The sequence below is a fragment of the Microcoleus sp. CAWBG640 genome, from assembly GCF_020883015.1.
Lineage (GTDB): Bacteria > Cyanobacteriota > Cyanobacteriia > Cyanobacteriales > Microcoleaceae > Microcoleus > Microcoleus anatoxicus.
In genome coordinates, this window is the sequence record NZ_JAHRFC010000001.1 from 134,077 (window position 1) to 185,401 (window position 51,325).

The 51,325-nt window shown below is 44.5% G+C and carries 54 protein-coding genes, 1 pseudogene and 1 CRISPR repeat array (1 of these 56 cut by a window edge); of the genes and pseudogenes, 23 read left to right on the top strand and 32 right to left on the bottom strand.

The window, feature by feature from the left end; genetic code table 11:
* The 4 genes from AAFP11_RS00550 to AAFP11_RS00565 all read left to right on the top strand — a co-directional run.
* On the top strand, window positions 1-1,196 hold the end of the coding sequence (locus AAFP11_RS00550; RefSeq protein WP_341735246.1) for a zinc-dependent metalloprotease. Its footprint begins 1,609 nt before the window's first position; only the last 1,196 of its 2,805 coding nucleotides appear in the window; its start codon lies off the left edge, out of view; it ends in the stop codon at window positions 1,194-1,196.
* A gap of 99 nt (window positions 1,197-1,295) precedes the next feature.
* Complete coding sequence (locus AAFP11_RS00555; protein WP_341735392.1) at window positions 1,296-1,370, top strand: element excision factor XisI family protein; 75 nt, start codon at window positions 1,296-1,298, stop codon at window positions 1,368-1,370.
* 48 nt (window positions 1,371-1,418) lie between these two features.
* The gene (locus tag AAFP11_RS00560; RefSeq protein ID WP_341735247.1) at window positions 1,419-1,835 is read left to right on the top strand and encodes an element excision factor XisH family protein; all 417 of its coding nucleotides are present in this window, start codon (window positions 1,419-1,421) and stop codon (window positions 1,833-1,835) included.
* On the top strand, window positions 1,823-2,158 hold the full coding sequence (locus tag AAFP11_RS00565; RefSeq protein ID WP_341735248.1) for a XisI protein: 336 nt from the start codon (window positions 1,823-1,825) through the stop codon (window positions 2,156-2,158). Before AAFP11_RS00560 ends, AAFP11_RS00565 begins: the two co-directional genes overlap by 13 nt.
* 148 nt (window positions 2,159-2,306) lie before the next feature.
* On the opposite strand, the gene AAFP11_RS00570 is transcribed toward AAFP11_RS00565, so the two are convergent.
* The 13 genes and pseudogenes from AAFP11_RS00570 to AAFP11_RS00630 all read right to left on the bottom strand — a co-directional run bounded on the left by AAFP11_RS00570 (window position 2,307) and on the right by AAFP11_RS00630 (window position 8,017).
* Window positions 2,307-3,008: an alpha-ketoglutarate-dependent dioxygenase AlkB gene (locus AAFP11_RS00570; RefSeq protein WP_341735249.1), complete on the bottom strand. Its 702-nt coding sequence runs from the start codon at window positions 3,006-3,008 to the stop codon at window positions 2,307-2,309.
* 1 nt (window position 3,009) lies between these two features.
* Entirely contained in the window at window positions 3,010-3,894 is an 885-nt protein-coding gene (locus AAFP11_RS00575) for a hypothetical protein (protein ID WP_341735250.1), read from the bottom strand.
* A gap of 81 nt (window positions 3,895-3,975) precedes the next feature.
* Window positions 3,976-4,071: pseudogene (locus AAFP11_RS00580) on the bottom strand (Uma2 family endonuclease); the annotation flags it as partial.
* 50 nt (window positions 4,072-4,121) lie between these two features.
* Complete coding sequence (locus AAFP11_RS00585) at window positions 4,122-4,478, bottom strand: DUF5615 family PIN-like protein (protein WP_341735251.1); 357 nt, start codon at window positions 4,476-4,478, stop codon at window positions 4,122-4,124.
* The gene (locus tag AAFP11_RS00590) at window positions 4,478-4,723 is read right to left on the bottom strand and encodes a DUF433 domain-containing protein (protein ID WP_341735252.1); all 246 of its coding nucleotides are present in this window, start codon (window positions 4,721-4,723) and stop codon (window positions 4,478-4,480) included. Before AAFP11_RS00590 ends, AAFP11_RS00585 begins: the two co-directional genes overlap by 1 nt.
* 110 nt (window positions 4,724-4,833) lie before the next feature.
* Window positions 4,834-5,103: a hypothetical protein gene (locus AAFP11_RS00595; RefSeq protein ID WP_341735253.1), complete on the bottom strand. Its 270-nt coding sequence runs from the start codon at window positions 5,101-5,103 to the stop codon at window positions 4,834-4,836.
* On the bottom strand, window positions 5,100-5,330 hold the full coding sequence (locus AAFP11_RS00600) for a hypothetical protein (protein ID WP_341735254.1): 231 nt from the start codon (window positions 5,328-5,330) through the stop codon (window positions 5,100-5,102). The genes AAFP11_RS00595 and AAFP11_RS00600 overlap by 4 nt, the downstream gene beginning before the upstream one ends.
* A 118-nt stretch (window positions 5,331-5,448) precedes the next feature.
* Entirely contained in the window at window positions 5,449-5,691 is a 243-nt protein-coding gene (locus AAFP11_RS00605; RefSeq protein ID WP_341735255.1) for a DUF4926 domain-containing protein, read from the bottom strand.
* A 58-nt stretch (window positions 5,692-5,749) separates the two neighbouring features.
* Window positions 5,750-5,950, bottom strand: a complete 201-nt coding sequence (locus tag AAFP11_RS00610; RefSeq protein WP_341735256.1) for a DUF2283 domain-containing protein — start codon at window positions 5,948-5,950, stop codon at window positions 5,750-5,752.
* Window positions 5,940-6,206: a DUF4258 domain-containing protein gene (locus AAFP11_RS00615; RefSeq protein ID WP_341735257.1), complete on the bottom strand. Its 267-nt coding sequence runs from the start codon at window positions 6,204-6,206 to the stop codon at window positions 5,940-5,942. Before AAFP11_RS00615 ends, AAFP11_RS00610 begins: the two co-directional genes overlap by 11 nt.
* A gap of 66 nt (window positions 6,207-6,272) precedes the next feature.
* Window positions 6,273-6,842, bottom strand: coding sequence for a Uma2 family endonuclease (locus AAFP11_RS00620; protein ID WP_341735258.1), 570 nt, complete (start codon window positions 6,840-6,842; stop codon window positions 6,273-6,275).
* 73 nt (window positions 6,843-6,915) lie between these two features.
* A complete protein-coding gene (locus AAFP11_RS00625; protein ID WP_341735259.1) occupies window positions 6,916-7,506 on the bottom strand; it encodes a Uma2 family endonuclease in 591 nt (196 codons plus the stop codon).
* A 265-nt stretch (window positions 7,507-7,771) separates the two neighbouring features.
* On the bottom strand, window positions 7,772-8,017 hold the full coding sequence (locus tag AAFP11_RS00630; protein ID WP_341735260.1) for a hypothetical protein: 246 nt from the start codon (window positions 8,015-8,017) through the stop codon (window positions 7,772-7,774).
* Between the two features lie 52 nt (window positions 8,018-8,069).
* Between AAFP11_RS00630 and AAFP11_RS00635 the strand changes: the two genes are divergently transcribed.
* Window positions 8,070-8,558, top strand: a complete 489-nt coding sequence (locus AAFP11_RS00635) for a DUF29 domain-containing protein (RefSeq protein ID WP_341735261.1) — start codon at window positions 8,070-8,072, stop codon at window positions 8,556-8,558.
* A gap of 41 nt (window positions 8,559-8,599) precedes the next feature.
* Here the strand turns inward: AAFP11_RS00635 and AAFP11_RS00640 are convergent, their stop codons facing one another.
* The 4 genes from AAFP11_RS00640 to AAFP11_RS00655 all read right to left on the bottom strand — a co-directional run bounded on the left by AAFP11_RS00640 (window position 8,600) and on the right by AAFP11_RS00655 (window position 11,559).
* Window positions 8,600-8,950, bottom strand: coding sequence for a hypothetical protein (locus AAFP11_RS00640; protein ID WP_341735262.1), 351 nt, complete (start codon window positions 8,948-8,950; stop codon window positions 8,600-8,602).
* A 19-nt stretch (window positions 8,951-8,969) separates the two neighbouring features.
* Window positions 8,970-9,374 (bottom strand): hypothetical protein, encoded by a 405-nt coding sequence (locus AAFP11_RS00645; RefSeq protein WP_341735263.1) that lies wholly within the window; start codon window positions 9,372-9,374, stop codon window positions 8,970-8,972.
* Between the two features lie 86 nt (window positions 9,375-9,460).
* Complete coding sequence (locus AAFP11_RS00650; RefSeq protein ID WP_341735264.1) at window positions 9,461-10,438, bottom strand: heme o synthase; 978 nt, start codon at window positions 10,436-10,438, stop codon at window positions 9,461-9,463.
* A gap of 209 nt (window positions 10,439-10,647) precedes the next feature.
* Entirely contained in the window at window positions 10,648-11,559 is a 912-nt protein-coding gene (locus AAFP11_RS00655; protein WP_341735265.1) for a heme A synthase, read from the bottom strand.
* Between the two features lie 515 nt (window positions 11,560-12,074).
* On the opposite strand from AAFP11_RS00655, the gene AAFP11_RS00660 reads away from it, so the two are divergent.
* The 5 genes from AAFP11_RS00660 to AAFP11_RS00680 all read left to right on the top strand — a co-directional run bounded on the left by AAFP11_RS00660 (window position 12,075) and on the right by AAFP11_RS00680 (window position 18,825).
* A complete protein-coding gene (locus AAFP11_RS00660; protein ID WP_341735266.1) occupies window positions 12,075-13,121 on the top strand; it encodes a cytochrome c oxidase subunit II in 1,047 nt (348 codons plus the stop codon).
* A gap of 376 nt (window positions 13,122-13,497) precedes the next feature.
* On the top strand, window positions 13,498-15,252 hold the full coding sequence (gene ctaD / locus AAFP11_RS00665; protein ID WP_341735267.1) for a cytochrome c oxidase subunit I: 1,755 nt from the start codon (window positions 13,498-13,500) through the stop codon (window positions 15,250-15,252).
* A 175-nt stretch (window positions 15,253-15,427) separates the two neighbouring features.
* Window positions 15,428-16,069, top strand: coding sequence for a heme-copper oxidase subunit III (locus AAFP11_RS00670; RefSeq protein WP_341735268.1), 642 nt, complete (start codon window positions 15,428-15,430; stop codon window positions 16,067-16,069).
* 608 nt (window positions 16,070-16,677) lie between these two features.
* Window positions 16,678-18,111, top strand: a complete 1,434-nt coding sequence (locus AAFP11_RS00675; RefSeq protein WP_341735269.1) for an ABC transporter substrate-binding protein — start codon at window positions 16,678-16,680, stop codon at window positions 18,109-18,111.
* Window positions 18,112-18,201: 90 nt separating this feature from the next.
* Entirely contained in the window at window positions 18,202-18,825 is a 624-nt protein-coding gene (locus tag AAFP11_RS00680) for a Uma2 family endonuclease (protein ID WP_341735270.1), read from the top strand.
* A gap of 429 nt (window positions 18,826-19,254) precedes the next feature.
* Here the strand turns inward: AAFP11_RS00680 and AAFP11_RS00685 are convergent, their stop codons facing one another.
* From AAFP11_RS00685 to AAFP11_RS00735, 11 genes are all read right to left on the bottom strand, one after another.
* Complete coding sequence (locus tag AAFP11_RS00685) at window positions 19,255-19,644, bottom strand: hypothetical protein (RefSeq protein WP_341735271.1); 390 nt, start codon at window positions 19,642-19,644, stop codon at window positions 19,255-19,257.
* A 230-nt stretch (window positions 19,645-19,874) separates the two neighbouring features.
* The gene (locus AAFP11_RS00690) at window positions 19,875-22,316 is read right to left on the bottom strand and encodes a glycosyltransferase family 2 protein (RefSeq protein ID WP_341735272.1); all 2,442 of its coding nucleotides are present in this window, start codon (window positions 22,314-22,316) and stop codon (window positions 19,875-19,877) included.
* A gap of 162 nt (window positions 22,317-22,478) precedes the next feature.
* The gene (locus tag AAFP11_RS00695; RefSeq protein ID WP_341735273.1) at window positions 22,479-23,060 is read right to left on the bottom strand and encodes a hypothetical protein; all 582 of its coding nucleotides are present in this window, start codon (window positions 23,058-23,060) and stop codon (window positions 22,479-22,481) included.
* A 183-nt stretch (window positions 23,061-23,243) separates the two neighbouring features.
* Entirely contained in the window at window positions 23,244-25,055 is a 1,812-nt protein-coding gene (locus tag AAFP11_RS00700; protein WP_341735274.1) for a CHAT domain-containing protein, read from the bottom strand.
* 111 nt (window positions 25,056-25,166) lie between these two features.
* A complete protein-coding gene (locus AAFP11_RS00705; protein WP_341735275.1) occupies window positions 25,167-25,994 on the bottom strand; it encodes a hypothetical protein in 828 nt (275 codons plus the stop codon).
* Between the two features lie 418 nt (window positions 25,995-26,412).
* Window positions 26,413-26,844 (bottom strand): hypothetical protein, encoded by a 432-nt coding sequence (locus tag AAFP11_RS00710; RefSeq protein WP_341735276.1) that lies wholly within the window; start codon window positions 26,842-26,844, stop codon window positions 26,413-26,415.
* A gap of 225 nt (window positions 26,845-27,069) precedes the next feature.
* A complete protein-coding gene (locus AAFP11_RS00715) occupies window positions 27,070-30,105 on the bottom strand; it encodes a tetratricopeptide repeat protein (protein ID WP_341735277.1) in 3,036 nt (1,011 codons plus the stop codon).
* A 30-nt stretch (window positions 30,106-30,135) separates the two neighbouring features.
* Window positions 30,136-31,272: a Gfo/Idh/MocA family oxidoreductase gene (locus AAFP11_RS00720; RefSeq protein WP_341735278.1), complete on the bottom strand. Its 1,137-nt coding sequence runs from the start codon at window positions 31,270-31,272 to the stop codon at window positions 30,136-30,138.
* 199 nt (window positions 31,273-31,471) lie between these two features.
* Entirely contained in the window at window positions 31,472-32,431 is a 960-nt protein-coding gene (gene gshB / locus AAFP11_RS00725; protein ID WP_341735279.1) for a glutathione synthase, read from the bottom strand.
* Window positions 32,432-32,485: 54 nt separating this feature from the next.
* Window positions 32,486-32,746 (bottom strand): glutaredoxin 3, encoded by a 261-nt coding sequence (gene grxC, locus AAFP11_RS00730; RefSeq protein WP_341735280.1) that lies wholly within the window; start codon window positions 32,744-32,746, stop codon window positions 32,486-32,488.
* A gap of 192 nt (window positions 32,747-32,938) precedes the next feature.
* On the bottom strand, window positions 32,939-33,172 hold the full coding sequence (locus AAFP11_RS00735) for a PEP-CTERM sorting domain-containing protein (protein WP_341735281.1): 234 nt from the start codon (window positions 33,170-33,172) through the stop codon (window positions 32,939-32,941).
* A gap of 38 nt (window positions 33,173-33,210) precedes the next feature.
* Between AAFP11_RS00735 and AAFP11_RS00740 the strand changes: the two genes are divergently transcribed.
* Complete coding sequence (locus AAFP11_RS00740; RefSeq protein WP_341735282.1) at window positions 33,211-33,405, top strand: hypothetical protein; 195 nt, start codon at window positions 33,211-33,213, stop codon at window positions 33,403-33,405.
* A 605-nt stretch (window positions 33,406-34,010) separates the two neighbouring features.
* Here AAFP11_RS00740 and hflX read toward each other — a convergent pair.
* Entirely contained in the window at window positions 34,011-35,648 is a 1,638-nt protein-coding gene (gene hflX, locus AAFP11_RS00745) for a GTPase HflX (protein ID WP_341732359.1), read from the bottom strand.
* Between hflX and AAFP11_RS00750 the strand changes: the two genes are divergently transcribed.
* The 5 genes from AAFP11_RS00750 to AAFP11_RS00770 all read left to right on the top strand — a co-directional run bounded on the left by AAFP11_RS00750 (window position 35,619) and on the right by AAFP11_RS00770 (window position 40,887).
* Window positions 35,619-35,771: a hypothetical protein gene (locus AAFP11_RS00750; RefSeq protein WP_340524523.1), complete on the top strand. Its 153-nt coding sequence runs from the start codon at window positions 35,619-35,621 to the stop codon at window positions 35,769-35,771. The two genes, hflX and AAFP11_RS00750, sit on opposite strands and share 30 nt — an antisense overlap.
* A gap of 19 nt (window positions 35,772-35,790) precedes the next feature.
* Window positions 35,791-35,925 carry a hypothetical protein gene (locus AAFP11_RS00755; RefSeq protein WP_341735283.1) on the top strand — a complete coding sequence of 45 codons (135 nt, stop codon included), beginning with the start codon at window positions 35,791-35,793 and terminating at the stop codon, window positions 35,923-35,925.
* 519 nt (window positions 35,926-36,444) lie between these two features.
* A CRISPR array of direct repeats spans window positions 36,445-39,097; the repeat unit is 36 nt; unit sequence GTGATTAAACCTTTGATGCCGTAAGGCGTTGAGCAC.
* Between the two features lie 183 nt (window positions 39,098-39,280).
* The gene (locus AAFP11_RS00760) at window positions 39,281-39,493 is read left to right on the top strand and encodes a chlorophyll a/b-binding protein (protein WP_341735284.1); all 213 of its coding nucleotides are present in this window, start codon (window positions 39,281-39,283) and stop codon (window positions 39,491-39,493) included.
* A 147-nt stretch (window positions 39,494-39,640) separates the two neighbouring features.
* Window positions 39,641-39,919 carry a Photosystem I reaction center subunit PsaK gene (locus tag AAFP11_RS00765; RefSeq protein ID WP_341735285.1) on the top strand — a complete coding sequence of 93 codons (279 nt, stop codon included), beginning with the start codon at window positions 39,641-39,643 and terminating at the stop codon, window positions 39,917-39,919.
* Between the two features lie 281 nt (window positions 39,920-40,200).
* Complete coding sequence (locus AAFP11_RS00770; RefSeq protein WP_341735286.1) at window positions 40,201-40,887, top strand: SRPBCC family protein; 687 nt, start codon at window positions 40,201-40,203, stop codon at window positions 40,885-40,887.
* Window positions 40,888-40,958: 71 nt separating this feature from the next.
* Here AAFP11_RS00770 and galK read toward each other — a convergent pair whose 3' ends face one another.
* Window positions 40,959-42,032 (bottom strand): galactokinase, encoded by a 1,074-nt coding sequence (gene galK / locus AAFP11_RS00775; protein WP_341735287.1) that lies wholly within the window; start codon window positions 42,030-42,032, stop codon window positions 40,959-40,961.
* Window positions 42,033-42,272: 240 nt separating this feature from the next.
* Between galK and rsmA the strand changes: the two genes are divergently transcribed.
* The 7 genes from rsmA (at window position 42,273) to AAFP11_RS00810 (ending at window position 47,273) form a co-directional block, all read left to right on the top strand.
* The gene (gene rsmA, locus AAFP11_RS00780) at window positions 42,273-43,100 is read left to right on the top strand and encodes a 16S rRNA (adenine(1518)-N(6)/adenine(1519)-N(6))-dimethyltransferase RsmA (RefSeq protein WP_341735393.1); all 828 of its coding nucleotides are present in this window, start codon (window positions 42,273-42,275) and stop codon (window positions 43,098-43,100) included.
* A gap of 324 nt (window positions 43,101-43,424) precedes the next feature.
* Window positions 43,425-44,387, top strand: coding sequence for a 4-(cytidine 5'-diphospho)-2-C-methyl-D-erythritol kinase (ispE, locus tag AAFP11_RS00785; protein ID WP_341735288.1), 963 nt, complete (start codon window positions 43,425-43,427; stop codon window positions 44,385-44,387).
* A gap of 146 nt (window positions 44,388-44,533) precedes the next feature.
* Window positions 44,534-44,902 carry a DUF3082 domain-containing protein gene (locus AAFP11_RS00790; protein WP_341735289.1) on the top strand — a complete coding sequence of 123 codons (369 nt, stop codon included), beginning with the start codon at window positions 44,534-44,536 and terminating at the stop codon, window positions 44,900-44,902.
* A 59-nt stretch (window positions 44,903-44,961) separates the two neighbouring features.
* Window positions 44,962-45,588, top strand: a complete 627-nt coding sequence (locus AAFP11_RS00795; RefSeq protein WP_341735290.1) for a DUF488 domain-containing protein — start codon at window positions 44,962-44,964, stop codon at window positions 45,586-45,588.
* On the top strand, window positions 45,566-46,018 hold the full coding sequence (locus AAFP11_RS00800) for a DUF488 domain-containing protein (RefSeq protein ID WP_341735291.1): 453 nt from the start codon (window positions 45,566-45,568) through the stop codon (window positions 46,016-46,018). Before AAFP11_RS00795 ends, AAFP11_RS00800 begins: the two co-directional genes overlap by 23 nt.
* A 42-nt stretch (window positions 46,019-46,060) precedes the next feature.
* A complete protein-coding gene (locus AAFP11_RS00805) occupies window positions 46,061-46,747 on the top strand; it encodes a hypothetical protein (RefSeq protein ID WP_341735292.1) in 687 nt (228 codons plus the stop codon).
* A gap of 94 nt (window positions 46,748-46,841) precedes the next feature.
* A complete protein-coding gene (locus tag AAFP11_RS00810) occupies window positions 46,842-47,273 on the top strand; it encodes a hypothetical protein (protein WP_341735293.1) in 432 nt (143 codons plus the stop codon).
* A 154-nt stretch (window positions 47,274-47,427) separates the two neighbouring features.
* Here AAFP11_RS00810 and AAFP11_RS00815 read toward each other — a convergent pair whose 3' ends face one another.
* Both AAFP11_RS00815 and AAFP11_RS00820 read right to left on the bottom strand, forming a co-directional pair.
* Window positions 47,428-47,970 carry a type IV pilin-like G/H family protein gene (locus tag AAFP11_RS00815; protein WP_341735394.1) on the bottom strand — a complete coding sequence of 181 codons (543 nt, stop codon included), beginning with the start codon at window positions 47,968-47,970 and terminating at the stop codon, window positions 47,428-47,430.
* Window positions 47,971-48,061: 91 nt separating this feature from the next.
* On the bottom strand, window positions 48,062-50,980 hold the full coding sequence (locus AAFP11_RS00820) for a pentapeptide repeat-containing protein (RefSeq protein WP_341735294.1): 2,919 nt from the start codon (window positions 50,978-50,980) through the stop codon (window positions 48,062-48,064).
* Window positions 50,981-51,325 lie beyond the last annotated feature (345 nt).

Sequence of the window (51,325 nt, forward strand, 5' to 3'; positions counted from 1 at the left end):
TCGGTCACACTTTGGGTTTGAGGCACAATTTTCACGGTAGTACGATGCTGCAACCGGAGGAGTTGAATAATACTCAGTTAACTCGCACTCAAGGTTTGGTGGCGTCGGTGATGGATTATGTGCCGATTAATTTGGCGGCACCGGGAACTGTACAGGGCGATTATTACCCCATGATTGTGGGGCCTTATGATGATTGGGCGATCGAGTATGGTTACAAGGTGCTTGGTGCTGTCAATCCCAGTAGCGAATTGCCAATGTTACAGGAAATTGCCAGTCGTGCTGCGGAACCGCAATTAGCTTATGCGCCGGATGAAGATGCTGTTGATATTCTCGATCCGGCTGCTAATACTTTCGATCTTAGTGCCAATATGCTCGCTTATTCCCAGTTGCAATTGGAGAATGCTAGGGTGATGTGGAAGCGTTTGGAAAGCAGAATTCCGGTTGGGGATGATGGTTATAATGAACTGCGGGTGATGTTTGATTCGGTGTTTGGATATTATGTTCAGCAGGTGATGAATGCTACTTTGTATGTGGGGGGAGAGTCGTTTAATCGAAGTCGCCCTAGCGATCCGAAGGGGAAATTGCCCTTTGTACCGATCGCACTTAGTCAGCAGCGAGAAGCATTAGCAACGCTGGATAAATACGTTTTTGCACCGGATGCGTTTAGTTTTGCACCCCAGTTGCTGAATAAATTAGCGCCCTCTCGTTGGAATCACTGGGGAAGTCCGGCTTTGGTGTTTCCTTTAGATTATCCCATTGGCGATCGCATTACTTTTTTACAGCGGTTTGTATTGCGGGTTTTACTCTCTCCAGAGCGGCTGGTGAGACTGCGGGATGCGGAATTAAAATCGGCACCCCAAAGTGCTCTGAAGTTGCCGGAAGTGTTCGATACTTTACAACAGGATATTTGGCAAGAAGTTTTCCATCCTAAGAATAAACAAATTGAGATTTCGACTTTTAGGCGTTCTTTGCAGCGGGAACATTTGGCAATTTTGATCGGTATGGTGTTGCGAAAAACGAGTGTTCCTGAAGATGCGCGGACTTTGGCTTGGTACGAGTTGCGGCAGTTGCGGGAGGGTTTGAGTAAAACTATTCGCAGTTTGGATCGGAATGGGGATGCTTATATGCGGGCTCATTTGGAGGAAACGCGCGATCGCATTTCTAAGGTTTTGAACGCACAGATTCAGTCGAATTAATTGGGGGTCGAGAAACCGGGTTTTTACGATAATATTTCGTTGTAGCCATAGATTTGGTAAAAAACCCGGTTTCTTAGAATCTCAGTCAAGGCCGCTGGCGTGCCCAAAGACCACATTGTTCTGGCTTTCCATCCACCGGAAGTTCGAGAGTATACTGGATATGCGATCGCGTAACCTCTGCGGAACTTATGTGGTATATGATAAATAAACATAACAGCCCCTATGCCTGCCAAAGACTTTTATCACGATACTGTCTGCACCGCCCTCATCAAAGACGGTTGGACAATTACTAACGATCCTTTCAAGCTCAGAGTTGGCGGACGTTCAGTATACGTTGATTTGGGCGCAAAAAAGCTCTTCGCAGCCGAGAAGCAAGGGCGCAAAATTGCCGTTGAAATCAAAAGCTTCCTCGACCCATCACTTGTCAGCGAGTTAGAAAAGGCACTCGGTCAATACGATTTATACTATCTGATTATGGAGGATGAAGATCCAGAACGAGTCCTTTACCTAGCAATCGCCCAAACCGTATTTGAAGGTTTTTTCTCAGAGGAGATATGTCAAATGGTACTTCGTAAAAAGAGCATTAACCTGATTATTTTTGATTCAGAAACAGAGGAGATTGTTCAATGGATAGACTAAAATTTTATCAAGATACAGTTGAGAAAATTCTCAAAGATCATGCTGCTATCTCTTATAGTCATGGCGACATTCAACAATATGTCATCATTGATGCCGATCGGACTCATTTTTTACTCTTCAATGAAGGTTGGGATCGTAAAAAGCGCGTTCACGGTTGCGTCACCCATGTCCAAATTATCGGAGACAAAATTTGGATTCACTATGACGGGATTGAGGACGGCATTACGGTTGAACTCGTCGCGGCTGGCGTGCCCAAAGACCACATTGTTCTGGCTTTCCATCCACCGGAAGTGCGAGAGTATACTGGATATGCGATCGCATAGTTTCTCGTCTTGACCAAGATTTTAGATAACATCAGCAGTCAATTTCCCCATTTATAACTATCGTCCAAATGCTACATATTGAGATTATGAATCAAAAACTATGGCCGAACTAAAACTCCGATCAAAATATCCAGATTCACTCATAAGATTAATTTTTAGTTATTATTACTTTTCTAAACGTTAAGGAAACACGGCGTTCTCGTGTAATTGTTTGCCCGTGAAAATGATCTACTTTTCTAGCAGGTATACTGTGCGTCCATTTATACCTAGCATCATCTTTTAAGACAACGATACTTCTAGGCTCAAGCAGTACAGGTATTTTTTCACCTGTTGGTACTCCTGTGAAATTCATAACACAAGCAGAGCCAAGACTCAGAGAAATAATTGTGTCAGTAAAACAAGGTACACAATCAATATGACTGCTAATACCTTGTCCCGGTTGGTATTCATTGACGATAACCTGATCGGGTAGTTCACTGATAATATTTCCATCATAGAACCTGTATGCCAAATTTGATGCCCAGTCTGGCAATGGGCCTATATGCAGGGAACGATCTATTGCTCGTGCCTTATAGTTATACTTATACCCATAGTGCTGCACTCGTCTTTTCAAATCTGAAAGCCAAGGCTGACTATCTATCTGTTTGAGGAGAAAATCATGGTCGGATTGGGTTATGAAATCGGGTACATACTTTAACCCGCTTATATCAGCAATTTCGCTCCCAGAATAAGTAGTCTCTTTTTCGGTAATTTTGGGAAACAAATCTAGTTCTAGTTGCTGAAACTCTGGCGTCGCTCCGGCTGAAATTGTTTTTTTATTACCGCGTGATTTTTGGCTCGAAATAACCATATTATTTACTTACAAGGGTTTCAAAATGTAATTTTATCTCGGTAAACTCTCCTTCTTTCACTCTACCTGTAGTGTTACGATAACTCAGTATTGCTTTTTGCTCCACTACTGGACATAATTTTTTTTGAAAAAAGCTTTTGCTTTTAAATTCGTCCCACTTACTATTTAAAAAACCTGGGATGGGATTTTGATAGAACAAGCATATTTTGTGAGATTTATTGGTGTCTAGTATTTTTTCCACCAACTGAGCTAGATTGCTTACATCTAACGTACTGCTAGCAAACAGATATGAATAATTTAAGACAATTAGATAGTCTTGATATTTCCCACTTGAAAGATATGTAGCGATCAATTTTAATATATAATCATGGTCTTCGTAGGATTCCAAAAAATTAAAAGTGCAGCCTCTCCATGCTTGACGTTGGCTGATTTCTGTCGCTTTGCGAATCATAGCTTCAGAGTTATCAATACCTATATAATGGAAGTCAAGTTGCTTGTCCTTGTCAAGAGAGCGATAGTACCAAGCAAGAGCAACACCTGAAGTTAGTGGACCACAACCAAAATCAATAAAAACTATGTTTTTACTAGGGTTTAGAATGTACTCCTTAAGCAATGAGTCACTTGAAGTGAAGACATGAAAGCTACTTACAATGTGCATTTGCATATAGTAGTAGCAGTAAATAATAACTTTATCGTGTGGAGTCAAACCATTAAAGCCTTTGTTGAAATCAGCCCTTCCTCGTTCTAAAATTTGTTTTGTGTGATAGTGACCATCTTGTTTAAGAACCTCACGCTTCCAGGCTTCTGTGTTTCTAGGGTTATCGAATGGGTTATTTACCACTTTTTGTAAAAATTTATTTAGATCGTCTGGTGTTTCGTAGTCCATTTCCCTTCAAATTTTATAAGTACGCCCTACCTAGCATAACCCAGGTAGGGGCATCACCTCAAACCTTAATGCACCAAACAGTCGATAATCCTCAAACTTATCACCCCGATCGAATTTTTGCGTCGAAGGTGACAGCACCTCAGCAATTAACTTGGGATAGCGCTTCACATACCCATCGTCACCCAAAGCCTGCCTCAATCCACACAACTACCTGCTTCCGGCAAAAACTACGGTAGCGGGCGTTGACGAATTTGATCGCGCTCCACCACCGTAAACCATTCCTCAAATTGCAATCCTTCGGTTTGTAATAAATTTAACAATATTGATGCTGGTTCTTCCGGCGTGTGAGGACGAAACCGCAAATAAATGACACCTCTTGGCGATCGCAACCGCAAACGATAAATGAGTTCGCCATAATCGCGATCGAACGTCAAAATCACCCTTTGCTCATTCGCCGCACGAGCCAAAACCTCGGAATCCTCAATTCCTGGAGAATCCTCTGTTACTGAAGCAATTTCAAGATCCGCTTGTCGTAGCAGTCGCACACTCTGTAGTGGAAAGTTTTCATTGGCCAGAAACCGCATTAACTTGCCTCAGCAAAGAGTAAAGGTGTGTAAAATACGTCTTCTTTGAGGCATTCCGCCGCAAAAGCAAACACTGCTTGGATAGATTCAGAATTCAGCGTTGGGTAGTTTTCGATAACTTGTTGCTCAGTCCAACCTTCTGAAAACAACCCTAGAATAAACTCCACTGATATTCGTGTTCCCTTAATTACAGGCTTACCAAGCAGAATTTTAGGATTTGAATGAATGTATGCTTTCCAGTTCATAGCCAGTTTGCCTCTATGAAGTTTTCATCTATTTTGAAACCTGTATCTCTAGCTTACTTCATTTATCGCCCCAAACTCACACCGCGATATAATTCTGCGATCGCCTTAAACTACATCCGTTTCAGTAATTCATCGTACTCGTCGTGTGCACCAATCCAGTACCAGTAAATACGATCGGCTTCCAATAAACCTAAAACACGATAATTGATACTGACACGAGCAGAATAAATCGGTTGCTTCTGACTGACTCGCTTGAACTGAAGACTTGGATGATCAGGATTTTCCTGCCAAAGGGCATAAGCTTTATCGGCTTGTTCCTGAACTGATGCAGGAAGACTCTCTAGCCGCGTGCGAAATGACCTTGTAACACTTGATTTCATTTTTCTGTTGGAAAAACCTCATCAAGTGGAACCGTTTCTCCTCCCGCAATTTCTTGACGTACCATTGCAGCCATCTGATCCCATTGATCGTCTGTCGTGTCAGCAAAACGAGTTTCCCATTTTTGCTCGTCCTGCAACTCTGCCAAAAACCGAGCCGCGATCGCATCTTGCCGATCGGGTGGGAGTTTTTGGATTTGGGCGATCGCCTGTTGAAGGAGTTCAGTCATGATTTTGTTTGAAACCTTTGTCTCTAGCTTACTTCATTTATCGATCGAAATTCACGTCGCGATGTAGTTGTGCGATCGCCACTTCAAGCTCAATACTCTGTAAAGTATTATTTGTAGGTTAGGCGTAGGCAGGAAGTGGCTCATAAACAAGTTGCATAAGTTTTTCTGAGCCCACGGTTTCCATTGCATAGGTATTACCTTGAGCATCGGCAAAATCTACTAGATAAGCGCGATCGTCAAAGCTCATGAGAATAGTGCCAACTTGTCCGGGCCGGAGCAAAATCGGCTGAGAGGTTTCTTTATGGATTGCCTGAATTTCTGCGGTCAAGGCAACAACATCATACTCGTGTAACGTCATCATAGTATCCTCGCTTATTAAGCTGACGATATTGCCGTGCCACCTCGATAAAACGCATCAACTAAGTTGCGATCGTTAGCATGAGCTCTTGAGGATTCAACAGTTGACGTTTGGAGGCATTGAGAAATTCGATGCTAACTGGTTCGTTATTTTCGTCATAACTGACAATTACGCCTCCCGGTTCAGAAATAGCATTGGCTGGAAACGCATCACGGAAGATAAAAATTAGAATGTCTGATTCTGCATCGTATTTAACTTTCATCGGTATTCTCCTGCCAATATCGCTTAACTTGATTTGTCCAGTACAGAGTTAAAATTCGCCTGGTTTTGCCAATTTCAACAAAGGGTACTCTCAGAAGACCGTTGCCTCGTTTGATTTGAGCCACCAAGACATCATCTTCCACTATAATCTGTTGAGGATTGGTGAGGGCCGCCTCAACCTCTTCCCTGGAAATTTTCAATCGCTCTTCCCATTGTAGCTGACGTTCCTGGGCGTGTTTTGTCCAAACAATTTGCATATCTCCTCATACTCCCGATTCCTCTGTAGCTTCCATTTTAAAACCTTTGTCTCTAGCTTACTTGATTTATCGCTCGAAACTCACACCGCGATATAATTCTGCGATCGCAACTTCCAGCTCAATACTCTGTAACATCACTAAATCACCCGCACCATAAACCACCGTTTCCCAACGTTCCCCACTCCCATCTTTCACCCGACGGCGACACTCAACTCGCATCTCATCCTGCGCGATTAAAACATACTCTTCCAAGGATTCCAACTGTTGATAATCCTCAAACTTATCAGTGCGATCGAACTTTTTAGTCGAAGGAGACAGCACCTCAGCAATTAACTTAGGATAGCGCTTCACATAGCGATCGCTCTTATCGCGCGGATCGCACGTCACAAAGGCATCGGGATAGTAGAAAAACGCATCCGCATAATTCACCTTTACGTCACCGGAAAAAAACTGACAGTCCCCATCACGCAGGTGAAAATTAATAACCGTTAAAAAATTAATCGCGATACGGCTATGATCGTCGCTACCTCCCGCCATTGCGTATACTAAACCGCGTCGATATTCATGGCGGACTGTATTGTCATGTTCGATGGAAAGGTACTCTTCGGGGCTAAATCCAGAGGGGATGGCAATCATAGTATGGCTGGCAATTTTGATACTTTAATTGTAGCGAGTATTGTCTGAAATCTTTGTCTATAGCTTACTTCATTTATCTCTCCAAACTCACACCGCGATATAATTCTGCGATCGCAACTTCAAGATCAATACTCTGTAACATCACGATATCGCCCGCACCATAAACCACCGTTTCCCAACGTTCCCCAGTTCCATCTTTCACCCGACGGCGACACTCCACTCGCATCTCATCCTGCGCGATTAAAACATACTCTTCCAATGATTCCAACAGTCGATAATCCTCAAACTTATCAGTGCGATCCTCTTCGAGGGCTTCGCTAACGAACTTTTTAGTCGAAGGAGACAGCACCTCAGCAATCAACTTAGGATAGCGCTTGACATAGCGATCGCTCTTATCGCGCGGATCGCACGTCACAAACGCATCGGGATAATAGAAAAACTCATCCGCATAATTCACCTTGACATCACCGGAAAAAAACTGACAGTCCCCATCACGCAGATGAAAATTAATAGCCGTTAAAAGATTAATCGCAAGACGGCTATGATCGTCGCTACCTCCCGCCATTGCGTAAACTAAACCGCGCCGATATTCATGCCGGATAGTATTCTCATGTTCGATGGAAAGGTACTCTTCGGGGCTAAATCCAGAGGGGATGGCAATCATGGTGTTGCAGGCAAATTTAATAGCTTAATTATAGCGATTTGCGACCACTATCAGGTATTATTTGTTCGTCCAAGGCAACAACATCATACTCGTGTAATACCAATTTAATGTGAAGTTGCACATATCTCGATCCCCCTAAATCCCCCTTAAGAAGGGGGACTTTGAGAAGATTCTTGTCCCCCCCTTCTTAAGGGGGGCTAGGGGGGATCGGATTCTATGCAGCCTCATAAAAAATTGGTATAACGTCTTCATAATTATGATTATACTATACTATAATAGATTTATTTGCCCGCCCGGCCATGTATCGATCGAAAGTTGTGTAATCTCCAGCTTTGTAATCAGCACGAGCTGCTTGAATTTCGGCAATGTCTTCTGTAGAATTATCCTCATTCGCGAATAGTTCAGCTTCCAAAAATTCCCAGATTTTGTATCTTTCAGCAATTCCCAGTGACGAAATAGCTTCCAGCAGTGATTGAAATGAGATGTCTACTTTCACGGTATTCTCAGCCATCAGGACTTTCCTCCACTTTTAATTTTATACTATGCTAGAACCAAACCCAAAAATGGCAAAGCAACCGATGCCTATACTAAACCTCTACGAGACAGATTTCTACGCTTGGACACAGGAACAAGCAACATTACTCCGTAGCAAACATTGGAGTCAAATCGACTTGCCAAACCTGATTGAGGAGATTGAATCTTTGGGTAAGCAGCAACGCCAGGAACTTCGTAACCGTTTGAGCGTGTTGATTGGGCATATGCTGAAATGGGAATATCAATCACAAAATCGTAGTCGGAGTTGGCTGGCAACTCTTCGCATACAGCGTCGCGATACGTTACGGCTACTCAAAGATAACCCAAGCCTCAAGTCTTATCTTGATGATGCACTCCAAGAATCTTATGAGAATGCCAGAGACTTGGCAATGGGAGAAACTGAACTACCAGAGCAAACCTTCCCTTTGAGTTGTCCTTATAGTTTGACTAAGATTTTAGACGATCGCTTTTATCCTGGTGAACCGAGTGAATTGGTAGATAATTCAGACTTTATTTAACCGCAGATTAAAGCAGATGCAGAAAGGGACGATCGTTATGATTATGATTGAGTGACAGCAATTAATTGACTTGGTTCTGCAACTTCTTTTTGCAGCTTTTTACTAAAATAAATCACTTCATAGTCTGGCGCTAGTTCCTGACGTAGCTGATGCCATATACTAATTCCTTCTTGCTCAAAAGTCTCTTGAGCTTCCTCACTAGCGAACCCTGATGAAGCTGGATCGTTCCAATTGAGAGTTGCTTCGTAACTTGTGATCCAAGCAAGCAAGCGCCTGAGAATTTTTTGACTTAAAGGTAATGTCGTTGGTTCGATATTGCCAATTCTCCCAGGAGAAGCCCACCACAACGGATGGCTGCCATAGTCAGCATTTAGTTTAATGATTTCTTTCATGTTCATTCATCTTAATTTGTTAAAGGGAAGCGGGGTTAGCACAAACTAAATAACCGTTGCTACCGACTGTCACTGCGATGAGCTGAATTTTACTCTTAAAAGTGACTTGATAAATTGGTCGAGTTGGAGATTGATAACCTAAAATTTCACCGCATATCACAGCCTCCATCACTGCATCTGGGATTTCTGCTTCAGATATGTCTCTTGCTGCAAAATCTCGCCTGTGGTTGTTCACAATATGTTGGAGGCCAGAGGCAGAGTTTCCTATTTCCAAGAATACTATTGTACCATCAATTAGCTTGGCTATCCGAAGTATTGCTTCAGAATTATGTTTAATTCTGGCTTGCCTGAGTTCGTCAATGAGGGCAACTTTTTCCTCGCTCGGTTCAATAGGTTGTGAGATTTCATTTTCCGAGTTTTTCAATGGCGATTACCTCTGTCCAATTTATAGATATCACAAGAATACCGAGAGCCCCGACTTCTTTAAGAAATCGGGGCTCTAACAGAAAACTACATCACAACTGCACTAATCAAAGTGTGCACATTGTGGACAACAGCAGTAGTAAAGTTGTGAGTCGCAGGTAAACTATCCACTACGATTCCAGCGCACAATAGCATCAGATACAGAATAGAGTATTTAAAGAGCGATCGCGCCACGTTCTTATCCTCTGGAGTCTGCAACAGCAACCAAGCTTTTTGGGCAAAAATAACACCCAGGAAAATCGCAGTACCAGCGTACACGGGCCCAGCTAAATTCAGCGGATAAACTAGCAGCAAAGTTGCAGGAAGCATCAATAACGTGTAAATCCAAATTTGGCGGGCTGTCTCTTCGTCGCCCTCAATTACTGGCAACATCGGCACGCCTACTCCCTCGTATTCGTCGCGAATCATCATGGCTAATGCCCAAAAATGTGGTGGTGTCCACAGGAAGATGATCCCAAACAACATCCACGCACCCCAACTCAAATCTCCTGTCACCGCAGCCCACCCAACTAACGGGGGAATCGCCCCTGCTGCACCACCGATGACGATGTTTTGGACGCTGTGACGCTTCAGCCAGTGGGTGTAAATTAGGACGTAGAAAACGATGCCTGACATGGCTAGCAATGCTGATAATAAGTTGGCAACTACTGCCAGTAATGTAAAGGATATTGTCGCTAGGGCGATCGCAAAAATCAAAGCATCCCGTTTCTTGACACGCCCCGAAGGAATCGGCCGCCAGCGGGTGCGCTCCATAATATAATCGATGTCGCTATCGTAAACACAATTAATCGTATTAGCAGACGCGGAAGCCAAAGCCCCTCCAGTAATAGTTGATACCAGCAATAGCGGATCGACTTCTCCTTTGGCGGCCATCCACATTCCGGCTGATGTGGTGATTAGCAACAGTAAAATAATTCTGGGTTTTGTGAGTTGATAGTAACTTTTCACTACTTGCGAAAAGTTTTCATGGAGGCGAGGGCTATGGTTTGTAAGAACTTCTTGCATCGGTGATTAATGGTTAGTTGTTAGTTGCGGTGCCCTGAGCGAAGTCGAAGGGTCACTTGTGGTCATTTTTCATGGGCTGTAGGGGCGGGTTTTACGAGAGATATTTGTTGTAGGTAAAAAGATTGATAAACCCGCCCATCTTAGTCCGCGGAGGCGGACTTCGTTTGTGTAGTAGCGGTTTCAACCGCCGATTAATCAACCCGCCCATTTCAAGCTGATAAAACCCGATCGCGCCACGACAAAACACTAAAGGCTACCAAGGTTCCCAACAAAGCAGCGCCGACAGCTTGGTGGGCGACTGTCAGGGGTTCTACCTGAAGGTGCAGCCGGAAAGTTGCTAATCCCAAAACTAATTGAGCAATTAAGCAAACACTGGCTAAATTCCCTAATTTTCGCAAGTTTGCACTTAGTGCGGGCTGTCGCCAAGCCATGATTGCTACAGCTAAAGTGGCTGCGGTGGCTGGTACTACGCCGATGATGTGGCTGTTCATTACTGAGCACAATTCTGAGGAACCAAAACATTGGTGCAGCGCCCATCTAGAGCCTACTAATGCTCCTAGCAAACTTTGCAGGTAAACTAACAATGCTGCGATCGCACTTACCCAAGCTAATTTACCCGTATTGCCTGTAGCTTCGTAGGGAGTTAGCATGAAACCGATGACTAATAGGGAACAAAAAAACAGTAAAGCTGTTCCCAAATGAGCGGTAACGATGTCAAATCTGAGCAGTTGTGTGACTGTCAAGCCGCCCAATATGCCTTGAAAAACGATGAGAAATACTGCCCCAGCGCTTGCCCAAGGGAGCCATTTTGGGAGGCGGCTGCGGTAAAACAAAGATAGTCCTAAAAGGGCGATCGCACTTAAGCCGATCGCCGCCGCATCCAAACGGTGAAACCATTCCAAAAATACCTGCAAATTCATTTGCGCTGCGGGGATTAATTGACCGTAGCACAGCGGCCAATCCGGGCAAGCGAGCCCCGCGTTCATCACCCGCGTGGCACTGCCTACAGCCATTAATAGCCAGGTGGCGATCGCTATTTTCCACACTAGGCCGCGGACAATATCTTTTGGCTGCCACTGCACTCCCGCTGCGGTTGGCTGATTTAAAACTGAGTTTGCCATGAATCTTACCTGAGCCTTTGTTATCGATGGAGCTTAAATATTGAACTTTTTTTCCTGCTGGGTTTCTCCGAGCTTAACACTGTTTTTCATAGAAAAACCGTCCATCTATTTGAGATTTTAGATTTGAGATTTTAGATTGGAGGACTGAATAATTCACCTTATGTTACAAAAGATTTCTGTTATTTTGCTAAACTTAAAAAAAGCTTAATCTTTGCCCCCAACCCTTTATACTTAAACAATCTCCTCAAGTCCAGCTTTCTCACCAAAAATAAAGATTTAATTAAGAAAAACTATTTATCAAATAATTGTGATAAATGATACTGAAATTAAAAATTTAAAACTAAACAGCATCAAAAAACTTAAAAAATAGCATTAATCACAAACTAAATTTAGCTGATTGTTCTACCCTAGTAGGAGTAGGACGGCTAGTAAAACCGCAGTCAACAAATTAAACAAGCCGTAAGCCAGCGACTCCTCAGTCCAGGCGTCGCAGCCCTTACTCAAGGAGTTCCAGGATGGAAAAAGAAACAAGCAAAATACCGGCTTCGCTGTTGACCCTAGTTGGTGGGCTCGCGATCGCAGCTATCAGCTTCTGGTATGGTCAAAACAACCACCTCATGCCAGGGCAAGCATCAGAACAAGCACCACTGGTAGACGATTTTTTTAACGTGATGATCACGATCGCCACAGCCCTATTTATAGTGGTAGAAGGTGCGATCGTCTATTTTGCGATCAAATTTCGCTACCGCCCCGGAGACGAAACCGATGGCATACCCGTTAGCGAAAACTTTGCCTTAGAAATCTTCTGGACGGCAATACCCGCAATTCTGGTCATCGGTGTCGGCATCTACAGCGTCGAAGTTTTTAGAGATATGGGAGGCTTCGATCCGGGCGGCAGTCAGGTGATGGCTCACGTTCACGACTCCACCCACGCAGGCCATAAAATGCCGAAAGGCAGCGCAATGGCCGCTCCCCTGATCGCCGACTCAGGAAGCGCGGCATCAGAAATGGCCGCAGAAATGGGTGGCACACCAACCGCCAAATACGGTTTTGGAGCCAAACCCTCCGAGACAGGCAAATTCGCAGGCCTGACAGTCAACGTCACTGGGATGCAGTACGCCTGGATTTTTAACTATCCCGACAGCGGAGTCACCTCTGGGGAACTCCATGTACCCACTGGTAAATCCGTTCAGCTCAACCTTTCCGCCGTTGACGTGATTCACTCATTCTGGGTGCCCCAATTCCGGCTCAAACAAGATGCGATTCCCGGAATTCCCACCGAATTGCGGTTCGTCGCCACCACGCCCGGTGACTATCCCGTATATTGTGCGGAACTTTGTGGCGGCTACCACGGCGCAATGCGGACTCGCGTGATTGTTCACACTCCTGAAGAATACGACAGTTGGCTCAAAGAAAGTCTGATTGCTCAAGAGCTCGATATCGATCGCGCGATCGCAGTTAATCCTGCTAATTTGTCAGAATCGGAATTTCTAGTTCCTTACGTTAGCGACATGGGAATTAAACCCGAAACCGTCGCTCAACTGCAACCGACTAGGAATTAAAACAACCAAATTAAAAATTAAAAATGCCACAAGCAATTCAACATTTTTAATTTTTAAAGCGAAGCTTTTCCCGCTCGCCCTTCGACTTCGCTCAGGATAAACTCAGTTGAAGGGTCGATGTGTTGCAGTGTCCTTGGACTTTCTTCCTGAATTTCCCCCCTTGGGGGGTGATATCAATTCCGGTTGTATCGGAGTGATTTAACCGCGAAGGCGCGAAGGACGCGAAGGAAGAGAAGAGAGAGTTTAATACAGGACGATGAAAAGATGATTTTATATGACTTCTTCTTTCTTCCTTCTTCCTTCTTCTTTCTTCCTTCTTCTTTCTTCCTTCTTCCTTCTTCCTTCTTCCTTCTAATTAAAATTCCCAAAATATCAAATGGCACAAGCACAACTTCCAGTAAATACCCCGCCCAAAATTCAAGGCGACACTTACTCACACCATCACACAGCATGGAAATGGTATGACTACTTTACTTTCAACGTTGACCACAAAGTAATTGGTATTCAATACCTAGTAACAGCCTTTATTTTCTACCTGATTGGCGGATTAATGGCGATGGCGATGCGGGCGGAACTCTACACCCCCGATTCCGACTTTATGGACCCGAACCTCTACAACGCTTTCCTGACCAACCACGGGACGATCATGATTTTCCTGTGGATCGTGCCAGCGGCGATCGGCGGATTCGGCAACTTTTTAATCCCGTTGATGCTGGGCGCTAGAGACATGGCGTTTCCGAAGCTCAACGCGATCGCCTTTTGGGTGAATCCCCCCGCCGGCATCATCCTCATGAGCAGCTTCTTCTTCGGAGGAGCTCAATCTGGTTGGACATCCTATCCGCCGCTGAGCGTGATTACAGCCAACACCGCTCAATCAATGTGGATTTTGTCGATCGTCCTAGCAGGAACATCCTCAATTTTAGGCTCGCTCAACTTTGTTGTCACCATCCTCAAGATGAAAGTTCCCAGCATGAAATGGGATCAACTTCCCCTATTTTGTTGGTCAATTTTGGCAACTTCTGTGCTCGCACTGGTATCAACTCCAGTATTAGCAGTGGGCTTGACATTGCTGCTGTTTGACATCAACTTCGGCACCTCATTCTACAAACCAGACGCAGGCGGCAACGTCATTATTTATCAACACTTATTCTGGTTTTATTCCCACCCGGCAGTTTATTTGATGATTCTGCCCATCTTCGGGATCATGTCCGAAGTTATCCCAGTTCACGCGCGTAAACCGATTTTTGGCTATAAGGCGATCGCCTATTCTAGCTTAGCAATTTGCCTAGTCGGATTGTTCGTTTGGGTGCACCATATGTTCACCAGCGGTACACCTCCCTGGATGCGGATGTTCTTCACCGTTTCCACCCTAATTGTGGCAGTTCCGACAGGTGTGAAGATTTTCGGCTGGACAGCTACCCTGTGGGGCGGTAAAATCCGTTACACCAGTGCGATGTTATTTGCGATCGGGCTATTAATGATGTTCGTCTTCGGCGGATTGACCGGAGTCACATTAGGCACTGCACCCTTCGACGTCCACGTACACGACAGCTACTACGTCGTCGGCCACTTCCACTACGTCCTCTTTGGCGGTTCAGTCTTCGGCCTCTACGCCGGAATTTACCACTGGTTCCCCAAAATCACCGGTCGGATGTACAACGAAACCTGGGGCCGCATTCACTTCGTCCTCACCTTCATCGGCACCAACCTCACCTTCTTACCCATGCACCAATTGGGCCTGCAAGGAATGCCCCGCCGGATTGCCATGTATGACCCGCAATTCGAGTCGTTGAATAAGATTTGCACCTACGGTTCAATTCTGCTCGGATTTTCGGTACTTCCCTTCTTCTTCAACATCATTTGGAGTTGGATGTACGGGCCGAAAGCTAGCAGCAACCCTTGGGAAGCTTTGACTTTGGAATGGACAACTGCTTCGCCACCAATCATTGAAAACTGGGAAGTATTGCCCGTAATCACTCACGGCCCCTACGACTACGGGATGAATAATTTCGTTCCGAACATCGATCATTTAGGCGTCCTGATTCCCGCAGGTAATCAAAAACCAGTTGCAATTTCTCAGGCTGCATCCGCATCGGATGCCAACAAAAATGGTGATGATGGCAACGGATGATAGTTGACATCCGACAGGGACTGAAGTCCCTGTCTAATAGCGAAAGTCCTCTAAAGAGGACTAATGAGTTGAAAATTCTTCTCTTCAGTCCTCTTTGAGAGGACTTGCGCTTTGAGGCAGGGGTTTAAACCCCTGCCGGACTATTAGTTTCACCTGTTCAATATTGGAGACTTTTATGCAAGGTTCAACAATTGATAGCCCAGAAAGTGTACTCAACTCGTCAGTTCCCCCAGTAGCCGCAGCCAGCGCCGCGGAACACCACGAAGAACACCAAGATTTGCGAATGTTCGGACTCGTGACTTTTCTGATTTCTGAATCCTTGATGTTTGGAGGGCTTTTTGCCACCTACTTATTATTGCGCGCTGGTGCCGAATCTTGGCCACCGGAAGGCACAGAAGTAGAATTACTGTTGCCGACAATCAACACAATTATTCTGGTTTCCAGCAGTTTTGTGATTCACTTTGGCGACAGTGCGGTGAAAAAGAATGATATCAAAGGAATGCGGCTTTGGTACGCCATTACTGCTTTGATGGGCATTGTTTTCTTAGGAGGTCAGGTTTACGAATACATGACCTTGGGTTACGGTTTGACTGAGAATATCTTTTCTAACTGTTTCTACTTGATGACCGGTTTCCACGGTTTGCACGTTTTTCTTGGTATCTGCTTAATTTTGGGCGTGCTCTGGCGGAGTCGCCGCGAGGGCCATTACTCAAATGTGAAGCACACAGGTATCGAAATGGCAGAAATTTACTGGCACTTCGTGGACATTATTTGGATTGTTTTGTTCTTGCTAATTTACGTCCTCACTCTTTTCTAAGGTAGTAGTAGACTCAGCAAAAAACCCCCAGCCTTGGGGGTTTTTTATTTTTTTATGCTTGCAGTTTCTTGGGTGGTTTAAAACCCCGTTCATATCGTTTCCGGCTACATCGTCAGGTGATATCGTTTCCGGCTGCATCGGAATGATTTAACCTTACTAGAACGCAGAGAACACAGAGGGAGATAAGAGAGATGAATAATTCCGATGTTACCGGATTTGATATGATTTAACCGCAGAGAACACAGAGGACACAGAGGGAGAGAATAGAGAGATGAATAATTCAGATGCTACCGGATTTGATATCAATAGTCAAACTTTCGTCTACCTCAGCAGACAAGCAAGATTGAGGGATATTTAAGCCTGTTGCTATATCAGCAGTCGGGTTTCTGGCTATAATGTTTTGTAAAAATATGATGACTTATATAGCCTTTCTCAGAAAGAGGAGGTACGATCGAGAATTGGTAATAGGTAATTGGTAATGCCCTATACTTCGACAACGCTGGAGCCCAAGTACCCTAGGCCCCATACTTCGACTTGGTTCAGCCGCAGACAAGTTGATTTACTAATCAAAAATATACAAATTATCCACAATTTAAAATTTTACACCCATGTCTCAAAAAAATGAAACAGTTATTCTAGTGTTATCCTTAGCAATTACCATGGGGCTAGCCAGTGCAGGTATTTGGTGGCTGACAAAGAGTAAAGACATCAATTTAGGGAGTAAGTCTTCGGAAAAATTGATTTCTGACAATTCCACAACAGCCAATGCTTCGCAATCACAACAGTCCATTGAGCAGCGTTTGAGCCTAGGAGAAAAACTGTTAATTCCAGGGGGAGCAACGACTAAAAAACAAGAAGCTGTAGCGGCGATCGCCTCTAGCAACTACAACACAGCTATTTCGACTCTAGAAGCCTCCCTACAAACAAATCGCAACGATCCAGAAGCCTTAATTTATCTCAATAACGCCCGGATTGGCGACAAAAAATCCTATACTATTGCTGTGGCTGTTCCCATTGGTAGCGATATCAATGCAGCTCAAGAAATTCTACGGGGCGTGGCTCAAGCTCAAAATGAAATCAACCAAAGTGGTGGGATTAGCGGTATTCCTTTAAAAGTGCTGATTGCTAATGATGATAATAACCCAGAGATAGCCTCCAAAATAGCCAGTGATTTAGCCAGAAAATCGGAAATTTTAGGAGTAGTCGGACATTTTGGCTCTGATGTCACCCTCGCAGCCAGTAAGGTTTATCAACAAAATCAATTAGTAGCAATTTCTCCTACCAGTACCTCTGTACAACTCTCTGGGGTTGGTAGTAATATATTTCGGACAGTACCGAGCGATCGATTTGCGGCTAATGCTCTTTCTCGCTATATGTTAGGAAAATTGAAAAAGCAAAAAGTTGTGATTTTTTTTAATTCGACCAGCAGTTACAGCAACTCTTTAAAAAATGAATTTACCACGGCTATCTACGCAGATGGAGGACAAATTATATCGGAGTTTGATTTAGCTAACGGCAATTTTAATGCTGCTGATAGCGTTGAAAAGGCGATCGCCCAAGGAGCAGAAGCTATCATGTTAGCATCAAACTCTAGCACCATAGAGCAAGCTTTGCAAGTAGTGAAATTCAACGCGAAACGGTTGCCATTATTAGCCGGAGATGGCGCTTATACGGCTAAAATACTACAAATTGGTGCAGGGGGAGCAACAGGTATGACGATCGCAGTTCCTTGGCACATTCTGGCAGATCCCCAGTCCAGTTTTCCCCAAGCATCAAAACTTTTGTGGAATGCTGAAGTCAGTTGGCGTACAGCTTTAGCCTACGACGCGGCGAAAGCTTTAATTGCTGGTTTACAGGTGAATCCGACTCGTAGCGGTATTCAAAAAGCTCTCTCAGCGTCGGATTTTTCGGTAATGGGGGCGAATGGTGCGATTCGATTTTTAGCTTCGGGCGATCGCAATCAAGCCGTTCAGTTAGTAACTGTGCAACCGGGAAATCGCACCAGTTACGGTTATGATTTTGTACCGATATCTGGTTTGTGAGCTATTCGTGAGTGTGGAATGTAGGTTATAAATTGATAATTAGGGATAATTTATATTAAAATAGAACAACAAGTTTGGATGGTGAATCCTATGACTTCTCAAGTTGTGTCTCCGGTGATAGCTGAATCTTTGCCAGAACAGCGCGTGGTGTTGGAGGGGGTAAGTTGGCAACAGTATGAATTATTGTTAGCCACTTTTGGCGATGATTTTCCAGCTTTGCGGTTGAGCTATTTGGAAGGAATGTTAGAAATTATGAGTACATCTCCCCTGCATGAAGAGCTCAAAAAAATGATTGGGATGCTGATGGAAGCATATTTTCAGAATACACGTACCCGCTTTCATGCGATCGGTTCGGCAACGTTTCGCAAGGTTTCTAAGCAGCGCGGATTGGAGCCTGATGAGTGCTATTGTTTGGGACAAAAAAAGGATTTTCCAGATTTAGCGATCGAGGTTGTGCTCAGTAGTGGCATTGTGGATAAGTTGGAGATTTACCGAGGGCTGGGAGTGACGGAAGTTTGGGTGTGGGAAGCAGGACGATTTACGATTCATCATCGGCGGGCGGAGGGCTATGAATGCGTTGTCAGGAGTGAGTTGTTGCCAGAATGTGACATGGAGTTGTTAGCTAATTATGTCAAGCCAGAGGAACAGTTTGATGCGGTGATTGCTTTTCGGGATGAATTGAAAATGCGATTGTCTAGCCAACCACAGGAGTGAGTTGGGTGCATCTCTATTTTACAAGTATATTCGTAGGGGCGAAGCATGACCGCAGACAATTTATTAGCTTGCGCCAGAGATTTACAGCGGTCATGCTTCGCCTATGCAAAATCGGGATGCTCCCAGTGAGTTTGTGTCGATATTCTCAGATGCCCACTTTCTTTAAGAAGTAGGGAATCTAACAAAAAAGTGTTTTATTTATGTGTTAAAATACAATCTAAAATTTGATATTTTTGTGCAAAAAAATAAAACCCCCGTAGTTATTTTGTCACTCTTAATGACGATCGCGATTCTGGGTACTGCTATATGGTGGTTTACACGCAGTAGCGTCAATCTGCCGACTCCATCACCACCACCTCGTACTCTTCCCAAGGCACCCACCCCAAAACCGCCATCGTCATCTCTCAGATAGATCCAGAATTTTTCAGCTTAGTTCAAAGCTGGCTTCACAACCAGAATCCCTTTACCTGGGCCTTCATAAATTTCGACCCTCGATACTTGTCCACTACCAGCATAATATGTTACATCTGCTTTGGAGCGAGATGGCATTGATTGCCAAACACCATCTTTTGAAAACACCAAATTAGTTGTGAACCCATCATCCCAATTAATGATAATTTGATTGGGATTCTGCTTAATTGAACAGCCGATTGTTTGTGCTTGTGGTTGATTCTGTCCGTAAAAACTGCATTGAGATCGATAATTCTCACTAGAGTTTTTCGTCTGGGCTTGAACACTGATACTGAAAGCGGTGACAGATGCTAGGAGCACATTTGCTACCAAAGCAGTTGTATAAACCAAAGATGAGTGGAGTTTCATAGATTGGGTATTTTCGAGAAAAATAACTAACTTTATGTTACGGCAATACTTATACTGTGAAATTCTACTCGTTACCAGGCTCCAGCCTGGTAATGCTGATCCGGAGGCTCTGCCTCAATTTCTATTTCCCCCCCCAGCGAGGCAGAGCCTCTAGATATGGGTTCCCAGGCTCCAGCCTGGGAACCAGTTATATGGAACCCTTCGACTACGCTCAGGGTACGGAGATGTAGCTAAACTTGCGAAACGGCGATCGCCCTAACGGGTCGATTTCTTTCAAAAATAGCCCGTGGTTTCAAAGCAATTCTCAACAACAACCAAAGCGATCGCCATTCTCCCGGTGTTTCTACCCCTTGCCACTGTCCAGGCCGACAATAGAGCATTTCAATCAAACAACGGTGTTGGTTAATATTTAGGCGATCGAAGGCAATTCGGACTGTCGGAAATTCTGCCGACTGAAAACTTGAATCCAACTGCAATAATTTATCCCTCACCAACTCAATCTTAGCCACAGGAATCAAACATTGCTCTTCCATAATTTCCAAAGTAGCCGATGCACAATCTATCAAATCTGTAGGAAAACTACTCTCTGTTTCCAACTCAAGCATTGATTGGAATGGCTGGCTTGAGTTGAATGTTGCACCCTGGGAAACATTTCCCCTCACAGCATATTTGGGCAAATTTTCGGCTGTAATCAAACTATTTTTGTTAGCTTTACCTTTGGGCCCAAAACTCGGCTGCTGAGTCAGAGCCACTTCCGCACCACTTTCCGAAATTACAGTAGTTATACCCCAAAAAGTTGTACCCCCAATCTTCAATTGTACAACCCTGCGTAAATTGAACCATTCGTAAATATCCGGTTTAGGAATATCCACCAAAATTAGTAGCGCAATCCCCAACATCAGCAAGTTGTAAACGCTCCAAATCCAGCCAAAACTCATCCCTTTTAATGCATCGGCGCTTGCTGCTACTTCCTGTCCACTACCAATATTGTGAAATAAATAAATATTTAAATTTTGCCACAAACCCCAAGCGGTAACTAGAAACAAGACGATCAGAGGCCATCCCAAATTCCAGTTAAAATGAAATCGATCGCTAGCAAGTCCTTTTGGTGTCACCTGAAATCCCTTCCCAAACGGATTGAGCATGGCACTCACCACCGTCATCGCTAAAGGGATACACTGGACAAAGGAGTAGACATCAGAAAGTAAAGCAGACCGCGATCGGTAATTTAGCCAAGAAAACACCGTAATTTGGACTAAATAATAAGGCAGAAAGAAATACACTAATTCCTGGGAATTTGCCCGCACGGGAAGGATGCCTAAAAACCAGTAAGCCAAAGGCATCAACAGTAATAAAACTCTACTTAAACTGGTGAACCAGTGCACCAATCCTTCCAAGTGAGACAGTCTTTGTCGCAATTTTAACCCCGGAATAGTTAAAGGATTGGAATCGATAAAAAATGCCTGGAGGGTGCCTCGCGCCCAGCGCAATCTTTGAGTTAGGTGAGCATCTATATTTTCCGCAGCTAAACCTGCACTTAATTTTTCATTTAAATAAACTAAACTATATCCACTTGCTGATAGCCGAATTCCCGTAAAATAATCTTCGCAGATGGAATTTGTGACAAAGCCTCCCACTGCTTCTAAAGCGCTGCGTCGGAGGACAAAAGATGTGCCACAACAAATTACACTTTCTGCACCATCTTTGAGGAGTTGAATTTGTCTATAAAATACTTCTTCTTCGGAAGTAACAATGTTTTCTAATCCGAGGTTGCGGGCGATGGGGTCGTGATTGTAAAAGCTTTGAGGAGTTTGAACAAGGGCAATTTCTGGATTTTGAAAAAATCCTACAGTTCTGGTTAAAAAGTTGGTGGTTGGAATAAAATCGGCATCGAAAACAACTATGAGTTCTCCATTGGTTAAAGCTGTGGCATGATTTATGTTGCCAGCTTTTGCGTGGCGATTATCTGGTCTGCTTATATATTCGCATCCGAGTTCTTTTGCCAATAATTTGATTTCATGACGTTGAGTATCATCGAGTAAATATACTTTTTTATTGGTATATTCTAAGGCTTGACAACCGATGATTGTGCGCCTTAAAATAAAGGCTGGTTCGTTGTAGGTTGGGATTAAAATATCTACGGAAGGGGAAAAGTATCCTGACTCAACGGCAACAGCCATGCGATCGGCTTCTCTGCCACGATCTTTCACTCTCAGCGTGAAGTAAAGTAGACTGCTGCTAGTGAAAACCATTAACATTTCTAGGAAAAACAGCCCCAAACTAAAGATACCATTGAGGGGACTGCTGAGATTGAGAGTAGCGAGCGATCGCCACAAGAAGTAGCGAATTGTTAAAGCCAAAACTATCGCAACTACCACAGCCTGTGACCATTTCTGGGGCTGAGGCGAAATTTTCAATACAGCGAAGACTGTTGATACTAGGATGAGAGTCGGGAGTAATAAATACATCTGGCTGACAGCAGGCACTTCGAGCCACACAGGCGGGTTTTGTTGCCAAATATTGATTTGGGCAAAAATACCGCTGACAGTGCCTTCATGGGAAAACCACGCCCCGACGATCGCACTTACGAAAGCCACTACCCCTAATAGGACTAAGGTGGCGATCGGCACGGGGCGTTTAAAGTCTCGAAGGTGAAATCTGGAATTTGTCATAAATGTGAAATGCCCGATCGAGTCTACAAAAGCTTTCAAACACAATGTAAACACATTTTAACATTTTCACAATTTTCTTCAACGCACTCTCTTCTCCTCCTCTGCGTCAAGAGCTTCCTCTGCGGTTAAATAAATCAGGTCTAACCGTAAACTACATAACATTCAATCAGAAACTTCCAATTGCGATATTGCATAGCGCGCCACAGTCAAACTATATTTAGCCCGTTCTATTTCCGACAATTCTGCCCAAGGTTTGCTAAAAACCATCCCTAATTCTCCCCCTTCCCCTTCAACATCTCGCATCGCATAGGCCAAAGGACGGGATAAAACTTGCAAATCTTCCTCATCCCACTGAGGTAAAATATCTAACACGCACTCTACCATTTGGTCGGCTAAATATTGATATTTGACCGTGGCATTTTGGACACTTTGTGCGATGCTGGCGAGTAAATCTTGAGGAAAACTCACAAATTTATCCCGCAAAGACTTTTGCAAAGTTGTGGTTAGCCAGACTTGTTCTAATTGCGAGAATAATAATTGTGACTTCTGGGCAATATCCGTGTCGCTGAAGGAATCGGATATTGCAAATTCTTGCTCTAAAGCCATCAAATAAGATTCTGATTCAACCTGTGCAGGATTCCAGGGATAAGCAACATCGGTCTGAACAATTGTTGCCAGAAGTTCCATCTCAACCTGAGTTTCACAGTCGCGAAAATATTGAGAATCAGAAGGTTGGGGAGCCATAATTTAATACCTAAATGGGAAAAAAATACAGAACGGGATGAATGGGAAGTATGAGTTGCGAGTTGTGAATATTTTTTTTAACTCTAGACTTGAGACTCAATGTCTAAAACTTTGCTGTCCCGATCGCCGATTGCTAAAACTAGCTACACTATCACCTGTATTGGTTCCGCAATCCATTTAATTTTAGGTAGAAGTTGTTGGCACCTCGATCGTGAACTCAAAAATCTGACCTTGAGAACTGCCAAATTTTAGCTGAGTGCCCGATCGCAACAACAGTTCCTGGTGGTGAACCCTTTGCCATCCCTCATCCCCCAAGACTAGAGTGCCATAACGAGAGAAATCCCGCAGGAAGTAGCGAGGTTCTTCCCGGCCATCTTCGATATTGTTGCGACAGAAAATTTCCGCGTGTTTTTGAGAAACCCACTGTTCTCGAATCACCACATCGTTTTCTTCCCAACGTCCGACTCGCACCATTCCACCCCGAATTGGCCAAACCTGATTGGGGTTAGAACTTTGGGCTGTTTCCTCTTCTCGATCGCGCCCCCGCAAATAAGCACAGGAGGGCAAACGTCCCAGCCAAGTAGCAGAATTTACAGGTAATTCTGTTTTGATGTCATCTACCGGTTCAGTCAATTGACCATCGAACTCCGGGTGCATATACAGCACCGGCAGTGTCCAAGCCGGTTGATTGAACTTGTAAAGCGTTAGTAGCTGCTGTCTGGCGATCGCCACAGCCCGATCGATGGACATCCTTCCAGCCAAAGCTTGGGCGAAAGTTTGGATAAAACTCAGGGCTTCGCGATCGGCGATCGAATCCCGCATCCCCAACACCGCCGGCACCCCATGATGGATCAATACCTCTGCCAAACTGCTGCGGGCGATCGCCTGTTTCTGGCCACTGCTAGAATCAACCGTCTCCATGGCCGGCTGAGCTCCCCAGCAGGCATTGAATACTGCCAACGTCACCCGACACCGGACTAAAACCTGAGCCAGTTCAGTGCCGTTAATAATCGTGTCCGGCCCCAAAAACAACAAACCTCCATCAGGCCCCGGCATCCCGTGGCCGGCATAAAACAAGATGTTATAGGCTTGTGTTTCCAAGCGAGAAATTAATTCTGTTGGGGTGGGTTCGATCAGAGTATCGACGTGAGTGGGAACATTAACCTCGGAGTATTTACCACTGTCGTCGGTTTTATTAGCATTTTCCAGAACCAGACGCAAGGCTAGTGCTTCTTTTTCCAAATGCAACTGACGATGATTTGTGCTAGAAGATTGACTATTGACAACACTGCCAGGATCTGATTGTCCCAAAACTAACAAAATATTGAGCGAATCGGCCAGACGCAGCGGCCCCAAAGGCTCAACATTGCTGGTAGTGCGACTAAACAGCAATTGTTGGGACAGAGAAATTGCCGGTTGACCGGCTTGAGGCTGCATAATTTCCCAAGGTAAAGCAATTAAATAGGGTTCCCGCAAGTCTAGTCGTACTCGTAGAGGTTGATTTTGTCCGATCGCGATACCTTTACTTTCTTGGAGACTACCTTGAATTGGTCCTTCAAACAGCCACTGCCAAAGGTTGATGCCAAAATGCTGCATCAAGCGACTGCTGTAGCTAGTCGGTTGTGGCGGCGGAGTTGGTTCCCCCCTGTCACCGCCACCCCTTTGAGGGACGTGGACGGATACTCCTGAAAATGGAGGTAGCTGTAGGGAGTAAGGGCTTGGTTTTTCGGTTGTTTCGACTATTTTTTGGCTATGTTCCACAGAGATGAAACTACCATCAGAATTTGAGGGCAATTGGTGAATTGTCCCGGAGGAGGAGAACATCTCTTGCCAAGCTTGCCACGCTTGGGATAGGGTGGGGGGCCACATACAATCGTGGTGAACGTAACCGCTGGGATAGGGGGCCTGTAGAACCCAGGTAGCAAAATGGTTTGCCCCAGCGGCTTTCAGGCGAGCGATCGCTATACTGAGGCAAGGACTTTCAGGGCGCGCCATTCACAACTACCGACTCTGGATATAGGGATCGATCGAGTTTATCTATCTAGTTTATCGGGTTTGGGGCTTGGTAGAGTAATTAGGACTCATCTCAATTTTAAATTACCGAAACTAACGCCGGAAAATTCGCAACCACACACCTATAATTATCGCTGTCACCAAGCTAGCCGCTAATGCTGATAGAATACCAGATCCCAGAATCAACCTCAGTTCCGAACCAGGAGAAAAAATTGGCACCATATTTATGGCAAAATTGAGTTTGGGATATTGTGCTATTTCTGTTTTAAAATTAGCAGTTGCAGAAGCTACGGAAGCGACAGTGCCACCAGTTGATAGTCCGACTCCAAGTATGCCGACAGCAGTCTGAAAAGTGCGATCGCTCTCAGCCTTCCGAATCTCAACCGTACCTCTAATTGTATCAGTCAGACTCTGCAAAATTTCCAAACAAGGACGGAAATTGTCAATATCTTTTTGGATTTGCTTAGGATAAGTTTGTTCAGCCTTGTTGAAAAAATCCTGCAAAAATCTCAAATCATCACTAAGTCTAGCCTTAGTTTTAATTTCAACTAACTTAGCCTCATACTTTTCCAGATTAACCTTAATTGTACTGTATTGAAATTCTAGATAATTAAGGTCGATCGTAAACTGAGACAATTTCCCCATCGCATCCATCAGCTTCTGGAGATTCAGACGAGAAGTATTTCTCATCTCCACAATTTGGTTGTAATTACTGACCAACCGTTCCTTGTTCTTCTGTAGTGCCAGAAATTTTTGTTTTTGTTCGGGAGTAAAAGAAACAGTCAGCTTTTCTTGAAGTTGTGAAGACAAATCATCTAAAAATCTGCGGTAGACTTTGCGAGTTTCCGGTTCACCGACACCCAACCCTTGTTTAAGAGTGTAGCTAAATAAATTCAGGGTAGGGTCAACTAATTTGAGCATAAAATCTGTTTCTAATGGTTACTTTCGCCCGGTACTTATATAACATGGAGGCAGAAACCGGGTTTTTTCCCAAAACATCGCCTTCAACATTTAACCTAACGGAAAACCCGGTTTCTTAAATATACGCCAGCCCATGACTCAGAAACTAATTTTTTCCCAAAACACCTCATTTACACCGGTTCCTGCTGTTATGAGGTACAGCAGCGGGGTGCATCGCATTTTTGTAGGGGAGAAGCATTCGCGCCCATATCCTATAGGTTATATCAGAGATTTCAAACGCGAATGCTTCGCCCATCTAGGCGTGTTGACCCGGTTTCTTGGTCGTATCTGCCAGCCCCAAAAGCAGAAACCGGGTTTTCATAACAACATTGCATTGGACTCTTCAACTTCGTAAAAAACCCGGTTTCTTGGGTAATCATCAAAACATCAATCGATAAACCCGTTCCACCAAATCACTAGCCTGTCCCAACAACCGCTTTGCCCTATTCTGCGGATTAGCATCAGTCAAAGGTGGGGCTAAAAAATTTTCAATATCATCATCATCAGTCTCCCGTGGAGGAGTAGTTTCATCTAACTTACGCGAATGCTTATTCTTTTCCTCCGACTCATCAAGTGTCTGCAACGCCTTGTAAGCGTTCTTAAAATCTTCATAAAAAGCCGCATCTTTTTGAGCTATACTAATAAGTGTAGACGCTTTTTCTAACTCGCCATTCACCAAAGCCGCACCAACATCATTCACTTCAGCTATCAACTCAGGCGAAAGAGGTGCTTCATATCTCGCGAGGGCGATTAAAAAAGCTTTCGGCGCAAACTGATCGAATCCCGATAAAGTAACTTGTGTAGAAGTCATAATATTTTAGCCGTTGCCGGTGATAGTGAAAGATACAGTAGGTTGGGTAGAGCGATAGCGAAACCCAACACTTTATTTTAAAATCAAGAGTTGGGCGAAGTTGCATAGAATCTGATCCCCCCTAACCCCCCTTAATAAGGGGGGGACAAGAGTCTTCTCAAAGTCCCCCTTATTAAGGGGGATTTAGGGGGATCGAGATATATGCAACTTCACATTAAATTGGTATTAGCCGTTGCCGGTGATAGTGAAAGCAGCCCAATGGTAAGGATGCTCATAGGGTTTCTCATCTATTATATCTAAAATTTCTTGCAACCGCGAAGCTTCCATTTCAAAAAAGAATATGCTTTTAAACTCAGCCTCTCTCAGCAAAGGTAACAACTCTCCCGCGTACCACTCTCCTAGCTTACCATTCGTCAGTTCCCTGAGCCAATCTTTGGCTTGTTGAAGGGCTGCCGGTGGCTGGATTCCCTGCTTCCATAACTGGTAGAAATAAATCAGTAACAAAGCACTAGAACGTTCGTCCACTCGCCACAGAGTGCTGATCACATAATTAGTCTCCGGCAAAAAGCCGCTGGCTATGCCGACAAATTCATCGATTAACTCGCCTTTCTTGGTGATACCTGTTTCGCAAGCGCTGAGGCAGACTAGGTAATAATCGACTAATTTTAACTGCAAAATGTCGGTTAATGTCAATTCTTCACCGGTGCCTAAAAGTAAGGCGGAATTCTCGGACTTTTCGGTGTTGTGGTAGGCGTGACCTGTATAATGAAAGATGCCACTATTGGATTTTAGGGCTTCAATAATTGCGGTTTTCGTGGCTGCATTGGAGGCGCGATTAGTCTGGTTAATTTGACTGATGGCGGCTGCTTCGATTTGGGTGAATTTTAAGGCGCTTTTGCCTTGCGAGTGCTCTACCATCAGCATTGAATTGGGTGCGATTTCCGTGGGGTTTTGCTGTTGCTGTTGGATGGCAATTTGAGCGCTGGGTAGGCGGGTGATGGTGCGGATTTTGGGGGCAACCACGGGCGGATTGCTCCTACCAGGGTTTTGTAGGGGTAGTGCCCCCGTGCCTACCCCCTCCAGTGGGAAGGGAGGCAGAAACAGCGAATCTAGCGGCAGTAGGTGCAAGTCCCGGTGGGGAATTAAGATTAAGTTTTGGATATTGGTGAGGTGCGTACAAATTTCGGGAATTTTGAGGATGTCAGCGAGTTTTTGCAATTGCGCTGTCATTGACTCGCGCCAGGGATGGGATTCTTTGCTTTGCTGTTTGTTGGTAGTTTGGCAGTAGTTTTGATAATTGGTTTTCCAGTTTTCTAGCCATTTTTCTAAACTCTGACTGTCGCGCTTTGCGAATATATCGGTGACAGGTGTGGCGATGACTTTAAACTTGTCTAGGGTAATGATAAAAGCAGTCAGGGAAACTGGGCTGAGATGCCAGTAAATAATTGCCGTTTCGGTGTTGTTTGCCAGTAAGTCTCGGATTTGGGAATAAGTCGGGCTGGCGGTGCGGTTTTGTGAAGTTGCGCGCATCCATTGCAGGCAAAAGTTTTTCCGCGATTCCGCTTTTTCCAGGGCATTTTCTTTGTCGCCAGCCTCGACAAACATATCAACTTCTAGTTGGTAAAGTCCGGCAAATTTACGCTGGAGTCGCTGTTTGATTTCGGGGTGAGTTTCATTGTCTAAAAGTAAATTTTCTAAGACGGTTTTTGCTTCGGTAAGATAATCGCTGGTTTTGGGATCTCCCAAGCTGCGGCAGACGGTAATTAAGCCTTGCATTACTTCTAAATAAGTTTCTGGAATTAGGGGCGATTTCAAGAATTCGCGGGCTTGTTCGTAGCTGGCTTTGGCTTTGTGGAAAGATTCAAAATAAGTGAATGTTTGTTTGGCGTGTTTGTAGTGTGCCTTGCCTTTTTGCTGGTGCAATTGGCCACAAGCGAGGCGATAGTCGCGGTTGCTGGGCTGATATTTTTGCAAGCCTTTATCCCAGTTTTGAATGGCTTCAATGTAGCGCCCTGAGTCGATAAATGCGAAACCTCGATTTGCCCAAGCTGCCCAGAATTGATCGCCTTTAATTTCTAAGCATTTCTCGTAGGCTGCGATCGCCTCGCTGTAGCGGCCCACATCATTTAAGGTAGCGCCCAGCCCGTTCCAGGCAATGTGGAATTTGGGGTCAATTTCTAACGCTTTCTCGTAGGCTGCGATCGCCTCACTGTTGCGGCCCACATCATTTAAGGTAGCGCCCAGCCCGTTCCAGGCAATGTGGAATTTGGGGTCAATTTCTAACGCTTTCTCGTAGGCTGCGATCGCCTCTCTGTTGCGGCCCACATCATTTAAGGTAGCGCCCAGCCCGTTCCAGGCCAAGTGGTATTTGGGGTCAATTTCTAAGGCTTTCTCGAAGGCTGCGATCGCCTCTGTGTTGCGGCCCAAATCTCTTAGGGCATTGCCCAGGTTGTTCCAGGCTAAGTGGGATTTGGGGTCAATTTCTAAGGCTTTCTCGTAGGCTGCTTTTGCCTCACTGTTGCGGCCCAAATCATTTAGGACATTGCCCAGCCCGTTCCAGACAATGTGGGATTTGGGGTCAATTTCTAAGGCTTTCTCGAAGGCTGCGATCGCCTCACTGTTGCGGCCCACATCTCCTAGGGCATTGCCCAGCCCGTTCCAGGCATCGTGGTATTTGGGGTCAATTTCTAAGGCTTTCTCGAAGGCTGCGATCGCCCCTGCTAAATCTCCTGCATAATAGCGATCGACTCCTTGGTTAAATAATTCTATAGCCTGTTGACTGACTTCTCCTTTACGCTTTGGTGGCGGGTTGTCAGAAACCGGGTTTTTTGGCGGAAATACTTCCTTACCACCCCCAGAAACAGGAAAAAACCGGGTTTCTTTGCCTTTTACGGGCGGCAACAATTCCCTACCAATATTCCCCGCAACCTCACTAATTCTCCCGCAATTCATCTCACCCAGCCGCACCATCCGCCCACCCAATTCTAAATGCGTTTCCGGCGATACCAGCAACCTTTCTCCAAATTCTTGCAGCCAGTTTACCCACTCAGCATCATTGATTTTGCTACCGATTAAAAAGCCTTTAATTTCGCCCCGACTCCAGCCTTCTGCAACACCCTCTAACAGTGCCATGAATTTCTGTTCGTATTCCCCAAAAGAGCGAATCGGAGGCTTTGGCGGTGGCGTTGCAGGTTGTTTGCGGAAACGCCGCTGAAGAAGCCGCCACAGGTTGAGGATGCGTTGCCAAATTTGTCGGATCATTGGTTTTATAGTTGACAGTTGACTGTTGACTTACTTACCACTCAAAAATTTATCCAAATTCGGTATATCAACCCAAGTTCCCGTCGCATGAGACTCCTGAGTCAAATCCATCAACAACTGGGAGTAAACCCCTTCCCTCAGAGACGGTATCAAAGATTCACCCCCATCAATTGCTTCTACCCACTTATCTACTACTCTAATAAACGGTGCAATTCTCCCGTCTGGATAAACTTGAGGAAACTCCAATCTTTGAGGAATTTTGATTTCAGCTAAAGGTTCTGGGCCTTGGGAACCCCACAGGCGAAATCCGTGGACATAATCTTGCTGGTTGTCGCTTCCCAAAACTAAAGTCCCCTTACTTCCGTAAATCTCCACCCAGTGTCCCCGCCCTTGATAGGTAACAGAACTCAAGCAAACTTGACAAGGGGTGCCGTCTGCTAATTCCAGCATCAAAGTGCAAGAATCATCTGCATCTACTGGTTTTAATTTTCCCGACTCATTCGGATCGGGGCGCGCTGAAATTCCTGTGATTAATTGTCCAGAAAGTCTCTTCACTGGACCGAACAGCCAGTTAATATAATCAAAGACATGGGAACCTGTAGCGCCCAAAACACCGCCCCCTTTATCTTTTTGCGAGTACCAATTCCAAGGGCGATTAGCGTCAGCACGGCCCGATACCAGCCAGTCTATTTTAATTAAACGTTTTTCTCCCACATATCCTGTGGCTAATAATTCGGCTAGCATTTGCCAAGAGGGGATGAAGCGAAACTCAAAATCCATGGTTGCGATGGTTTTAGCACTTGGGGATTCTGGGTTTGTTTGAGATTTATTGGTCAATTTGTAGAGTTCTCTAGCTTCATTTGCTGTGAGGGCGGTGGGTTTTTCTAGCAATAAGTGTTTCCCTGCTGCCAAGACTTTTTTTGCCATTTCAAAATGCAGAAATGGCGGGGTGGAAATGCTGACTGCTGCTACTTCTGGGATGGCAATTATGTCTTCTATGGAGTTGCAAGCATGGGGGATATTCTGGCTAGAGGCGATCGCCTGAGCTTTGTCTAAGTTCCGGTGGTAAACAGCCACAACTTCTGTGCGGTGATGGGCTTGGAATCCGGGAATGTGAATTTTTTGACCGAAACCTGTACCGACTACTGCAACGCCAATTTTAGACATAATTTAATAGTTGGGAATTGGGAATTGGGAATTGGGAATTGGGAATTGGGAATTGGGAATTGGGAATTGGGAATTGGGAATTGGGCATTGCTAATTAGTAGTAAATAACCAATAACTACTGACTACTGACTACTGACTACTGACTACTGACTACTGACTACTGACTACTGACTACTGACTACTGACTACTGACTAATAACTACTGACTAACTACCCATTCTATTACTTCTTTGCCCAAACTCACCCCATTAAACAAGTCGATTTCTCTGATCCCTGTAGGACTCGTGACATTAACCTCGGTGAGATAACCGCCAATGATATCAATTCCCACAAAGTACAATCCGTCCCGTTGTAGCACTGGTGCTAACTGACTACAAATTTGCAGTTCGCGATCGCTAATTTCGGTTTTTGCGACTCGGCCACCCACGGCCATGTTGCCACGAAATTCATTGCCGGTGGGAATGCGGTTGATTGCACCGATCGGCTTACCGTTCAATAATATAATCCGTTTGTCTCCATCTTTTGCTTCCGGCAGATAAGTCTGAACCATTACTGGAACAGTACCTTGGTGAGTGCTAATTTCCACCAGGGAGTTGAGGTTGCGATCGCCCTTTTCCAAAAATAAAATTCCTTCCCCAGCTTTTCCACCCAAAGGTTTGAGCACTGCTGCTCCTTTTTTCTCCACAAATTGCCGAATTACCTGTTTACTTTGAGAGACAATTGTTTCTGGGATCGCTCCCTCAAATTGCAAAGCGTACATTTTTTCATTGGCATCCCGCAATCCTTTTGGACTATTAACTACCAAAGTTTTAGCAGGATCGATGTAGTCAAGCAGGTAAGTAGCGTAGAGGTAAGGCACATTCACTGGGGGATCGGTACGCATAAATACTGCGTCCATTGCTTCTAGAGGCTGCAAAGTTGGTGCTTCTACCTCGTACCAAACCTCAGCCGCCACCCAACGTCCCTCTACCAAATTTACTGGGGTTAGTGTCACCGAACTCAGCATTCCCCAGGTTTTACCACCGATGACGCTTAACTCGTTGGCTTGAGTCACCCAGACTTCGTGACCCAAAGTTTGGGCTGCTTCCATCAGTGCTACGCTGCTATCATGGCCTGGAATTAGCCTGTCGAGGGGATCGATGATGAATGCAAATTTCATGGTCAGTTGGCACTTATGAATTGGTTTGAGTCAAATTTCGTATGAAAATAATGTTTATTTTCCTAGCATGGTGTCTAGCTGGCCCATATCTTCTAGTTCGTGGATATCGTCGCAGCCACCTATGTGTTCGTCATTGATGAATATCTGGGGTAAAGAGCGGCGTCCGTTAGCTCGATCGCTCATTTTAGCTCGTGCTGCTTCATCTCCGTCGATCGCGTACTCTGTAAACTCCACCCCTTTGCGCTTCAGCAATGCTTTGGCGCGAATGCAAAACGGGCAGGTTCTCCAAGTGTAAATTTCTACGTTAGGGGACATCGGATTTTTCCACCATCACTATATTCTTGAACTAATTTTAACAAATCTTATTTAAATTTTTATATAATATTTTCCGCGCTACTGTCGTAATGTGATTTTTTATACTTTTTTTGCGATCCCCCTAAAAACAAAAAATCACCCGTGCTTCAAGGAACGGAGACATTTTTTAGACAAGCAGCGCCTTGCACCAGCCTAGCGCTGCTGACCAACTTGTTTATTTCGTTTTTTGAGCGAAGTCACGACTCCTGCACCAGTCAGAAGCAGTGCAATTACACTACCGGGTTCTGGAATAGAAGTTGAGCTTCTCACGGGTGTGGCTGTGTATATGTTAAAAGTCGGCACCGGACTCTGTATCGGTGCTGGTGTTGACACTGACGGGACTATCGCTGCTGGTGATGGTGATGCTAATGGTGTTGGCTCTGTCAATAGTGGTATCGGGTCTGGTGTAACTACTGCTGCTGGTGATGGGCTTGGGCTTGGGCTTGGGCTTGGGCTTAGGCTTGGGCTTGGGCTTGGGCTTAGGCTTGGGCTTGGGCTTGGGCTTAGGCTTGGGCTTGGTGAGGCAACGATTGGGTCTGGTGTCGGTGCTGGTGAGGCAACGCTTCGGTCTGGTATCGGTGCTGGTGAGGCTGTTGTTGCTGTGTCTGGTGCGGGGGTGACGCAGGCACTAGAAAAATTTCCCGGCCCGCACACGTCTACTGCGGTCGCCGGAGGAGCCGCAGCTAGGTAGTAGAACCCTGTCGCGACTGTGGCAGAGAGTCCAATTTTTAGTTTTGCCAGGAGCGTACACATAACTATTTAGTTAAACAGTGGTAAAATCGGATCATATCGGATGATGCAAGTAGTGCTCGATATAGGCACTGTGTGGACAACAGATTTGATGCTATTAGAATAACTTGACTTGGGAGCAAGCGGGCGCTTGTAAAGGTCTCTTTAGTGTTTGAGCCGATCGCCCAAAACTAGAATAACTTTATTTTATTTCACATTCTGTCAACAATTTGTGATTTACGCCGCTTTGCCACATTTTTTTGGAAATTTTGATTGACTAACAGCTATTACCGCCATCAGCAAAGAGTATTTTTACCTGGAATAGTGCCTCCTCAAAGTAATGATTTAGGTGGGGGACAACTCACTCAACTACATTGTACTTTGCAATAACCCACTTTGACTACCATTCCATAGTCTTACAATCACTTAGGGTTTTATCTCAGTATATGTAAGTATTTTGACGGTTGTCAACTACTTAAAACTCATCTTTAAGTATTTACCGCAGGCAGAGGGCGTATTGAATGAGCTGAGCTAGTCGCTCGCGGAGTGTTTCCAGGCCCAGACCTTTGGCCGCCGAAATAAATACGGCTTGGGGAAACTCTTCTCGCGCTAGGGCGAGGGTCTCCTCATCTACTGCGTCGATTTTGTTGAAGGCTACAAGGGCTGGCCCAGGGGTTACAGGCATATCTGTCAAAATATTCATGACCGATCGAATTTGGCTTTGCCACGCTGGATGAGAGAGATCGACTACGTGCAGCAAAGCATCGGCATCAGTCACTTCTTCGAGGGTGGCGCGAAAAGCATCGATCAAGGCGGGGGGTAGTTCCCGAATAAAGCCCACTGTATCTGTCAGGACGATGGACAGCATTTCCCCAGGGACTTGACTTTGAATGGTTAACCGTCGGGTGGTGGGGTCGAGGGTAGCAAATAACTGGTCCGCGGCGTACACTTCGGAATTGGTGAGCAGGTTGAGTAGAGTCGATTTGCCGGCGTTGGTGTAGCCGACGATGGCGACGGAGGGTACTTCGTGGTGGTGGCGATTTTGTCGCAGTCGGAAGCGGTGGGCTAGTAGTTGATTGACTTCTTGCTGCAATCGAGCAATGCGTTTGGCGATTGTCCGTCGTTCTGTTTCCAGTTTGGTTTCCCCAGGCCCTCTGGTACCGATGCCGCCACCTTGTCTGGACATGGCTTGACCCCGACCTCTGAGTCTGGGCAGGCTGTATTGCAGTTGAGCTAGTTCCACTTGCAATTGACCTTCGCTCGATCGCGCTCTTTGGGCGAAAATGTCGAGTATTACTTCTGTGCGATCGACTACGCGAATACCGATTTGAGTTTCTAGGTTCCGTATTTGTGCGGGGGAAAGGTCGCGATCGAATACTACGAGGTTAGCGCTAATTGTCTGAGCCGTCAGAGAAATCTCCTGAACTTTACCTTCACCTACAACGGTTTGGGGATGGGGGCGCGATCGCTTTTGGCGCACTGTTTGCAGTACCTGACCCCCTGCACTGTCAACTAGCCTGGTGATTTCTGCTAGTCCATCCTCAAAATCTAGCAGGGTAATTTCCTGAGTCATGACACCTACTAGCAGCACTTTATCTTGATCGGCATCAACTTGTCTGGCGACAAATTCCCTTTCAAAATCCGCTTCGAGTCCTTCTACTAAATCCAGAAAATCTTGGTTGCTGAGGTAATCCAAATTCTGAGGTTCAGACACTTTCCAGGGAAAGTGTTGAGTTTTGATTTGTGAGTTTTCAATAGATGGTTTTTCTACCGGATTTGAACCTTCTTCTAACTCAGAAGTCAACACTGAAAAATCAAAAGTTGCTTGGTCTTTTTGAGGTATCAGGTGAGCTAGATAGGTTTCTTGGATGTAACCTGTTGCACCCCCACCCCGTCGCTGAAATCCTCCCCCTGTCAAAGTCAGCCACACTAGGGCATCCAAGCGCTGAATTGCCATAGCTGTCAGGGCTGCTTCGCTTGGTATTTCTGGCTTCAGGTGGGTGGCGATGCAGCGAATGCCACTGAGACGACCTCCGCCGTAGCGGGGCAATTCTAGGGGCGGAATCTGGGTTTGGCGGGGAGTACCGACACCGACGCGAATTACTTGTCCGCGACGATTGATGTAGGTGCAGATGGGTTTGTCTATTTCGGTGCTGATGGCGGCGAGGCGCTGGGCAAATTCTGTCGTGGTCAGGCGATCGCCTGGAAGTCTCTGGTGGTAAAGCTTTTCGAGTTGTTTAAGCTGACTGGACTTTAAACCTTGAAGATTGCCGTAGATGGTTTCGATAACTTTTTCTCCCGATCGCTCTGTTTATCTAATTATTTTAGTGATGCTAAGGGCGATCGTGTTCTGTGTAGGATGGTGGAGGATGGTGGGCGATCGGGAAAATTGGCACCAGGAAGTGAAATGATACCACTTCCGGTTGTATCGGAATGATTTAACCGCGAAGGCGCGTTCGGCGAAGCCGTTCCCGTAGGGTAGGACGCGAAGGAAGAGAAGAGAGAGAGTTTAATAATTCCGGTGAAGAGAGGATTTTATGTGAGTCCTGGCCGAGCAGGATAATTTGTTTGTGATTCCTGGGTCCGATCGGTGTGTTGAAGCCATTGTCGCTTAAAATAGTTTTGGTACTTGGTCTGTTGATGAAAGCTCTTAGGATATTCCTAAAATGCAAGCACCTCTGGTTGTGAAGAAATCAACTAGGCTTTTATGGGGTTCAAAACCTTTACCTGATTGGCTTTGAGGCCTCTCTAACAGGCGAGGAGGTGCTTGCATTTTGACAAAACCTAGGCTGTGTAAGCTTTTGAGGGTTGCTGTATGTCTCTGGTTAGTAGGTTTTTTGCCATAATTGCTATCTCCGGCTGCGTTGAGTGGTGGGGTGCTTGCAAAACTGGCCAGGAGGCCTTGCTATATAAGGGTTTCAGGAACCGCTGTGATTAAACCTTTGATGCCGTAAGGCGTTGAGCACTCAGTCCCGAAGGAAGTAATCCCGTATTTCCATTAGTGATTAAACCTTTGATGCCGTAAGGCGTTGAGCACTTGACTGGAATGCAACTATTGTTAATTCTAGCTTGTGATTAAACCTTTGATGCCGTAAGGCGTTGAGCACGGTAGATTAATCGACTTAAATGGGAAAGTGGCAGTGATTAAACCTTTGATGCCGTAAGGCGTTGAGCACTCGCCTGGACAGTAAGGAATTACCACTTTAAAATGTGATTAAACCTTTGATGCCGTAAGGCGTTGAGCACGAATTGGGTAGAGTAACCTATGCCAACGAGACCGCCATGTGATTAAACCTTTGATGCCGTAAGGCGTTGAGCACAAAACTGCAAATTATCGAAGCATTCGCTTAATTCGTGATTAAACCTTTGATGCCGTAAGGCGTTGAGCACTTTTGAACCGACTGTTACTTTGATTAATCTGGTTAATGTGATTAAACCTTTGATGCCGTAAGGCGTTGAGCACTATTTTAATCGAGTTCAGCTATTTGCAAAGTCGCTTGTGATTAAACCTTTGATGCCGTAAGGCGTTGAGCACGCTGGAATTATCAAGCGCTCACCCATCTACGATTGTGATTAAACCTTTGATGCCGTAAGGCGTTGAGCACCACCGGAACTCAAGCAGCCGTTGGGGGAAGAGTCAAGTGATTAAACCTTTGATGCCGTAAGGCGTTGAGCACAGTCAGAAGCAGCGATTCAGCCCAGTAAAAAAGTAGTGATTAAACCTTTGATGCCGTAAGGCGTTGAGCACCTCAATTACCCGAAAACCCCAGTCTATTCGCTGGTGATTAAACCTTTGATGCCGTAAGGCGTTGAGCACTCTTCTATTTTGTTGGAATCTAGACATAAGAGTGTGATTAAACCTTTGATGCCGTAAGGCGTTGAGCACGCGCAAAAAATGCAGCGTGTCAGTCAAAAGACCTGTGATTAAACCTTTGATGCCGTAAGGCGTTGAGCACGGTCAGAGCCTCACCTGATGCACTCGTGTCGTAGGTGATTAAACCTTTGATGCCGTAAGGCGTTGAGCACGGTATCTGAATTTGGTGATTCAGCGCTAGTATACGTGATTAAACCTTTGATGCCGTAAGGCGTTGAGCACGTGGAGAAGCAGTGACAAGTTGCACTCCATTGCCGGTGATTAAACCTTTGATGCCGTAAGGCGTTGAGCACATCGGGGTGCGAGAACTGTTACGAGATTTAAAGCAGTGATTAAACCTTTGATGCCGTAAGGCGTTGAGCACAAACCCAAAAAGAAAATCACTGCCCACATCCACGGTGATTAAACCTTTGATGCCGTAAGGCGTTGAGCACATTTAATCAAGCAATGAAGGAAACCTTAGAACGGTGTGATTAAACCTTTGATGCCGTAAGGCGTTGAGCACAAAAGTACAACTGGTGCGATCGCCTCCGCTAACTTGTGATTAAACCTTTGATGCCGTAAGGCGTTGAGCACTACTGATAAATCAACACATTTCGATCGCGCGCCGTGATTAAACCTTTGATGCCGTAAGGCGTTGAGCACCCGAGTGTCGGCACTATCTCAGAGGGCATGAAATTGTGATTAAACCTTTGATGCCGTAAGGCGTTGAGCACACTTTATTACCCAAAATGATTTGACTTTGGGAGAGTGATTAAACCTTTGATGCCGTAAGGCGTTGAGCACTCCCAGTTGGGCGAATTCGGTCTGAACTCCGATCAGTGATTAAACCTTTGATGCCGTAAGGCGTTGAGCACTATAGTGCTGACGGCGAACAGAACCGAAGTTTTACGTGATTAAACCTTTGATGCCGTAAGGCGTTGAGCACTATGTGGCGATCGCGTCTTGCCAGGGGTCAGATGTTGTGATTAAACCTTTGATGCCGTAAGGCGTTGAGCACTTTCTGTTTCTGTTTTTGTTTCTGTTTCTGGCTGAGGTGATTAAACCTTTGATGCCGTAAGGCGTTGAGCACATGTTGACGCGGCAACTGCACGAGCAACACTTGGATGTGATTAAACCTTTGATGCCGTAAGGCGTTGAGCACTTTCCCTCCCTACAATCACAGGCTTTCCTGATTTGTGATTAAACCTTTGATGCCGTAAGGCGTTGAGCACCGCTTTAAGACTCAGAAACAAGATACGACTAAAAGTGATTAAACCTTTGATGCCGTAAGGCGTTGAGCACAGTAGAATCTTCAAGTATTAGTTGTATTATTGGTGTGATTAAACCTTTGATGCCGTAAGGCGTTGAGCACGTTAAAGCCGTTGCATTGATGTACCCGTCGATCGCGTGATTAAACCTTTGATGCCGTAAGGCGTTGAGCACGCGACATTGCTGACGAGTTGGCGACAATCCTGACGAGTGATTAAACCTTTGATGCCGTAAGGCGTTGAGCACTCAAAGCCCTCGATCGCACTAAAACCCTTCTTAGTGTGCACAGACCTTTGATGCCGTTAGGCGTTGAGCACATAGCTGCAATGCAGTTTGAGTCAGTCTGTAATCGTGCACAGACCTTTGATGCCGTTAGGCGTTGAGCACAGCCAGTTCAAGAATGGCAAGCAGCGAATTTACTCGTGCACAGACCTTTGATGCCGTTAGGCGTTGAGCACCGAAGGTGTTGGGTGTTAGGTGTCGATCGCACATTAACAAAAATTCTTACAAAACTTAACACATCATTTACGATCGCCAAATCCTTCTTTGGGCTTGTGTTTGTTTTGAGCCTATAGACAGATAGCAATACAAAAACTAGATAGTTACTATGATAAGCGAAACATTGTTAAGGAATGTAAAACATGGAAACTCGTCCTACCAACTTACCCCCTAATGCCCTTGCTTACAACGGCAAAGACCGCAACGCTTTCATCTTTGGCTTGAACCCCCAAGCAGAACTTTGGAACGGTCGCTTAGCGATGATTGGTTTCTTGGCTTATTTGATCTGGGACTTTGCTGGATATAGCGTTCTACGGGATGTCCTTCACTTTCTGCCTACTTATATTGCTCACTAATAATGAGCGAACATTTCCAGTCTGGCACTATAGCGAAATATCTATACGGCCAGACTGGCTAATAGTGGCAAACTCCAGTGAAAAACACTCAGCTATTTTGTCCGATCGACTACCTCTGAGATTTTGTGCAAAATGGGAGAATGAATAATGCTCAGCTCTAATTTGTTAGCCGTACTAGAATCTGCTGTAGCTGATACAGCATCAGGTAATTGGCAAAAACCGCTAGTGATGTTTATTTCTAATATCTTAGCATTGCTAGTTCTCAGTCGCGTAATTTGGCATCCTCACGTCGGGCCGAAAATGCCCTTGCCCTTACCCTCTTTATTTAACAATCTTAGCGTCCCCGCATTTCTAGCTTGCATGAGTGCAGGTCATCTGCTAGGAACGTTCTTGATTTTAACACTGAGCGTAGACAAGTATATCTAGCTAAAATTGCGCGCCTACTCAGTTGGCTAAGAGTCTCAAAATGTTCCATCAGTAGCGCACAAAAATTCTAAGGGGTAAGTAAAAACCAAGCTTACCCTAATTTGATTTTTGGATTCAAATTTATACCATTTCTCTAAAATCGTGCAACAATCTTTGACCCCCCCTAACCCCCCCTTATAAAGGGGAGGAAAAAGACTACTGTTGCATTCTTTTTTAAAATTGGTATTAGTTAAAAAATTGCATTTCAAGTCTCCCATCCTTCATTAACGAGGTTTAAAACAATGGAATCTACATCTACAAATTCCGACAAACAAAACCTACCTAACAGCAGCGAAACCGAGCGCTGGGCATCATTAATTGGTGGCGGTGCTCTGGTACTTTTCGGTTTGTCACAGCGTTCTTTAAGAGGTGCTTTGCTGGCGGCGGCGGGGGGCGGTTTAGCAGCCCGCGGCCTAGGGATTGGCGAAGAGTTGAAGTTACCAGATATGCCTCAAAGCATTAAAGTTGAAAAAACGGTGACGATTAACAAACCCGCTGATGAATTGTACCGTTTTTGGCGCGATTTTGAAAACTTGCCCCGGTTTATGAAACATCTTAAGTACGTTAAGGTAATCGATGAGAGCCGTTCTCACTGGATTGCTAGCGCGCCCATGGGACATAGTTTGGAATGGGATGCAGAAATTGTCCGGGAAGAAGAGAATCGCTTAATTGCTTGGGCTTCTGTGGCAGGGGCTGAGGTTGAAAATTCGGGTTTTGTGCGCTTTCAACCGGGACCTGAAGGACGCGGCACAGAGGTGAAAGTTGTTCTAGAATATAACCCTCCCGGTGGTGCGATTACTGCTACGGTGGCTAAACTATTTGGGGAAGCACCCCAACAACAAATTGCTGACGATTTGGGTCGGTTTAAACAATTTATGGAAACAGGAGAAATCGCGACAACGGAAGGTCAATCTTCGGGCCGCAAGTAGTCAGCTTACCTCAACCAAAAGATGCAGATCCCCGCAGCATTTCAAGAAGTCGGGGATCTAAAATTTCCCATCTAAAATGCGATCGCTGGTGGCACTAATACACGACCAGTATAACCCGCACTCTGGTAACGGGCGATCGCCTCTGTGGCGATGGAACTAGCTTTTTCACTCTCAATCAAAGCTACACAAGCACCACCAAAACCTCCCCCTGTCAACCTAGCACCGAATACTCCGGGAGTTTCCTGCAATATTTCCACTAGGGTGTCTACTGATGGCACCGAAAGTTCATAGTCATCGCGCAAGCTAGCGTGAGAATCATTCATCAATTGTCCAAAAACTTTTGCTGGTAGTGGCTTAAAAGCTTCGATTACCCGATTATTTTCAGTAACAATGTAGCGCGCTCGCTTTCTCAGGGGTTGGGGTAATACTTCCACGGCTTGCGAGTCTTCGATATCTCTGAGGGCTTTAACACCCAACATTTGGGCGGCTGCTTCGCACTCTACCCGTCGCTGATTGTAGAGGCTACCAGCAGGCTTGTGGGTTGCGTCGCTATCGAGGACTAAAATTTCTGTGTTTTTGGGAAATCGTAATTTACGGCGATTCAGGCTGCGAGTATCAATAAATAGCATGGAGTTGGTGTCAGCTAAACTGGCTGCCATTTGATCCATAATGCCACAGTTAAAACCTACATATCGGATTTCGGCTAGCTGTGCGATTTGAGCTAGTCGCACATCATCTAAGGGGATGTTCAAGAGTGTACGCAGCCCTCGGAGAGTCGCTATTTCTAAAGCAGCGCTGCTGGACAAACCGACTCCGATGGGCACATTGGAGGTAATATAAAGATTGAGTGGCGGTACTTTGTATCCTTCTTTTTCTACCAGTCGGATGCAGCCGCAGATATAACTGACGAATGTTTGGGGTATAGTATCATCGTCGGAAAAATTTATGAGTTCGTCCAATTCTGCTGAATAGAAATGATGTTTGTGGTCGTTGCTTAGACCGATTTGTACTGTGGCGCGCTGGGGAATTGCAGTAGGAATTACAAATCCCTCGTTGTAGTCTGTGTGTTCGCCCAGTAGGTTTACTCTTCCGGGGGCGCTAGCTTGGGTTTTGGGTAATGTACCAAATACTCGTTGGAATTTCATGGTTGAGAAAAAGGAAGAAGGAATAAAAAATAGCTTTCTGTGTATTTATGACTGCTATATGGTGAAGAAAGGAAATCACTAATTGAGAAGAAATAACTTTATTTGTTCTAGTGAATTTTTTGGCATTGTCTATTTGCTGTTGATTGCATATCTGTTAAGAAAAATAAGTGGGATTGGTTTGGTGCAAAATGTCTTGATTTGTGATACAATTATAAACTAAATTTGCTAAAATTTCCAAAAATGCGATCGCCTACCCCCCGGAAACAGTTTGCTCAACATTGGCTCAAAAGCGAGAAAGCCTTAGATAAGATTGTCAAAGCGACGAATTTGTCGGGTTCGCGGGTGCTGGAAATCGGACCGGGTACGGGGATTCTGACTCGGCGCTTGCTGGCTGAAGCTGAGTCTGTTGTGGCGGTGGAAATCGATCGCGATTTGTGCCAACGCCTAGCTAAGCAACTTGGTAAGGCTGACAACTTTTTGCTGCTGCAAGGCGACATACTGGAAATGGATTTAGACAACCAACTGGTGGCTTTTCCCAAATTTCAACATCCCCATAAAGTTGTTGCCAATATTCCTTACAACATTACTGGTCCGATTCTGCAAAAACTACTAGGAACTATATCTGTTCCGGTGCCGAAACCCTTCGAGGCGATCGTACTTTTAGTGCAGAAAGAAGTGGCCCAAAGACTTTATGCAAAAGCTGGTTCCAGAGCTTTTGGTGCTTTGTCGGTGCGGGTACAATACTTAGCGGAATGCGAGTTAATTTGCGATGTCCCTTCTAAAGACTTTTTTCCCCCACCAAAGGTGGATTCTGCTGTGGTGCGGCTGGTTCCGAGATTAATAGAAACGCCGGCGGTTAATCCGCGCCATTTAGAGAATTTGATTAAATTGGGATTTGGGAGCAAGCGTAAGATGCTGCGAAATAATTTGAAAGGGGCTGTGGATTTAGATAAATTAGTTCATTTGCTAGAAGGGTTACAGATAAATCCTGAATCTCGCGCGGAAGATTTAAGCGTGGAGCAATGGGTCAATTTGAGTAATCATATTATTTCTGAGGTGGGAAGTTAAGGATTTTTCTAGCACCCAGACTTGTTTACAGTGGCGGGGATCTGGGTTTTCTATTTTTTTAGGGTTGGGTAACTTATGGTGAGCGTCCTCCTCATGGGGATCGAAAAATAGGCGATCGCAATTAGAGAATCTCAGAGCAGGTCAAACCACACTAACCAGCTCTGCCAGAGGTAGCAGTGGCCTTGAGGAATCAACGACGCGCAACTCAAAACAAATTTCCCAGAATTCGAGCATAATATTTCCTTTGAGTTATGAGAAAATGGACTCTGACTGGTGTCAATTAATTTCAACCACGGGTTTATTTCACCCTTGGCTTAATTACCTATGCGTTCATATTCTCTGCTAGCTTCAGCAAAAATCAATCTCTATTTAGAAATCATAGGCGATCGCCCAGATGGATATCACGAACTGGCGATGGTACTTCAAAGTATAGATTTAACAGATCGCATAGACTTGCGGGCGATCGGTACAGACACAATTCGCGTGCGTTGCGATCACCCCCAAGTCCCTCCTGATAAGAATAACCTAGCCTACCGGGCAGCCGATTTGTTGGCGAAGCAATTCCCCGATGCTTTGGCAAAATACGGCGGTGTAGAAATTTCCATTCACAAGCAGATTCCAGTGGCGGCGGGGCTGGCTGGGGGTTCGGCAAATGCGGCGGCGGTGTTAGTCGGGATGGATTTGTTATGGCAATTGGGACTCACTCAGTCGGAGTTGCAAGAGTTGGGCGGAACTTTGGGCTCCGATGTACCTTTTTGTATTACTGGAGGTACGGCTTTGGCGACTGGGCGTGGCGATAAACTGTCGCCCTTGCCCGATTGTGGGCCTTTGTATCTGGTGTTGGCAAAGTTTCGGAATCTCAGTATTTCTACAGCTTGGTCCTATCAAACTTATCGCCAACAGTTCAGTAGTTCCTATTGTGGGCCGGAGGATTTGGATTGTCGCCGGGAACGGCTGCATTCGGGCCCAATGGTAGGAGCAATTGCTCAAAAAGATCGATCGAAAATTGGTCAATTGCTGCACAATGATTTGGAAAAAGTCGCTCTACCTGTGTACCCCCAGGTGTTGCAGTTGCGACAAGTTTTTGAGTCGGCGGGAGCTTTGGGAACGATGATGTCCGGTTCCGGGCCGACGGTGTTTGCATTGGCCGAGTCTCCAGAAAGAGCACAGGAAATTCAGGAACGGGTAAAAAGTGCGATCGGCTCTCCAGATTTAGATTTTTGGGTAGCAAAGTTTAGCAATACCGGGATTCGGATTGTTTCGGAAGGAAATGATTTGAAACCGTAGGTGAACCGCGATGGAGGCTGATGGATTTCCTGAAAACCAGGAGTCTAATCAGCTTAAAAAACTGCTAACATGGAACAAAACACTGATTTGAATTTTGGTCAATTAACCAGAAATCTCAAATCTTAAATAGCAAATATCAAATCGAAATGCCTGATTTAACTAATTCTAATTCTAGTTCTAATTCTAGTGCTGCATCTCCCAGTTCTACTCAGGATGCTTTGCCGGCGGCATCGCCTCAGCCACCAACGGTGTTACGTTGCTTGACTGGTTCGCTGATGGCGGGAGGTTTTGCGGCAGCTTTGTATGCGCTTACTTTGTCGATCGCCCAAACCTTTGCTAACAAGCCAATTCATTCTGACAATGTGACTGTAATTAACATTGCCGCGGCTGTGCGGACTTTGGTCATGGGAATTGTCGCCTTGGGCGCTGGTGTTTTTGGTTTTGCGGCTGTGGGTTTGATGGCGCTAACTTTGCAGCTTTTGATTCAAAAATTTGTGAATAAATCTACAGTTTAAAACAATTTACTGAGATATATTTTCGTAGGTGGCATGAACTAAACAGCCAAATCAAAACCATGGAATTATTTACGATCGGTCACTCAAATCTGAGTATTGAAGCGTTTATTTTACTGCTGCAAAAACATGGAATTACGGCAGTTGCAGATGTGCGTTCCCAGCCTTTTAGTCGTTATTTACCCCATTTTAATCAATCGGAAATTAAAGCATCCCTGTCTGCTGCCGGCATTCAATACGTTTTTTTAGGTAAAGAGTTGGGCGCGAGACCGGAAGATTTAAGCTGTTACGATCTTAGCGGTAAAGCTTTATACCAACGGATTGCCGCCACTCCTCTATTCTCCGAAGGAATTCAGCGCTTACTCAAAGGTGCAGCCCATTATAAAATAAGTTTAATGTGTGCGGAAAAAGACCCGATTACTTGTCATCGGACTATTTTAGTTTGCCACAAGCTTAAAGACTTCAATGTGCAGATTAATCACATTCTGTCCGATGGCAATTTAGAATCCCATCAGGATTTAGAAGCCAGACTTCTCCACAAGTTTAACAAGGGCAAAACAAATAATGAACCAATTCAATTAAGCTTGTTTGAATTACCACCAGATAGTAAAAATGAAATCGTTGATTTAGAATCAGCTTATTATCGTCACGGATTGGAAATCGCTTATGTCACAAAAGAAAGCAATTAATTTATTTACAATTGGTTTTACTCAAAAAAGTGCTGAGGAGTTTTTTGGGACTTTGATGCAAGCGGGAGTCCGCAGGGTGATCGATACAAGGCTGAATAATGTATCGCAGTTAGCAGGTTTTGCTAAGCGGAAAGATTTAGAATATTTTCTGCGAACCATTGGTAACATTGAGTATGTTCATGTGCTGGATTTAGCGCCTACTCAAGATATTTTGGATGATTATAAAAAGAAACAGGGAGATTGGGATGTTTATGAACAGAAGTTTTTGGGCTTAATGGGCGATCGACAAATAGAACAAAAGGTTTCGCCGGATATTATGGATTGTGCGTGTCTGCTTTGTAGCGAACCAAAACCCCATAATTGTCACCGTCGCTTAGTTGCTGAATATCTCAGGGATAAGTGGAAAAATGTCAAGATTAATCATCTTTAAAAAGTGCGGTATCTCACAAAAAAATCTCAAATCTAAAATCGAATGACTAGGATAATTTGTCTCGCTAATTCCTGGAAACGGGGCGAAAGGTGCATCGCCGGAATTAATGAACTTCAAGGTAAGTGGGTTCGCCCAATTTCCGACTTACCAGATGGTCAGATTCCTAAAGAAATCCGGCAGATAAATAGACTTGAACCGGCATTATTGGATGTTCTAGACATTCCTTTGGCGAAGACGGGGCCGGACTTTGGTTTTGAGTCGGAAAATCTGTCGATTTTACCGGGAAAATGGCGACAAGTAGGGAAAGTTCCGCCAGCATATTTGTTGAAATATTGCAACAATCACGAATATATTTTGCACAACGATCTGCGATATGTTACAGTGGAGTATATGCAGTCTTTGCCAAAAGGCGATCGCCTGACTTTGCAATTAGTCAAAGTAGTAAAATTTACCGTAAAAAAGCTAATTCAAAGATTTGAAGGTGGTAATAAATGGGAAGGATGTATTGTCACCAAATACAACCAAAAATTGACTGCTACAATTACCGATCCGGTCTTTATTAGAAAGTTAGAATTGGGATATCGACCGCAAAAAGCTTGTTTGGTTACGGTGAGTTTGAGTATGCCTTGGCGGCCAGATGATTGGGAGGGAGATGACCCTTGTTGGAAGTTGATTGCCGGTGTGATAGAGTTGCCGGAAGATATTGTTGATGATGAAGTTTTGTTTTGACAAAAATGGCGATCCAGGCTTAAATATTGTGAAATTTGCAGATTGTGTGCTATAGTTATGCCGGACTTTACATATCAAAAAAGGGTGCTTTTTTATGAAAGCAGAATTTTATTATGACCGTTATAGATATACTTGCAGTTTAGTTCAAATGAATTTTACCCAAGAATTAAAAATTAAAAATCATCAAGGCTTTGTATTAGCAGTTAAGCAAGGCTCAAAAATGGGAATTTTGGGCAAAACTCGTGAAACTGCTAAAAAAGTTGATGTCAGTCAATCTCATTTTTATAATGTAATTAAAGCCGCCATGAATGCTCTAGAATTAGAAGCTAGAGATGAGTTAATTTTAGAAAAAAATCGGACGCTTGCTGAAGCAGAGGCAAAGATTCAGGAGCAAGACAGAGAAATTAGGGTGCTGAATGAACAGCTAAGAATACTCCGAGAAGAACTCGATCAGTTGTCAGCACAAAACCAGGAATTAGCGATGCAGATGATAGACGAGGAAATCCGAGAAAGTGAACTTAGTTAAGCAGAAGTAGATGATTTTTTGGGCTAGTAATAATTTTAGTAATATCAAGACCGTTGGCATCCCAATCATTCATATCTCTCTTATCTAATTCTGCGAACTCAGCGCTGTATCAAGCTAAAATTATTCCAATCAAACCCGAATATATTGCATCCTATTATGACAACAACTGATGGCAATAATCACCTGGATTAGAAATTAAATTGTTTAAAATTCCTAATTGTTGAAACACCGGAGAAGACAAGCTGACAGGTAATGAAACTGGCGGGCAGGTAATAGGGTTATCTTTGATATACACAATTCCGAAATAAGATTGAACCCCTAATTTCTTAGACAAAGCTACCTGAACAGCCAGCGGATTGTTATTATAAGTGGCAAGTTTTATCCCGTATAAATAATTGTTTGTTTCTGCCACGGAAAAGCCAACAGATTTCAAAATACTAGCAGCAGAACTAGGTGTTTGGGGCTGTGGAAATGAGAGCGCGCCGAAAGAGTTAGTAAATTTAGATTCTTCTGAATATTCCGCAGTTTTGTGTTTATTCAGATAGCTAATATATTGTGTAGCTTCACTTTCTTTAGCTTTGTTGATTAATCTGAGAAAAATAGGCAAAGCAATAGCCGATAATATCCCAATGATAAATATCACAACCAACAATTCAATCAAAGTGAAGGCTTTATCACAAGAATTTAATTTTATCATAGGGTGGGTGTCTTTCTCGCGATTAAAAGGTCGATGGACAACAGACATAATTGACATCCTAAAGCAAAATCGAGAATTATTTAACTAACCATCAACCATTTCCCTGCAATTCTCGCCAAGTCTTGGGAAACTCAGCTTTATTTTGACAGATAACAGGCAACCAGCTAACACCGGGAATTTGCCCGTCATAATCTTTTAGACGCTTTCGGGCTTCTCTCACCGAAACATAAAAAGATTTGCCACCAACAAAGGCTTTGAGAAAAGCTTTTAGAAACTCCTGGGCGATTAAATCCGGCACCAGTTCTCGCATCACGATAATTTGAGGGATATCTAAATCTTCTAATTGCTTCGCCAATCCCAAACCATCGCAAGAGTTAAAGATTGCTATTTCCAAACCCTTTTGAATAGCTATTTTCAAGGAATCTTTTAACTGTTCCACAGTTAAATTATCTGTATCATTGATACAAATTACCCCCGTACTGCCATCTACTTCGCTCTTACTGTGACCCGAAAAAGACAAGATATCCCAGCCTGTTTGATCTGTAAGATATTGATCGAGTAGCTGGCGACTTGGTTTATCCAAAAATATTGTTTCGGCTCCTTGCAAATTCTCCAATATTTTCCTATCTTTATCGAGATTAATTCCTGTACTGTCGCCCAAAACTGCCAAAATTCTTACTTTTTTTCTGGATGGTACTGATTTTTTAACTCTGTTAGATTCTGGGCGACTTAAAGCAACTTCTGCGTGACAGTAATTATCAAAAAACTCCCACCGATGCCAGGGGAGTTTCCGCAGCAAATTATCTTCTGTTTGCACGATTACCCGCACCTCGTCAGTGCGGTTTAACTTGTCGTGCAATGCCTGATTGATCTGGTGAAATTGTTCTGATTTTAGCCAATTATTTACATCCATTTCTACTTGTTCAGCTTGGTTTTTTAGCTCCTGTATGGAAAAGTTAGTGAGTTGAGCTTGCTCTATTCTTATGCCACGGTTGTTGCGCTTACGGTTAAAGTCATATATTTCTTGCCACTTTTGATAGTTTTCTGAAATTTCTGGTTTTGGTGGCAATTTGCCTTTTAATGTTATGCCTAAACGCTTGCGATCGCACAAAATATCAGCACTCACCTCAAACCCTTGTTTCAAGTCACCACGCTCCAATTTTAATAAGACTACTTGTTCAGACAATGGTCTGACTATATCCTCCATTACTGACAGCAAGTATTGGCGCTGTTCTGCTGAGTTTTGCAGGGCGGGTGCTTCTGTTCCTAGCACTTGTAGCGCTTCTTGATAGAAACTATTGAAATCATTGTTAATTTTTGCTTTATCGGTTTCAGGAGGTACCGCGATTTTAATGACTATTCCATTGCCTTTATTTTCAATACTTTGAATGTTGAGTTTTATGCCAGGATTTTCTCGTTGCACCTGTTGGAAAGATTCCATGAAAGCTTTCCAGTCAACACCATACTTAAAAATCAAGTCCACTGTATTTACAACCTCTGCAAAAAAAGTGGTAAATTCTCCTGGCTGATAGCTGTCTTTACCGCTGGGACGGCGTTCGCGATCGTCCGTTCCCGGTTTCGGTTCTTCTAGCAAATAAACCCACTTACAGTCAACCCATTCTAGTTTGGTAGTGCTATCAATATTCCAGGTTCCCAAACCGCAAACACCAGTCATTTGGGCACTGCTAAAATCAGCACCTATCGCCTGAACTTGACTTAAAATTGCATATTCTAAATTAGCTGCTTCCAAAGTCGCTTGACTGAGGTCTGCTGTTTGCAGTTTAGCATAACTGAGGTTTGCACCTATCAAGTTGGCTCCTCTCAAATCCATGCCTTGATAGGATTTGTGATAACCGTTGCCGGTGACAAGCAACTCTCGCACTGCTGGATTGATTAATATTGTCTCATCGACTCTTGCCCAGTCGAGACAACGAGCCTGATGCCACATGGTGCGGTGGATATTTGCAAATCTAAAATCGGTGTTTTTGAGGGTAGCATAACTGAAGTTAGTATGGGCTAATTGAGTATTGCGAAAACTGGTGCCACCTGTCGCACCAAGGACGATGGCTAACTGGCGAATTATGGCATATTTATCATCTTCGGTTAAAACTCTCTTAGTAATGTAAGTTCCTAATAAGATTAAAGCTACAGCTAACATGACTGCTCCGGCGATCGCCAGAATAACTACAGGCGGATCGGGAAATTTTTTGACACAATTATTCAGGAAGTCATAGCATTTATTGTTTGTGTTGTCAACTACTCCAGCTTGGATTAATACAGATGCTTTTAAATATCTCAAGGAATTTCTGGCAATAATTCCGGTGGCGATCGCACTTATAGCCACAGCTTCAAATAAAGCCAAAGCTGCAATCGCCCTCCCCAGAACAATTTCAGCCAATGTTAGGGCTAAAGGAAGAGCGACAATGGCGATCGTAGTTGCAACGACAGCCGCAGTTAAAGTTACAATTAAAAACGGAACATCGTTACCCTTCGTTTCGCCAGACAAGGCACTTCTTAAGGCACCACTTCTAAAAGACCTTAACCACGAAAGTATGGGATGTTTATCATTGGAGAATGCAGAGAGAAAACCAATGAGAGGTACAAAAATAGCAGTGGCAATACCTAAATAATCTAAAGCTTTTTGTATCCCTTGGCGAATTATCGTAGTCAACAGCATAGCATTGACTAATAAGATGATTGCAGTTGGCAGAAAACCGATATGCTCGGTTGTTTTGGGGATGAGAGATTTGAATGTATTATCAACAGCAATTACAGCAGCTATGCCTGATATTGCCGAGAGCAGTGCTACAATTAAAAAGATGTTGATTTGGGATTTTCTGGCTATTCCGCAGCGAGCGTAATGGAAATTAGCTCCATTGAGAGTTGCATTGGTAAAATCTGCACCTCGGATATCTGCATAAGAGAAATCTTCATTGGTGAGATCCTCACCTTTGAAAGAACGACCTTGAAGATTTTGATGGCGAAAGTTTTGAAAGGTTAATGATGACATATATAAGAAGGAAGGAAGAAGGAAGAAGGAAGAAAAGCTGTTTTACTCCTCGTTTCCAGGCTCTGCCTGGAAATGCAGATCTAGAGGCTCTGCCTCATGGGATGGAAGAAGAGGCAGAGCCTCTGGATCTGCGTTACTAGGCAGAGCCTAGTAACGAGGAAAGCCTAGTAAATCTTATGTTTGTCTCGTTTCCAGGCTCTGCCTGGAAATGCAGATCCAGAGGCTCTGCCTCATGGGATGGAAGAAGAGGCAGAGCCTCTGGATCTGCGTTACTAGGCAGAGCCTAGTAACGAGGAAAGCCTAGTAAATCTTATGTTTGTCTCGTTTCCAGGCTCTGCCTGGAAA

Bases quoted from the DNA above. Each gene is read 5' to 3' on its own strand.
- AAFP11_RS00560 (WP_341735247.1), top strand. From the start codon at position 1,419: ATGCCTGCCAAAGACTTTTATCACGATACTGTCTGCACCGCCCTCATC.
- AAFP11_RS00565 (WP_341735248.1), top strand. From the start codon at position 1,823: ATGGATAGACTAAAATTTTATCAAGATACAGTTGAGAAAATTCTCAAA.
- AAFP11_RS00570 (WP_341735249.1), bottom strand. From the start codon at position 3,008: ATGGTTATTTCGAGCCAAAAATCACGCGGTAATAAAAAAACAATTTCA.
- AAFP11_RS00575 (WP_341735250.1), bottom strand. From the start codon at position 3,894: ATGGACTACGAAACACCAGACGATCTAAATAAATTTTTACAAAAAGTG.
- AAFP11_RS00585 (WP_341735251.1), bottom strand. From the start codon at position 4,478: ATGCGGTTTCTGGCCAATGAAAACTTTCCACTACAGAGTGTGCGACTG.
- AAFP11_RS00590 (WP_341735252.1), bottom strand. From the start codon at position 4,723: ATGAACTGGAAAGCATACATTCATTCAAATCCTAAAATTCTGCTTGGT.
- AAFP11_RS00595 (WP_341735253.1), bottom strand. From the start codon at position 5,103: ATGAAATCAAGTGTTACAAGGTCATTTCGCACGCGGCTAGAGAGTCTT.
- AAFP11_RS00600 (WP_341735254.1), bottom strand. From the start codon at position 5,330: ATGACTGAACTCCTTCAACAGGCGATCGCCCAAATCCAAAAACTCCCA.
- AAFP11_RS00605 (WP_341735255.1), bottom strand. From the start codon at position 5,691: ATGATGACGTTACACGAGTATGATGTTGTTGCCTTGACCGCAGAAATT.
- AAFP11_RS00610 (WP_341735256.1), bottom strand. From the start codon at position 5,950: ATGAAAGTTAAATACGATGCAGAATCAGACATTCTAATTTTTATCTTC.
- AAFP11_RS00615 (WP_341735257.1), bottom strand. From the start codon at position 6,206: ATGCAAATTGTTTGGACAAAACACGCCCAGGAACGTCAGCTACAATGG.
- AAFP11_RS00620 (WP_341735258.1), bottom strand. From the start codon at position 6,842: ATGATTGCCATCCCCTCTGGATTTAGCCCCGAAGAGTACCTTTCCATC.
- AAFP11_RS00625 (WP_341735259.1), bottom strand. From the start codon at position 7,506: ATGATTGCCATCCCCTCTGGATTTAGCCCCGAAGAGTACCTTTCCATC.
- AAFP11_RS00630 (WP_341735260.1), bottom strand. From the start codon at position 8,017: ATGGCTGAGAATACCGTGAAAGTAGACATCTCATTTCAATCACTGCTG.
- AAFP11_RS00635 (WP_341735261.1), top strand. From the start codon at position 8,070: ATGGCAAAGCAACCGATGCCTATACTAAACCTCTACGAGACAGATTTC.
- AAFP11_RS00640 (WP_341735262.1), bottom strand. From the start codon at position 8,950: ATGAAAGAAATCATTAAACTAAATGCTGACTATGGCAGCCATCCGTTG.
- AAFP11_RS00650 (WP_341735264.1), bottom strand. From the start codon at position 10,438: ATGCAAGAAGTTCTTACAAACCATAGCCCTCGCCTCCATGAAAACTTT.
- AAFP11_RS00655 (WP_341735265.1), bottom strand. From the start codon at position 11,559: ATGGCAAACTCAGTTTTAAATCAGCCAACCGCAGCGGGAGTGCAGTGG.
- AAFP11_RS00660 (WP_341735266.1), top strand. From the start codon at position 12,075: ATGGAAAAAGAAACAAGCAAAATACCGGCTTCGCTGTTGACCCTAGTT.
- ctaD (WP_341735267.1), top strand. From the start codon at position 13,498: ATGGCACAAGCACAACTTCCAGTAAATACCCCGCCCAAAATTCAAGGC.
- AAFP11_RS00670 (WP_341735268.1), top strand. From the start codon at position 15,428: ATGCAAGGTTCAACAATTGATAGCCCAGAAAGTGTACTCAACTCGTCA.
- AAFP11_RS00675 (WP_341735269.1), top strand. From the start codon at position 16,678: ATGTCTCAAAAAAATGAAACAGTTATTCTAGTGTTATCCTTAGCAATT.
- AAFP11_RS00680 (WP_341735270.1), top strand. From the start codon at position 18,202: ATGACTTCTCAAGTTGTGTCTCCGGTGATAGCTGAATCTTTGCCAGAA.
- AAFP11_RS00685 (WP_341735271.1), bottom strand. From the start codon at position 19,644: ATGAAACTCCACTCATCTTTGGTTTATACAACTGCTTTGGTAGCAAAT.
- AAFP11_RS00690 (WP_341735272.1), bottom strand. From the start codon at position 22,316: ATGACAAATTCCAGATTTCACCTTCGAGACTTTAAACGCCCCGTGCCG.
- AAFP11_RS00695 (WP_341735273.1), bottom strand. From the start codon at position 23,060: ATGGCTCCCCAACCTTCTGATTCTCAATATTTTCGCGACTGTGAAACT.
- AAFP11_RS00700 (WP_341735274.1), bottom strand. From the start codon at position 25,055: ATGGCGCGCCCTGAAAGTCCTTGCCTCAGTATAGCGATCGCTCGCCTG.
- AAFP11_RS00705 (WP_341735275.1), bottom strand. From the start codon at position 25,994: ATGCTCAAATTAGTTGACCCTACCCTGAATTTATTTAGCTACACTCTT.
- AAFP11_RS00710 (WP_341735276.1), bottom strand. From the start codon at position 26,844: ATGACTTCTACACAAGTTACTTTATCGGGATTCGATCAGTTTGCGCCG.
- AAFP11_RS00715 (WP_341735277.1), bottom strand. From the start codon at position 30,105: ATGATCCGACAAATTTGGCAACGCATCCTCAACCTGTGGCGGCTTCTT.
- AAFP11_RS00720 (WP_341735278.1), bottom strand. From the start codon at position 31,272: ATGTCTAAAATTGGCGTTGCAGTAGTCGGTACAGGTTTCGGTCAAAAA.
- gshB (WP_341735279.1), bottom strand. From the start codon at position 32,431: ATGAAATTTGCATTCATCATCGATCCCCTCGACAGGCTAATTCCAGGC.
- grxC (WP_341735280.1), bottom strand. From the start codon at position 32,746: ATGTCCCCTAACGTAGAAATTTACACTTGGAGAACCTGCCCGTTTTGC.
- AAFP11_RS00740 (WP_341735282.1), top strand. From the start codon at position 33,211: ATGGGCTTGGGCTTGGGCTTGGGCTTGGGCTTAGGCTTGGGCTTGGGC.
- AAFP11_RS00755 (WP_341735283.1), top strand. From the start codon at position 35,791: ATGGTTTCGATAACTTTTTCTCCCGATCGCTCTGTTTATCTAATTATT.
- AAFP11_RS00760 (WP_341735284.1), top strand. From the start codon at position 39,281: ATGGAAACTCGTCCTACCAACTTACCCCCTAATGCCCTTGCTTACAAC.
- AAFP11_RS00765 (WP_341735285.1), top strand. From the start codon at position 39,641: ATGCTCAGCTCTAATTTGTTAGCCGTACTAGAATCTGCTGTAGCTGAT.
- AAFP11_RS00770 (WP_341735286.1), top strand. From the start codon at position 40,201: ATGGAATCTACATCTACAAATTCCGACAAACAAAACCTACCTAACAGC.
- galK (WP_341735287.1), bottom strand. From the start codon at position 42,032: ATGAAATTCCAACGAGTATTTGGTACATTACCCAAAACCCAAGCTAGC.
- rsmA (WP_341735393.1), top strand. From the start codon at position 42,273: ATGCGATCGCCTACCCCCCGGAAACAGTTTGCTCAACATTGGCTCAAA.
- ispE (WP_341735288.1), top strand. From the start codon at position 43,425: ATGCGTTCATATTCTCTGCTAGCTTCAGCAAAAATCAATCTCTATTTA.
- AAFP11_RS00790 (WP_341735289.1), top strand. From the start codon at position 44,534: ATGCCTGATTTAACTAATTCTAATTCTAGTTCTAATTCTAGTGCTGCA.
- AAFP11_RS00795 (WP_341735290.1), top strand. From the start codon at position 44,962: ATGGAATTATTTACGATCGGTCACTCAAATCTGAGTATTGAAGCGTTT.
- AAFP11_RS00800 (WP_341735291.1), top strand. From the start codon at position 45,566: ATGTCACAAAAGAAAGCAATTAATTTATTTACAATTGGTTTTACTCAA.
- AAFP11_RS00805 (WP_341735292.1), top strand. From the start codon at position 46,061: ATGACTAGGATAATTTGTCTCGCTAATTCCTGGAAACGGGGCGAAAGG.
- AAFP11_RS00810 (WP_341735293.1), top strand. From the start codon at position 46,842: ATGAAAGCAGAATTTTATTATGACCGTTATAGATATACTTGCAGTTTA.
- AAFP11_RS00815 (WP_341735394.1), bottom strand. From the start codon at position 47,970: ATGATAAAATTAAATTCTTGTGATAAAGCCTTCACTTTGATTGAATTG.
- AAFP11_RS00820 (WP_341735294.1), bottom strand. From the start codon at position 50,980: ATGTCATCATTAACCTTTCAAAACTTTCGCCATCAAAATCTTCAAGGT.